Here is a 57,671-nt window from a genome sequence, read left to right as displayed (position 1 = left end):
CTCTCGACGATCGCCCCACGGAGCCTCTCGTTCGCCATGCGACTCTCCCGTCCGGGACGTCCTAGGACGACTTTGACTGTAGCGAGTCGGTAGCAAGTCGTGCACGCGCGGAGTCCAACGTCCGCCGTAGCGACGGCAAGCTGGTCATGTCGCTGATCGAGGGCGGCGGTTCCGAGTCCAAGCCTCCAGGGGTTGACGGCGCTGGAACGGCCTGCCACGGTGAGAGGCATGTAATACATGCATCGCTTCGGCGATGTGGCTCCGACTGCTTCTGTGCGCCCGGAGGGCTCCGTGAAACGGGTCCAAAGGCAGTGTCCGTTCCTTGAGAACTGAACAGTGTGTCGAGTCGACGGGGTGAGAGTCCCCGTTCCCGCAGCGGCCCGGGTGATGGCCGCCGGCAGCCACTTCGTGGCAGGTGAACCTGTCCTGCCCGCGTGTCAGCTCTGGGGAACAGCCCTGGGGATCATCCCTTCATTGCTGGAGGACAACCCCTTGGTTGCCACCTGATACGCGCTGCCCTGCTCGCGTCAGAGCAGTGACGATGACGCACCCGACGTTCCCGGGCTCGGGGCTGGCCAGCCGTGGCAACGGCCGACCGGAGAAGCCCGTGACCGCTCCCCGATCGGGAGGACAGAGTGTTCCGACGAAGATCTGAGACGCCTGCCGGGCTGGACCGGCCCGGCAGGACGTCCTTCGCGTCACCATCACCGGCCGCCCGAGCACGGGCCCGCCTGTGATGCCCAACGGGACCGCGGCACAGGGTGCTGCGGCCGGTTACCTCCTCCGCCCGTCCGGTGCTCGGCCCGTGGCCGTAGCGCTGTACGGGCGGGGTTGAGGGGAGCCGGAGGTTCCGACTTCAACGGCGCGGCCCCGGCGCTGACACACCGGGGCCGCTGGGCCGTTCCCGCCTGGATGAGAGGCGTACGACCGTGAAGCACATTGTGGCAGGGCAAGAGGCCGCTACGGCCGCTGAGTTCGTGGAACTGGCCCTCGGCACCCCGGTGGAGTTATGGCTGGGTGTGCCCGGGGAGAGCGAGGGGGAGCGGGCGGCCCGGCTGGATGCGGCCCGCGACATCATCGGCGAGGACCCGCACCTGTTCGACCGGGTGACGCGGATCGCCGCGACGCTGATCGAGACCCGCACCCCGCACCTGTTCGACCTGGCCACCAGCGGCCGCCGCGTGAAGGGCTGGGAGCCCGGGCCCGGGGCGGAGGCGGCGTGATGGACACCGTTCTCTCGCTGTCCGCGACGGCCGGCCCGCTGCTGGCCGGCTGGTCCCTCCACGCCTGTCTGCTGCGTCGCCGGGCCCGCCGGGCGCGGTTCGACCCGCTGACGGCGCTGCCGGGCCGCGACCTGTTCACCCACTGCGCGCGCCGTGACCTGCGGGCCCGGGGTGCGGTGGTGGTGATGGTGGACCTGGACGGGTTCAAGGACGTCAACGACACCCGCGGCCACGCCGCGGGGGACGCGGTCCTGGCCTCTACCGGCGCCCGCTTGCAGAAGTGGGCCGACCTGCACGGCGGCACCGCCGGCAGGCTGGGCGGAGATGAGTTCGCCGCCACCGCCCTGATCCCCGACCCCCGGAACCTCGCCCCCGAGCTGGCGGCACTGCATGCCGCATTGCGGCGGCCGGTGTCCTTCCGGGGCTACGAGCTCCTGGTCAGCGCGTCTATCGGCGCGTACGCCACCCCTTTCGGTCCCCCGGATCTGGGGGTGGCGCTGCGGCGGGCGGATGAGGCCATGTACGCGGCGAAGCGCTCCAGTGGCGGCTGGGAGGTCGCCTACGGCCCGGTACCGGAGATCACCACCACCAATGGCCGCCGCGCCGGCCGCCCCGGCACCGCACCCCGGACGGGAGGCCCGCGATGACCGCGCTCCGCCACCGCCTCTACCGCTGGCTCCACCCGCGCTCCTACCGGGCCGGGCAACTCGCCGAACAGCGCCACCAGCTCTACGACCCGCCGGTGCCCCCCGACTACCCTCGCGCCGTCGGCACGCCGTCCTCGGGGGTGCGGCGTGAGCGCCTCGACCCTGGCCGCGCTGGACGCCCCGTTGCTCGTGCTGCGGGTTTTCAGCGCGGAGTTCGCGCACCTCCCCGCCCCCACGCTGGGGATCTCCGCGATCGTCCCGGACCTGTTGGAGCTGTCCTTCCACGATGACCTGGCCGGGTTCGAAGCGTGGCGTGCTGCCCTCGGATTCGCGCCTGAGTCCGTGAGCTACCACGAGCAGAGCGGTGGCCGCACCCGCGTCCTGACGGCCCAGACCGGCTACGCCGGCGCCCAGGTGCGCCTGCTCGGGTACGCCGAGATCCCCGCCCGTGACGGGGGGCGTTCACGGCAGGGGGCCGGGCGGTGAACGCTGATCAGGTCCGTTCAGCGGAACGTGCTCTGTCGGTGGGCATGTGGCTGATCGTCTTCGGCGCCATGCTCTACTCGATCCTCACCGTCACCCCGCTCATGGCGTCCCACACCCCGGACGCCTGGGACTGGACGGCCCCGATCCTGCCACTCGTGGTGGATGCCGCCGTGGTGATCGTGGTCTGGCTCGACTCCGCCCTCGCCCGCCTGGGCGGGTCCGGCGGCCGGTGGCCGACCGCGCTGCGGTGGATGACCGGCACCATGACACTCGCCCTGAACATCGGGGACTCCGCGCTGCTCACGGACATGGTCGGCGTGGCCGTCCACGCGGTGGCACCCCTGCTCCTGATCGTCACCGCAGAGACCGGGCTGGCCTACCGGCGGGCCATCGCCGCCGCCGTGAACGCCCTGGAAGCCCGGCAGCGAGCCGAGCGCGAAGCAGTGCGGAAAGCCGCGGAGGACCGGGCTGAGGCGGCCGCTCGTCGGGATCGGGAGCAGCGCGAGCACGACGCGCGGCTTGCTCGTGAACAGCGTGAGCACGATGCCCAGGTCGACCGTGAACGCCGTGAACACCAGGCCCAGCTGGCCCGCGAACAGGGCGAGCGGGAGGAGCAGGCGCGGCGGGAGGCGCGGGAACTGGCGGAGGCCCGGGAGGCGCGCGAGCGGGCCGAGGCTGAACGCCGTGAACAGGAGCGTGCACAGCAGCAGCGCGAGCGTGAACACCGTGAACGCGAGAGCGCCGAGCGGCGGGCCCGCGAAGAGCGGGAGCGCACTGCGCGTGAACGCCGTGAACACCAGGAGCGGGCCCAGCGGGCCGAGCGTGAACGGGCCGCCCTGCTGGCCACCGGCCCGGCCACCGAGAAACTGTCGGAGGAGCGGGCCCGCGCGACCGTCCGGGCCGCCTTCGACGCCGGCCTGCCCGTGCGGACCGCGGCCGAGCTCACCGGCTGGTCCACCGGCTGGATCTCCACCCGCTACCAAGAACTCCGCGACCACCCCGCCACTGAGGCCCTCGTCTGATGGCCGTGCGCTTCTACGACCCCACCGGGGCCCGGCACGGCATCCCCACGTATCCGTGGAGTCTGGCGCCGGACGGCCTGGCCACCCGCCGCCAGCTCCGGGACCAGGGCTTACGGCCGGGCGGGCAGGAGATCGCCGCCCAGGTCATGTGGTTCAACCCCCGGCGGGGCGGGGCGGGGTGCGGGTCGCGTACCTCTACCCCGTCGCGTCGGCGGCGAGGGTCCGCCCGATGACCCCCGCGAAATGGGCCGCCCTCGCCAAGGCGATGCGTGCCCGCCGCACCTGCCCCCAGTGCCGCACCGACGCCGGTTACTGCATCCCGCCCTCGCTCGGGATGTGTGTGACCTGCGCCTACTCCGAGGAACAGCGCGCCGCCTGAACCATCCCCACTTGTGACCTGGAGGTTCGCGTTGAAGCTCCGCCATTTCCGTCTCATCAGCGCCGCCCTCGTCGGCACAGCCGTCGCCTGGACCGCCGCCTCACGCCTGCACTCCTACGACGTGCCCGCGGCCCTGACCACGGCGTGCACTCTGGCGCTCTTCGCCAACGTCATGGCGGCGATCAGCCACGTGTTCGAGGTCGTGTTCTCGACCACGCACCGGTGCCGCGTGCCCGGCTGCCGTTTCCGTGTCCGCCTCTCCGACGCGGATGCGGTGGAGAGCCGCCGGTAGCAGGAAGCTGCCGCCGCGCATCCCACCCACGATCCGGCCCGTCTGAGCTGACCATCCCCCTTTCTGCGGCGTGGGACCGCCTGTTGCGGGCCCGCGCCGCCTCCTGATGGAGGTGCACTGTGTCCAGCCGTACTCGCCCCCGCAACATGAAGTCCGCCGCGGGCGTCCACACTCTCCGCATCCCGCGGCAGCGTGGCCGTCGTGGGGTGCAGCCGTTCGTGGTCGTGGTGCCTGAGCGGCCGTCCCTGGCCCGTGAGGCGCTCGGCTTTCTGGGGCGTGCGCTGTGGAAGGGCCGTCGTGGTCTCGCCCCGACCGGTCTCGCCGTCCTGGCCCTGTTCGTCACCGGGTTACTGCATGTCCTGGTGTGGTGGTCCGCTCTGGTGCTCGGCCCGCTGGCCGCGGGCCCGGCGCTGTGGTTCTGGTCCCTCCAGCGCCGTCACCCTGCCCGCTCCACCGCGCTCGCGTGGCGGATCTTCGCGACCGTGCTCGCCACGGTGGCGTGCGGGTGGGTGGCGCTGGCCGCGGGGTTCGGTCCGCTGGCCGGCCCGCTGGGGCTGATGTGGGCGCTGACCTGGATCACCGCCCAGACCGCGTGGCTCGTCGTCCGCCGTACCCACTGATCTGAGGAGACACCCTCTGATGGCACCCTCCACACGACCTGGCGCCGGCCGCGCGTCGGACAAGCCGAACAAGTTCACCAACGCCGGCGCTGCTGCGGGCGGGTTCGTTGGTGGGCTGGGGAGTTCCTTCGCCCCGCCGATCAACATCAACGTCAACCGCACCACCCACCACCACCGCGGCAGCCAGGGTGGCGGCCGTGGGCGTACCGAATCGCTGCTGCCCGCGCCTGAGTTCAGTTCTCCGGCGGAGGTCAGGAACTACTGCAACACCGTGCGGGCGGCCGGTGTGACGTTGTCGATCGAGGTGGCCATGGCTGCCGAGATCCTCAAGAGCGTCTTGGCCGCGGTGCCGGACCCCGAGGGCCGTATCGGTGGCTCCCGGATGCGAGCGGCCAAGGTCGCGCGCAAGATGCGGAAGTCCGCGGACGCGCTGCGCGACGCGGCGAAGAACGCCGCGGCCTGCTACTCCGCCTTCCAGCAGGAGTACGAGGAGGAGATCAACCGGGTGCGTCACCGTGCCCGCAAGCCCAAGCAGCCGGTCATGAACTGGGCCCAGCAGTAAGAAAGGAGACCGGTACATGACCAGGAACAATCGCCGCCGCACCACCGTCGATCACGACCTCACCGCGACTACCTTCGCTCTTCCCGACCCCAGCGCGGATGGAGGGGGCGTGGGGGCGTACTTGCTGCACCGGGTCAAGCCGCACGTCCCTCCGTGGCTCACCTGGGGTGCCACCGGCCTGGCCGGGGCCGTCGGGCACTGGCGGTGGGGTGACAGCGCCCCGGCCGGTGTCGGGCTCACCCTCGCCTCCGTGGCCCTGACCGGGGCGACGTGGATGATGGGCAAGTCCACCAGCCATCAGCGCCGGCTGCATTCGGCTGTCACGGTGGCCGCCGGGTCGGCGTGGGTGACCGCCGCATGCCTGGCCGGGGCCACGGCCGGGCCCGTGGACGACCTGTTCCTGATGGGCGGTCCCGTCATAGCCCTGTCGTGGAACGTGCGGATGGTCCTGCGCCACAACCCCGAAGCACCCGGCGGCAGTACGGACGGGGGTCTGCTGGAGAAGGTCGGTCTGGCTCGTGCGCTGATCGGCGCGTCGAAGGTGGAGCCCAACCGGGTCACCGCGCCCGTCGCACTGGACCCGGGGGAGCAGACCAACGACGACGTCACCAAGGCCCTGGCGCGGATCGCGTCCGCCCTGGACCTGCCCACCTCCGCCATCCGCTACCACGCCGACCCCGCCTCCGCCCGCCGCGGCGACCTGGTCATCGTGCCGGACGACATGCTGGCCACGGTGATGGACTGGGAGGGCCCGTCGAACCTGGGCGGGTCGATCGCCGACCCGCTGCTCATCGGACGGTACGACGACGGGGCCCCGCTGGTCCTGTGGCTCCCCGGCGACCCGGAGATCGGGCGCAACAGCACGCACGTGCTCATCGCGGGTGGCACCGGCTCCGGCAAGGGCGATGCCGCCCTGAACCTGCTCTCGGAGATCCTCTCCCGCCGGGACGTGATCGTCTGGTTCTCCGACCCCAAGGCATTCCAGGACTTCGCCCCGCTCCGGCCCGGGCTGGACTGGGCAGTCGAGGGCGGCACCGGTACGGAGATCATGGTGGAGGCGGTCAAGGCCGCCATCCCCGCACGCACGCGGTGGCTCGGTGCCCACGGCTACCGCCAATGGGTTCCCGAAGCCGCCCAGCAGCAGAACGACCCCGCGCACTCCTGCCGCAGCGACGGCCGGGCGTGCGGCTGCGAGGGGATGCCGTTCCTGCTCTCCTGGTTCGAGGAAGCCGCCAACACCCTGCGTGACCTGGGTGATGACGCGTTCACCGGCATGTCCCAGGAGGCACGCTCAGCCGGTATCTCCGTGATCGTGTCGCTTCAGCGGCCTTCCTACGACCAGATGTCCACCTCCACCCGGGCCTCCCTCCCCTCGGTGATCGCGCTCGGCTGCGACCCCCGCGACGAAGGGTTCTCCCTCCCCGAGACGGTCATCGACGCCGGCGCCCACCCCGGCGCGTGGGGCAACCGCCGCCCCGGCTACTGCTACGTCGTCAGCCCCGGCATCCCCGAGGACCGCTACCCCGCCCCCGGCCGCACCCTGGCCTTCCCCACCCGCACGGTGAAGACCATGGAACGACTCGCCGCATGGGCACAGGCCAACGGCGCCCACGCCGACCCCATCACCTCCGGCGCAGCCTCCGGCGTCGCCGGCCGCGCCTACACCGGCCGCCCGACCACCGACGATCCCCAGCAACCGGCCGCGCTGCGGTCCGTCGACGAGGAAGAGGGCGACACGGTGTCCGGTGGGCTGCTGGTCGATCCCGAGGACACGGACATCGACCCCGAGAACGACCTTCCCGGCACGGAAGAGGGCGACGACGCCCCGATCTTCGGGCAAGGCACGGGCCGCAAGCCTTCGCCGGAGGAAGCACGCAGGCTGTTCGCCTCCGCGCTCGCGGAGTTCGAGACGGCCGGGCAGATGATCATCGGTCCGAAGGACTTCATGGACTGGTGCGACCGGCACCGCCTCTCCCGCCCGTGGGTCTCCGAGCGCCTCAAGGAAGCCGCACGGGACGGGCGACTGGAGGCGACGAACACCACCGGCCGGTGGCGGATCGTCCCCGCCCTGACGGCCGCCTGACACCTGACACCGTCACGGCCCCCTGACACCCAAACCCCTAGGCAAACCCGCTGTCAGAAACGCGTGACACCCCCACGTGACACCCCCTGACACCCCACGCCTGACACCCACCCGCACGGACCCGCCCGGCCACGCCTCACCCGCGCCCCCGGGGCGGTGATCGCACCTGCCCGGGTCCGCCTGCTCCAGGAATCGGAGACCCCGCCTTGACCTTCACCGTGTCCGCCGCCGTCCTCTTCGCCGTCGCCGCGTTCTTCGTCCTGCGCTCCGGCCACGTCGGCGCCGGCCCCGCCCTCGTGCTCTTCCTCGCCGGCTTCTTCATCGCAGGCACCGGCGCCGCCGGCCCCATCACCCGCGTCTGCACCGCCCTCATCCAGGCAATCCCCAACCTCACCTGACAGGAGAACCCGACGATGCGCCAACCACCCCCGCCCAACGTGACGTTAGGGCCCATGGCCCCGCACATCCCCGCCGACCTCTACCACCAGGCCGGCGACCGCCCGTTCGTCATCGTTCAGACCCCGCCCAACCCGGCCACCAGCCCCCGGTACGCCCGGCCGCTGTTCATCGGCCTGGCCGTGGCGTTCGGACTCATGGGCATGACCGCCGCCGCCCTGGCCCTCTTCCAACTCGCCGCCCACACCGCCGCCGTCATCGCCAGCACCGCCGGCCCCATCGGCTTGGGCGGTATCTCCCTCAAACTCGCCCGGTCCAAAGGCTGATCACAAAAGGAGCCCACGTGTTCGACGAAGAGATCTACTGCGACGAGTGCGCCACCTACGACTGCCGCGGTCACGAGCTCTGTGACTTCTGCGCCGCCGAGATCTGCAACAGGTGTGACGGCTGCGACTGCCCCGAGAGCACCTGCCCCGGCTACGCCGACCCCGAGCACTGACCCCCACCAGACCAGGAGAGTGCAGCATGTCCTTCGGAGAGACCCCGATCACCATCATCGGCAACCTGACCGCCGACCCGGAACTGAAGTTCACCGACACCGGATCAGCTCTCGCACGGTTCACTGTGGCGTCCACGCCGCGCACCTTCGACAAGGACTCCGGCCAGTGGCGCGACGGAACCTCCACCTTCTTCCGCTGCGCCGCCTGGCGCACCCTCGCCGAGCACATCGCGGAGTCCCTGGCCAAGGGATCCCGCGTGGTCCTCACCGGACGGATCCGCCAGCACGACTGGAAGACCCCGGAGGGCGAGAACCGCTCAATGCTCGCCGTCGAAATCGACGAGATCGGCGCCTCGCTCCGCTTCACCACCGTGACCATCGACGCCAAGCGGGCCAACGGCGCGGGCAAGCCGGATGCCTCCAGTGACCCGTGGGCCACAAACGGCGCCCCGGGTGCGGACGCCAAGCCGCCCTTCTAGATCCGCCCGGGGCGGGCCGCACCTCTCGCCAAAGACTCGCGGCCCGCTCCGGTCTCCCTGCCCTCATCTCAGAAGGAGGAGACCTCTAGCATGACTCATGATCTCGCCGCCGTGCTGCTGCACGCCGCGTTACGCGCGGCAGAGCGCCGCTGGCGTGTCCACCCGCTCCGCCCCGGGGCCAAGGGCTCTGCTCTGCACGGCGAACGCGCCTGCCCCCGCACTGGCGAGTGCGCCGACGGACACCGCAAGTGGGAGCAGCGCGCCACCACCGACCCCGACCGTATCCGCGCCGCCTGGACGACGGGCGCGTTCAACGTCGGTATCGCCCCCGGCCCCTCCGGCCTCGCCGTCATCGACCTGGACATCCCCAAGGAGAAGAACGGGGAGCTCGGTTCGGACGCGCCTGACGGCGCGACATCCTTTTCGGCGCTCTGCGAGCGCGCCGGCGTCCCGTGGCCCGTCACCTACACGGTGCGGACGCCCAGCGGCGGCATGCACCTGTACTTCCACACATCTCAGGGCGTCCACCTGCCCAGTACCACCAAGTCCGTGGCGCCGAACATCGACACCCGCGCGTGGGGCGGCAACATCGTGGCCGCCGGCAGCATCACCACAACAGGCGCGTACGAGGTAGCCGACGATGCCCCCGTGGCGGATCTGCCCGGATGGCTCCTGCGCCACCTTCAAGCCGCGCCGAAGTCCGCCCCGGTCACCGCCGCCCCGCTCCTCATCCCCGGCCGGACCACTCGCCGCGCCGCGGTAGCCCTGGAACGCGAGACCGCACGGGTCAAGGCGGCCCCGCAAGGGGAGCGGCATCACCTGCTCCTCACTCGCACGATCGCGATCGGGCGTTTCGTCGTCTGGGGCGAGGTCGCCCGAGACGTGGTCGAGACGGCATTTGGGGCAGCGGGGGAGGCGGCCGGACTGCCGGCGTCCGAGTGCCGCGCGACGATCCGCGACGCCCTGGACTACTCCGCCCGCACCTGCCGCACCCGGGAGACGACATGAACCACCCGTCGCCCCGCCCGCACCCCAAAAGCTGTCCCTCCACCACCGGCAACCCCAGCCCCGCCGAACCGGCCGCAGCCCCCACCAGCGGTGGCGCGCTGAAGGTCGTCGCCCGTCAGGGCGTCCTTTCAGCTCTTCGCTCTGACCCGCACCCGCACCCGCCCACCGTCACCGGCATCCGCCCCGGCCTCCGCATCCGCCGCATGCTGTCGCCTGTGCCCGTCGCGGACTGGCTCTGCTCCTGCGGACACCACGAACACGCCCGCGGCAAGGAAGCCGTGGCCGCGCTGGCCGCCCGTGCCCGGCCCGGCGCCTGCCCCGATCACTCCACGGCCTCCGCCGCGCCCGCCAGGAGGACCGCAGCGTGACCACACCCGACACCATCCCCGGCACTCCCACGATCGACGGCGCCGCCCTGCTCGACGAGGTCGAGAAGTTCCACCGGCGGTTCAACATCTTCCCAACCGAAGGCGCCTACGTGGCTGTGGCCCTGTGGGACGCCCACACCCACCTGCTCGACTCCTTCGACTCCACCCCGCGCATCGCCTTCCTGTCACCGGAGCCGGGGTCGGGCAAGTCCCGTGCCCTGGAAGTCGTGGAGACCCTCGTGCCGAACCCGATGGCGGCCGTGGACGCCTCGGTATCAGCGCTCTTCCGGTCCGTAGCCGGCACCGACGAGGAACGCCCCACGATCGTCTTCGACGAGATCGACACCATCTTCGGCCCCAAAGCCGGAGACAACGAACAACTCCGCGGCTTCCTCAACGCCGGCCACCGGCGCGGCAAACTCACCTACCGGTGCGTGGGCGACGGCTCCAACCAGACCGTGCAGGGCTTCCCCTCCTACTGCGCGGTCGCCATGGCCGGACTCGGATCCCTGCCGGACACGATCCTGACCCGCTCGGTCATCATCCGGATGCGCAAACGCGCCCCCAACGAGACGGTGGAGCCCTACCGCCAGCGCATCAACGAACAGCAGGGCCACGCCCTGCGCGACCGGCTCGCCGATTGGGCCGACACCGTTCGCGACCAGGTAACCGGTGCCTGGCCCGTCATGCCGGAGGGCGTGAGCGACCGGCCCGCCGACGTCTGGGAGCCCCTACTCGCCGTCGCCGAAGCAGCCGGCGGCCACTGGCCCGAGCGGGCCCGAGCCGCCTGCCTGGAACTGGTGCACGCCGCGCAGGACAACGACGAATCCTCACTCGGCGTCCGGCTGCTCACCGATCTCCGGGACGTGGTCTTCTGCGGCGCCGACCGCATGCCCACCGCTGTGATCCTCCAGTGCCTGCTGGCCATGGACGACGCGCCGTGGGGTGATCTCGACGACAAGCCCGTCAACTCCCGGGTGCTGGCGCGGCTGCTGGGGCAGTACGTGACGTCGGCGAACAAGCCGATCAAACCGCGAGGTGTCCGGGTCGGCTCCGGGACCCCGAAGGGCTACTACGCGGAGGATCTGGCCGACGCGTGGGAGCGGTACTGCCCCCCTCCCCCTGGAAAGTCCGCAACAGCCGCAACGTCCGCCACACCGCAGGTCAGTGGGGGTGAAAGTGTGGCGGAACCCCTCCCCGGCATCCGCCACAGCTCCCCGGAAGCCGACACGCGCTCGCTCAGGGTCGCTGGCTGACTACCGCCGGTGCATCGGCCCCGCTAAGCGCTCGCGTGGTGGCACCGATCCGCCACACAACCGCCATCCGCCACAAATCCAAGCCGCTGACCAGCAGTGTTGCGGCGTGGCGGACGTTGCGGACTCCAGGGAGAGGCGTCGATGCCTCTCGCCTCCGACGCGAAGGAGGGACACCGCCGCATGGCAACAGCGCCTGTCGTGAACACACTGCGCGGGGGACTACCGGACCGCTACCTCACGCCTGAGGACATCGCAGAGATCTTCGAGGTTTCGAGAGAGACCGTCTATCAGTGGCGCAGGAAGCGCACCGGCCCGCCCGGGTTCCGTGTCGGCAAGCACATCCGCTACGACCCCACCGATGTCCAGCGCTACATCGCCGAACGCAAGGCCGCCGACCGGGCCGCCTGAAAACACACCAGCAACAGCAGGGGCACGACCAACAGGTCGTGCCCCTGCCACGTTCCCGAAGGAGCACACCTTGCCCGGCCACATCCAAGATCGCTGGTACAAAAGCGAAACGACCCCCAGCGGTAAGACCGCACGCGTCAAGACCGACCGCCACGGCACCGGCATGCGCTACCGCGCCCGCTACGTCGCCCCGGACGGCAGCGAACGCAGCCGGTCCTTCCCTGATAAACAGAAGCGGCTCGCGGACTCGTGGCTGACCCAGATCGCGGCCGACCTGGCGCGTGGTCAGTACGTCGACCCCGCGGCCGGGAAGGTGTCCTTCAAGCAGTACGCGACGACCTGGCTGGCTTCCCAGACGACGGAGGAGTCGACGATCGACGCGATCGACCAGCGGTTACGGCTGCACATCTTCCCGCACATCGGCTCTCGCGCCATGAGTGCCTTTACCCCCGGGCACATCAGAGCATGGTGCCGCGCGCTTCAGGACGACGGCCTGGCCCCGTCGTACCAGCGCGTCATCTTCGCGAACGTCTCCGCTGTCTTCGGCGCTGCCCTTGACGACGGTGTGATCGCCAAGAACCCTTGCCGGGCGAGTTCTGTGCGCCCTCCCAAACGCGAGACCCGGAAGCTCAAGGTGTGGACGGAGGAGCGAGTCCACGCCGTCCGGGAAGCCTTGCCCGAGCCCTACCGGCATGTCGTCGACCTGGGGGCAGGGTGCGGTCTGCGGCAGGGCGAGATACTCGGACTGGCCGTCGACGAAGTCGACTTCCTCAGCGGGACGGTGCACGTCGTGCGGCAGGTGAAGATGGTCAAGGCGCGGTTGGTGTTCGCACCGCCGAAGGGTGGGAAGGTGCGGGACGTGCCGTTGCCCGATGCCGTGTCGTTCGCGTTGGCCGAGCACATCACGCAACGCCCGCCGCTTGAGGTCACCTTGCCGTGGCGAACTCCTGACGGGCCTCCGGTCACAGCCGCCCTGCTCTTCTACTCGCGGGAGAGGAAGGCCGTGAACCGGAACTACTTCAACATGCGGATCTGGAAGCCCGGTCTCGTCGCCGCCGGCGTCATCCCGCAGCGCGAGGCGGGCCAGCGCTTCCAGTCGTCGCGGGAACACGGGATGCACGCGCTGAGGCACTTCTACGCGTCCGTGCTCCTGGACGCGGGGGAGAACATCAAGGCGCTCGCCGAGTACCTCGGGCACAGCGACCCGGGCTTCACCTTGCGCACGTACACGCACCTGATGCCGAACAGCCAGGCGCGTGCGCGGAAAGCCGTCGACCGGGTGTTTCGCAAGGAAACCGACCCGGACGACGGCCCACAGACGGCCCACGGTGGTTCGTAGGCCGTCTGACCTGCGGTGGAATCAAATGTCGCGGAAGATCTCGATCTGCGCGCCGATCGAGTTGAGGCGCTCCGCCAGGTCCTCGTAACCCCGGTTGATCACATAGACGTTGCGCAGCACCGAGGTGCCCTCCGCCGCCATCATCGCCAGGAGGACGACCACGGCCGGCCGCAGGGCCGGGGGGCACATCATCTCGGCCGAGCGCCAGCGGGTCGGGCCCTCGACCAGCACCCGGTGGGGGTCGAGGAGCTTGACGTCGGCGCCGAGGCGGTTGAGGTCGGTGAGGTAGATGGCGCGGTTGTCGTAGACCCAGTCGTGGATGAGGGTCTGGCCCTGCGCGGAGGCGGCGATGGCCGCGAAGAACGGGACGTTGTCGATGTTGAGGCCGGGGAACGGCATCGGGTGGATCTTGTCGATCGGCGCGCGCAGCTTGGAGGGGCGGACGGTCAGGTCCAGCAGGCGGGTGCGGCCGTTGTCCGCCGGGTACTCGGGGCTGCGCTCGTGGTCGAGGCCCATCTCCTCCAGGACGGCGAGCTCGATCTCCATGAACTCGATCGGGACGCGGCGGATCGTCAGCTCGGACTCGGTGACCACGGCGGCGGCGAGCAGGCTCATGGCCTCCACCGGGTCCTCGGACGGCGCGTAGTCCACGTCGCGGTCGATGGTGGCGACGCCGTGCACGGTCAGCGTCGTGGTGCCGATGCCCTCGACCTTGACGCCCAGCTCCTCCAGGAAGAAGCAGAGGTCCTGGACCATGTAGTTGGAGCTGGCGTTGCGGATGACGGTGACGCCCTCGTGGCGGGCCGCCGCGAGGAGGGCGTTCTCGGTGACGGTGTCGCCGCGCTCGGTCAGCACGATCGCCCGCGTGGGTGCGACCGAACGGTCGACCTGCGCGTGGTACGTGCCGTCGGTGGCGGTGACCTCCAGGCCGAAGTGGCGCAGGGCCGTCATGTGCGGCTGCACGGTCCGGGTGCCGAGGTCGCAGCCGCCCGCGTACGGGATCTTGAAGTGGTCCATCCGGTGCAGCAGCGGACCCAGGAACATGATCACACTGCGGGTGCGGCGAGCGGCCTCGGTGTCCATCGCGGCGAGGTCCAGCTCGGCGGGCGGCACGATCTCGAGGTCGTTGCCGTCGTTGATCCAGCGGGCCTTGACGCCGATGCTGCCCAGGACCTCGAGGATGCGGTAGACCTCCTCGATCCGCGCGACCCGGCGCAGGGTCGTCCGGCCGGCGTTGAGGAGCGTCGCGCAGAGCAGCGCCACACAGGCGTTCTTGCTCGTCTTGACGTCGATGGAGCCGGAGAGCGGGCGGCCGCCGACCACACGCAGATGCATGGGCCCGGCGTAACCCAGGGAGACGATCTCGCTGTCCAGCGCCTCACCGATACGGGCGATCATATCAAGGCTGATGTTCTGATTTCCGCGCTCGATGCGATTGACGGCGCTCTGGCTGGTGCCGAGGGCGTCCGCCAGCTGCGACTGAGTCCAACCACGGTGCTGTCGCGCATCGCGGATGAGCTTGCCGATTCGGGCGAGGTAGGCGTCTGTCATGAGTCAGACGGTATCTCAGATATGAGATTCCTTCCCCATGGGGAGTTGTTCTATTACTATGCGAACAACTTGGAGGTCATGGTGAACGTGCCCGCACACCCCCCGCCCGTCCGGCGCCGCGTCGTCCTGGTTCCGGCGCCCTACCTGGTCTTTTCCGCGGCCTTCCTCGCCGTGTCCGGCTCCCTGCGCAGCGGGCTGCCGGACCCTGTGGCCACACACTTCGGCACCGCGGGGCGCGCCGACGGCTTCACAAGCCTGGCCGCGCTTCCGTACGTGGCGGTCGCGCTCCTGCTGATACCGGGCGCCGTGTTCGCCGTGTGCGTCGGCGCATTCGGTGCCGAGCGCGCCGGAGCGAAGTCGCTCACGATGCGCCCCCTGATCGCGTTCGCCTACGGGGTGGCCGGCTTCGTCGCCGTGCCCTTCCTCGCGTCGGCCGCCCGCGACCACGCCGCCGGCCGCGCGGACCACCGTGAGAACGACCCCACCGGCCAGGGAGGCTGACCCCGTGCTGCTCCGCCTCGACCCCGCCTCCCCGCTGCCGCTCGGCGACCAGATCGCCGCCGCCGTACGCGGCGCCATCGCCGACGGCTCCGTCAGTCCCGGCGAACGCCTGCCCGCCGCCCGCGCCCTCGCCGACTCCCTGGCCGTCAACGTCCACACGGTGCTCCGCGGCTACCAGCGCCTGCGCGAGGAAGGCCTCATCGAACTGCGCCGGGGCCGCGGCGCCGTGGTGACCGCGGGCGACACCGCCCCCGGCCGCGCCCGCCTCATGGACGGCGTCCGCCGCCTGGTCACCGACGCCCGCGCCCTCGGCCTCTCGGACGAAGAGGTCGTCGCCCTCGTGCGGACGGGGCTGGCGGACCGCTGACGTCCGGTTGGGCGAGCGGGGTCAGAACCCCGACGTGTCGAGGTCGAGGCCGAAGGGCTCGGGGAGGTGGATGGAGGTGCCGAACGGGTGCGGTCCGTCCGACTTCGTGTAGCCGAGCTCGCCCGGCTCGGCGAAAAGTGTGCAGGCCTTCTCCTGGCGGTCGACCAGAAGGTGAAGAGGTGCCCTGTACTCGGCATACCGGCGCCGTTTCACGACCCTGTCGGTGTCGCCGTGGGAATCCGAAGTGACTTCGACGATGAGAAGCGTCTGCTCGGGCAGCAGATGCTTGGCGTCCTTCGCCAGTTCCTTGGGCGCCACCGCCACATCGGGGATGTACCAGTTGCTGCTGCCAGGGAGGTCCAGATCGCTTGCCCCGGACACGCACCCGAGGTCCGCGACCTTGGCCGCGATCTGGTCGCGGATCTGGTCGGCCGCAGTCTCATGTCCCCGGCTCGGACGCATCATTTCGATGACCCCCTCCACGATCTGCGCCCGGTGCCCCTGGATGTGCTGGATCGCATACTTCAGTGCGGTTTCGGGGTCGTCGGCCGCGTACGTGTGAGGTTGCGCGCTCATTCGGTCCTCCTGAGGACATCGTGACAGCAGCATGACGACTGCCCTGTTTCTATGGCAGTCACTGCTTGCCAGGGACCTGTCCGCAGGCCGTTCACTCGAACAGGGGAACGGTCCTTGTGTGTTCCCCGTGCGCGCCGTCACGGAATCGCCCGACCCGCCCGCCGGAACCCTCCGGCGCCCTGGGAAGATCACCCCGAGCCGGCCGGGGGGCCGGCCGCGGGAGGGGTGTGTCCCATGGGAAGCGAGATCAGCACCTTCACCGGCGACGAGGCGCGCGAGCGCTTCCTCGCCGTGTACGACCACGCGATGGGATTCTGGCCCGGCCCGCGCGAGGAGCAGGACGTCGAGACCGGTTACGGCACGACCCGGGTCCACCGCTACGGCACCGGCGACGGCACTCCGGTCGTCCTGCTGAGCGGTGCCAACGCCACGCCCGCCGTCTGGGCGTCCTGCGTCGCCGCGTTCGCCGCCGACGGGCACCCGGTGCTGGCCGTGGAGCGCGTCGGTGAACCGGGGCGCAGCATCCAGACGGCCCCGATCCGTACGCCCGAGGCCATGGCGGCCTGGCTGGAGGAGGTCCTCGCCGGACTCGGCGCGGACCGGGTGCACCTCGTCGGGCACTCCTACGGCGCCTGGGTCGCCCTCAACCAGGCCGTGCGCGCTCCCGCCCGGATCGCCTCCCTCCTCCTGGTCGAGCCGGTCGCGGCGCTGTCCCCCGTGAAGCCCCGCTTCCTGCTCGGCGCCGTCGTCGCGACCGTCATGAAGTCCGACGACTTCCGGCGCCGCTGGTTCGGCCGCCTCATCGGCGACACCGGCGAGACCCCCGACGTGGCGGAGGCGCAGACCCGCGTCGCCCTCGAAGCCCTGGGCGGCGGCTTCCGGTGGCGCCTGATGCCGCCGAGGAAGATGACCGACGAGCAACTGCGCTCGGTCACCGCGCCCACCACGCTGGTGCTGGGCGAGCGCAGCCGCGCCATCGACTGTGCCCGCGCGGCGGCCAGGGCGCGCCGGTGCCTGCCGCACGCGCGAGGGGTGATCGTCCCCGGCGCCGGACACGGCCTTCCGGTGTCCGTGCTGAACAGCGAGGTGCCCGCGCTCGTCCGCAGGGCGGAAGCGGCTGAAGTGCGTGAAGCGGCGAAAGAGGCGTAGGCGGGGCAGGGGCGCCCCGGCCCGCGGCGGCACGCCGCTCCGAGCGGTGATCCCGCGGGCGCCCCGCCGCCCCCGGCACCAGGCATGCCGGGGGAACCGCACGGCCGCTCGGCCTATCCGGGCATGACCGTTCCACGTCGATGTACTAGAGTTATCTCGACATCGAGATATCTGACGAGAGGCGTACCGCTGTCGCGCCAGTAAGGCATGCCTAACTAAGGCACACCTTAGCGGATGGACGCGATCACGTGACGGCAGGATTGCCGTAGTACGCGAATTCATGCATGAAGGAGACTGTCGTGTCGGCGAACAGCTTCGACGCCCGTAGCACGCTGCAGGTGGGCGACGAGTCGTACGAGATCTTCCGGCTGGACAAGGTCGAGGGCGCCGCGCGCCTTCCCTACAGCCTGAAGGTGCTGCTGGAGAACCTGCTCCGCACGGAGGACGGCGCGAACATCACCGCCGACCACATCCGCGCGATCGGCGGCTGGGACTCGCAGGCCCAGCCCAGCCAGGAGATCCAGTTCACGCCGGCCCGCGTGATCATGCAGGACTTCACCGGCGTTCCCTGCGTCGTCGACCTCGCCACCATGCGTGAGGCCGTCAAGGAGCTCGGCGGCGACCCGGCGAAGATCAACCCGCTGGCCCCGGCCGAGCTGGTCATCGACCACTCCGTCATCGCCGACAAGTTCGGCACCAAGGACGCCTTCGGCCAGAACGTCGAGCTGGAGTACGGCCGCAACAAGGAGCGCTACCAGTTCCTGCGCTGGGGCCAGACCGCCTTCGACGAGTTCAAGGTCGTCCCCCCGGGCACCGGCATCGTCCACCAGGTGAACATCGAGCACCTGGCCCGCACGATCATGGTCCGCAACGGCCAGGCCTACCCCGACACCCTCGTCGGCACCGACTCGCACACCACCATGGTCAACGGCCTCGGCGTGCTGGGCTGGGGCGTCGGCGGCATCGAGGCCGAGGCCGCGATGCTGGGCCAGCCGGTCTCCATGCTCATCCCGCGCGTCGTCGGCTTCAAGCTGACCGGTGAGCTCCCGGCCGGCACCACCGCCACCGACCTCGTCCTCACGATCACCGAGATGCTGCGCAAGCACGGTGTCGTCGGCAAGTTCGTCGAGTTCTACGGTGAGGGCGTCGCCGCCACCTCGCTGGCCAACCGCGCCACCATCGGCAACATGTCGCCGGAGTTCGGCTCCACCGCCGCGATCTTCCCGATCGACGGCGAGACCCTGAAGTACCTGAAGCTCACCGGCCGCTCCGAGCAGCAGGTCGCGCTCGTCGAGGCGTACGCCAAGGAGCAGGGCCTCTGGCTGGACCCGGCCGCCGAGCCGGACTTCTCCGAGAAGCTCGAGCTGGACCTCTCGACGGTCGTCCCGTCGATCGCCGGCCCGAAGCGCCCGCAGGACCGCATCATCCTGGCGAACGCCGCCCAGCAGTTCGCGCTGGACGTCCGCAACTACGTCGAGGACGACGACGAGGCGGGCAAGGAGTCCTTCCCGGCCTCCGACTCCCCGGCCGCCACCAACGGTGTCCCGTCCCGCCCGACCACGGTCACGGCCCCCGACGGCACCACCTACGAGATCGACCACGGCGCCGTCACCGTCGCCGCGATCACCTCCTGCACCAACACCTCGAACCCCTACGTCATGGTCGCCGCGGCGCTCGTGGCCAAGAAGGCGGTCGAGAAGGGCCTGACCCGCAAGCCGTGGGTCAAGACCACGCTCGCCCCGGGTTCCAAGGTCGTCACCGACTACTTCGACAAGGCGGGCCTGACCCCCTACCTCGACAAGGTCGGCTTCAACCTCGTCGGCTACGGCTGCACCACCTGCATCGGCAACTCCGGCCCGCTGCCGGAGGAGGTCTCCAAGGCGGTCAACGAGCACGACCTCGCGGTCACGTCCGTCCTCTCGGGCAACCGCAACTTCGAGGGTCGCATCAACCCCGACGTCAAGATGAACTACCTGGCCTCCCCGCCGCTGGTCGTCGCGTACGCCCTCGCGGGCTCCATGAAGGTGGACATCACCAAGGACGCCCTGGGCACCGACACCGAGGGCAACCCGGTCTTCCTCAAGGACATCTGGCCCTCCGAGGCCGAGGTCAACGACGTCGTGGCCAACGCCATCGGCGAGGACATGTTCAACAAGTCCTACCAGGACGTCTTCGCGGGCGACGCCCAGTGGCAGGCGCTCTCGATCCCGACCGGCAACACCTTCGAGTGGGACACCGAGTCCACCTACGTCCGGAAGCCCCCGTACTTCGAGGGCATGACGATGGAGACCACCCCGGTCTCCGACATCGCCGGCGCCCGCGTCCTGGCCAAGCTGGGCGACTCGGTCACCACCGACCACATCTCCCCGGCCGGTGCCATCAAGGCCGACACCCCGGCCGGCAAGTACCTCACCGAGCACGGTGTGGAGCGTCGTGACTTCAACAGCTACGGCTCCCGCCGCGGCAACCACGAGGTCATGATCCGCGGTACGTTCGCCAACATCCGCCTGCGCAACCAGATCGCGCCGGGCACCGAGGGCGGCTTCACCCGCGACTTCACCAAGGCCGACGCGCCGGTGTCGTTCATCTACGACGCCTCGCGCAACTACATCGAGCAGGGCATCCCGCTGGTCGTCCTGGCCGGCAAGGAGTACGGCTCCGGCTCGTCCCGTGACTGGGCCGCCAAGGGCACCGCGCTGCTCGGCGTCAAGGCCGTCATCGCCGAGTCCTACGAGCGCATCCACCGCTCCAACCTCATCGGCATGGGCGTCCTGCCGCTCCAGTTCCCCGAGGGCGCCTCGGCGGAGTCCCTGGGCCTGACCGGCGAGGAGACCTTCACCTTCACCGGTGTGACCGAGCTCAACGAGGGCCGCACGCCCCGCACGGTCAAGGTCACCACGGACACCGGCGTCGAGTTCGACGCGGTCGTCCGCATCGACACCCCCGGCGAGGCGGACTACTACCGCAACGGCGGCATCATGCAGTACGTGCTGCGTTCGCTGATCCGCAAGTAAGCGAGATCCGCGAGCAAGCGAGCCGCCCGCGAGCGAGCGGGATCCGCGAACGGGCGGATCCACGAGCGAGCGGGCACCGCACGGGCCGACGGGCCGCACCCCTCACCGGGGTGCGGCCCGTCGGGCTTTTCCGGCCACGGACCACTGCCCCCGGAACGCGGCAGGGGCCGCACCCGGAAGCGGGTGCGGCCCCTGCGCGAGGACGACGCGGGATCAGAACAGCAGGCGGAACTGGTTCCAGCCGGAGTTGCCGATCTTGACCTTGTAGTCGTAGGGCTGCGAGGCGTTGCCCGTGCCCCGGTAGAGCCACAGGGCGCCGTCGTTGTCGCGGGCGATCAGGTCGGCCTTGCCGTCCAGGTCGACGTCACCGGTGGCCGCCAGCTTGTTGAACTGGTTCCAGCCGCCGCCGATGCGCTGCTTGGCCTCGAACGGCTTGGTGTAGTCGCCGGTGCCCTTGTAGAGCCACAGCACGCCGTCCTTGTCGCGGGCGACGATGTCGGTCTTGCCGTCACCCGTCAGGTCACCGCGGCCGGCGATCTCGGTGAACTGGCCCCAGCCCGGACCGACCTTCTTGCGGCCCGTCAGGGTGCCGTCGGGGTAGGCGAGGTACAGCCACAGGACACCCTCGCGGTCCCGGACCAGGATGTCGGACTCCTTGCCGCCGCCCAGGTTGCCCGGGGACATGAACTGGTCGTACTGACCCCAGTCGTCCGCGACGACGGACGCGCCCTTGTCGGCGGTGGCGAAGATGATGTTCTGGTCGAGGTCCCGGACGTAGAGGGCCTCGGAGACACCGTCGCGGTCGTGGTCGACCCGCGCCGCGGCGTTGATCTTGTCCCAGCCGTCGGTGACGTACTCCTTGGGCGTGATGCCGCCCTTGCCGTCGGGCCAGTAGAAGAAGAGCTCGTTCGAGTTGACGGCGCTGAGCGGGAAGAACGGGGCCTCGGCGGACGGACCGTCGGCCTTGACCGAGCGGGGAGCCGCGAGACGCGGGGCCTTGGGAGCGGTGGCGCCGGACTTGGGGTAGTCGCCGGACTTCGCCTCGCCGCGCAGGGCCTCGGAACGGTGCTTTCCGGAGGTGTCGCCGGACAGCTTCGCCGCCCGCTCGGCCGCGGATTTCACGGGCGCGGGGCCGTCGGCGAGAGCCTGTCCGGCGGTGGTGCCGACCAGGGCGGCGGCTATCGCCGCGGTCGCGAGACGGCGCAGGGCGACGCCGCGCGTGCGGTCGGAGGAGTGAGCCACGTAGGTCTCCAGTGCGTCAGGAGTGAAGAGTGGCGCGCCCGTTCGGGACGCGCCACTGGATCACATTGATCGTTTCACAATTTCTTTACCTGTCAATCATGTTTATGGAGAAGATGTCCCCAATAGTTCGATCTCGGCCAGGGTGCTCTCCCCGCCCCCGCCGGCCGCCGCCGTCAGCCGGTAGTGCCGGTACGCGCCCGGGTGCCGCACCCCGAAGACCCGGGTCTGCCGGTCCCAGGAGAAGGACTCGCCCACCCGCCGGTCGACCTCCGTCCAGGTGGTGCCGTCCCCGGATCCCTCCAGCACCCAGCCGTCCGGCGCCTTCGCCCGCTCCGCCGAGGTGAGGGTGTACGAGCCGACCCGCGCGGCCGACGGCACCTCCAGGGCGGCGGTGGTGAAGGACGCCTGCGTGGCCGAGGTGTCGTCCGTCAGCGGCGAGCCGCCCTGCGCGGTCACGTCGGCCCGGGGCGCGGGCACCTTGTCGTCGTGCGTGACGGACGAGGGCCCGGCGTCGCGGCCGCCGCCCCAGTCCGAGGGCCGGGGGCCCATGGCGAACTCCAGCGTCCCGCCGTCGGCCACCGCGGAGTGCGGGAGGGCCGTCGAGTTCCATTGCCGGCCGTTGACCCGCAGCCCCTGGACGTAGACGTTCCGGGCGCTGTTGCGGGGGGCCTTCACCACGATGTCGCGGCCGTTGTCCAGGTGGACGGTGGCCTTGGTGAACAGCGGCGACCCGATCGCGTACTCGCCGCCGCCCATCACCAGCGGGTAGAAGCCGAGGGCGCTGAAGAGGTACCAGGCCGACATCTCGCCGTTGTCCTCGTCGCCCGGGTACCCCTGGCCGATCTCGCTGCCGAGGTAGAGCCGGGACAGCACCTCACGGACCTTCGCCTGCGTCTTCCAGGGCTGCCCGGCCGCGTCGTACAGATAGGCGATGTGGTGCGAGACCTGGTTGCTGTGGCCGTACATGCCCATCCGGACGTCCCGCGCCTCCGTCATCTCGTGGATGACGCCGCCGTACGAGCCGGCGAACTCCGGCGTGCCCGTCTCGGGGGTGGCGAAGAAGGTGTCGAGCTTCTTGGCCAGGCCGGCCCGGCCGCCGTAGAGGTTCGCCAGGCCCCGGGTGTCCTGCGGCGCGTGGAAGGCGAAGTTCCAGCCGTTGGTCTCGGTGTAGTCGTGCCCCCAGACGCGGGGGTCGTACCGCTCGGGCGTGAGCCGCCAGCCGCCGGAGGCGTCCTTGCCCTGGAAGAAGCCGACGCGGGGGTCGAAGAGCTTCACGTAGTTCCGCGCGCGGTTCAGGAAGTAGGCGGACTCCTCCTTGTAGCGGGCCTTGTGGGTCTTCTCGTACAGCGCCTCGCCCATCCGGGCGAGCCCGAAGTCGTTGAGGTAGCCCTCCAGCGCCCAGGACATGCCCTCGCGGGTGGCGGTGCTGGTGTAGCCGAGGAAGACGGAGGTCTCCATTCCCTTGCGGCCGACGCCCGGGTCCGTGGGCGCGACCGTGGCGTTCTTGAGCGCGGCCTCGTAGGCGGCCTCCGCGTCGAAGTCGACGCCCTTGGCATAGGCGTCCGCGAAGGCGACGTCCGAGCTGGTGCCGGTCATCAGATCGGCGTAGCCGGGGGAGGACCAGCGGGAGATCCAGCCGCCGTCCTTGTACTGCTGGACGAAGCCGTCGACGAGCTTGCCCGCGCCCTTGGGGGACAGGAGGGAGTAGGCGGGCCATGTGGTGCGGTAGGTGTCCCAGAAGCCGTTGTTGACGTAGACCTCACCGTCGACGATCTTCGCGCCGGTACGGGTCGGGGTGGTCTCGCCGACGGGCGCGGAGAAGGGGCTGGCGTAGCGGTGCTGCGGGCGGCCGCGGGTGCCCGTGTTCTCGAAGCCCGAGTTGGGATACAGGTAGAGGCGGTAGAGGCTGGAGTAGAGGGTGGTGAGCTGGTCCCGGCTCGCGCCCTCGACCTCGACGCGCCCGAGGACGTCGTCCCACGCGCTACGGGCCCGGTCGTGGACGCGCTTGAAGGAGGTGCCCTCCGGGATCTCCTGGTCGAGGTTGGCCTTCGCCTGGTCGACGCCCATGAGGGAGGTCGCGAGGCGCAGCGTGACCGTACGGTCCCGGCCGGGCCGGAAGCGCAGATAGCCGGTGACGTCCTGGCCGCCGTGGTCGCCCTTGAGCTTGCCGCTCGCGGTGACCGGAGCGTCGAAGACGCCGTAGACGTAGAGCCGGCCGGCGCCGACGGACAGGCCGCTCTTCACGTCGGACCAGCCGGTGATCACGCCGTGCTCGGGGTCGAGGGTCAGGCCGCCCTGGTTCCTGACGTTGTCGAGGACGACGCCCGCGTCGTCGCCCGGATAGGTGAAGCGCATCATCGCGGCGTGGTCGGCGGGCGCGATCTCGGCCTTGAGGCCGTTGGTGAAGGTGACGCCGTAGTAGTGCGGCCGCGCGGTCTCGTCGGCGTGGCGGAAGGGCAGGGCGCGGGCCGCGCGCCCCGCGGGCGGGGTGCCGGCGGCGGCCGTCGGCATGATCTGGAACGTCTGCCGGTCGCCCATCCAGGGGCTCGGCTCATGGCTCGCGGCGAGGGCCTGGAGGGTGGGGAGGTTGTCGGCGTTGTTGCCGGCCGCGTACTGGTAGAGCCAGTCGGTCGAGCCGGCGTTGGTGACCGGGGTCCAGAAGTTGAAGCCGTGCGGGACGGCGGTGGCGGGGAAGGTGTTGCCCCGGGAGAAGCCGGAGCTGGAGTGGGTGCCGCGGGTGGTGAGCGCGTGGTCCGCCGGATGGGCTGGCGGGCGCTCGGCGGGCGCGGGGGCGAGTGAGATGTCGTCGACCCAGCCGCGGAACCTCGCCGGGCCGGCGGGCGCGTCGTAGGCGATGAGCACGCGGTCGACGGTCTTTCCCGCGGCGACGGCGCCGACGGACGACTCCCGGTTGTTCCACTGGTTGGCGTAGAGCGTCTTCGCCTCGGCCTGGCCCCGCGGGGTGAGGGGCGCGCCGTACTGGTCGACGGCGTCGAGGTCGCTCAGATAGGTGCCGTCGGTGAAGGCGAGGTCCACCGCGACATGGGTGGCGGGGTAGCGCGCGTCGGGCTCCGGCATCGAGGGGAAGACCTTGTACGCCAGCCGGGTCCGGTCGGTGACGCGGACGTTCACGTCGAAGACCTTGTTGTACGAGTAGCCCCGGCCGGCCGCCCGGTGGGTGCCTCCGTAGCGCAGGGAGCGGGTGCCGGTGAAGCCGACGCGGGCCTTGGCGGTGGGGGAGCCGGTGGGGCCGCGATCGACCCGGCTGCGCATGTCGGAGGGCGGCGGGGTGCCGGTGTCCTCGGTCGCGAGCTGGAGCTCGGCCAGCTGGGTGAGGTCGGCGCCGCCGTTGCGGGCTATGTCGAGCCGGTAGTGGCGGTAGGGGGTGGTGTTGGTGAAGGAGAACTCCCGCGTCTGGAGGCGCTTTTCGAAGCTCTCGTCCTTACGGGTGTCCAGGGCGGTCCAGGTGCGGCCGTCCTGGGAGCCCTGGAGCGTCCAGTCCCGGGGGTCGCGGGCGGGGGCGTCGTTGGCGGAGGTGAGCGCGTACCGCACGGTCCGTACGGGTTCGGAGAGGTCGAGTTCCAGCCAAGGCGTCCGCTCGAAGGAGAGCCACTTCGTGGTGGGCTCGCCGTCGACCAGATTCTCCTTGGTCTCACCGCCCCCCGTGTTCTCGCCGCTCGCCCGGACGGCGCCGACGCGGTCCATGACGCCGCCGGGGATGCCGCTCGTGTCCTGGCCGTCGACCCCGGCGGACCGCTTGCGCCCGGCGGCGTCGGTCTCGACCGTGTCGGTCCAGTCGGGCCGGGGCTCGTCCGCCTCGAAGGAGGAGGAGAACCGCTCGGCGGGGGCGTTGGCCCGAACGGCCGAAGCCGTCACCGCCGGGGCCCCGTGAGTGCTCTGAGTGACCGTCACCACCAGGGTGGCCGCGAGGAGCGCCAGGGAGCGCGTGAGGTTACGCCGGCGGTGGTGCCCGGACCGGCCGGGGGGCCCGTATCGCTGTCCGTGCCGCATGCCATGCCTCCCGAGGAAACTGACAACGATGTCACCTGCGTCGCGCAAAGATAAGTAGTCCGTGAGACACCAGTGGTGTCAAGGGTTCCGATGTTGGTGTCGCGTCGCGGGAGCCCTTGCGATCCCCTGTGAGGATCGGCGGAATCGGTGGGATCGGGGGACGGCTCGACGGCACCGCCGGGCGGGATCGCTCACGGGGTCCGTGTACGGGTGCCGCTCGCGGGATCGCGTGTGGGATCGCTCGCGGAGACCGCTTGTGGGAGGTCTCAACTAGGGAAAGACTGAGGGGTAAAGACGCTCCCGATCTTGCCCAGTTGATGGAGAGTGGACTATACCTGTCGCACGTCCGGGGCGGCCGCGAGCCGTCGTGAAGGATCCGGGGCCGGCAGCGGACGGACACACCGCGCGCGAACGTCACCGATCCCGGCGCACACCCAGCACACCCAGCACACCAAGCTTCAACTGACCCGCGGTGTCGGGCCCTTCGTAACTCTTGTGAACAAGGGGAGTACCGGTGCACCGCCTGAGTCCTGGAGAAGGCGAGGACTTGAGCATGGGATCCACAGGGGAATTCGGCCGGCGCGACCTGATCAAGAGAGCTTCCGCACTCGGTCTGATCGCGGTGCCGTCGATGAGCGTGCTGAGCGCCTGCGCTTCGGGTGGCGACAGTGATGACAACAAGGTCGACAAGGGGACGAAGAGCGAGAAGAACCCGCTCGCGGTCAATGATTCGGCGCAACTCGACGTCGTCATCTTCGACGGCGGCTTCGGCCAGCAGTACGCGAAGGACGCCGAGGCCGAGTACAAGGCGGCGTACCCCAAGGCCACCGTCAAGCACGCGGCGACGCAGGAGATCCAGACCCAGCTCCAGCCCCGCTTCAACGGCGGCACCCCGCCCGATCTGATCGACAACTCGGGTGCCAAGCAGATGGACTTGGGCACCCTCGTCGGCAAGAAGCAGCTGACGGACCTCAACGCCCTGCTGGACGCGCCGTCCGTCGACGACCCGTCGAAGAAGGTCCGGGACACGCTGCGGCCGGGCGTCGTCGAGATGGGGCAGTTCGAGGGCCAGGAGACCTGGGTCCTCTACTACGCGTACACCGTGTACGGCGTGTGGTATTCGAAGACCAACCTGGAGAAGCTGGACGCGCAATACCCCGAGACCTGGGACGACATGCTCGCCCTGTGCGAGAAGGCGAAGAAGAAGGGCGTCGCGGGCTGGACGTACCCGGGAAAGTACCCGTACTACCTGCCGTTCAGCCTCTATCCCTTCATCGCCAAGATCGGCGGTCGCGAGGTCCTCGACCGGATCGACAACCTGGAGCCGAACGCCTGGAAGGACCCGGCCGTCAAGGCCGCCTTCGAGGCCTACTACGAGCTCTTCAAGAAGGGCTACATCCTCAGGGGAACCCCGGGTCTCACCCATATCGAATCCCAGACCGCCTGGAACCAGGGGAAGGTGCTTTTCATCCCCAACGGCTCATGGGTGGAGAACGAATCGAAGCAGACCACCCCGGCCGACTTCAAAATGGCCGTCGGGGCGCCCTCCAGCCTGGACGCCAAGCGCGACAAGATGCCCTTCGGCACCCTCTGGGCCGCGGGCGGCGAGCCGTTCATCGTGCCCAAGAACGCCAAGAACCCGCAGGGCGGCATGGAACTGCTGCGCATCATGCTGGGCAAGAAGTCCTCGCAGAACTTCATCAAGCAGGTCTCCTCGCTGACTTCTCTCAACGGCGGCACCGACGGGCTCACGCTGCCCCCGGGTCTCAGCGCCTCCCAGGAGGCCCTCGCCAAGGCGGGGCAGAACGTGGTCAACCCGCGTATCGGGGACTGGTACACGGCCTTGCAGAAGGAGAAGATCGGCGTGGCCGCGCTCGGCGAGATGATGGCCGGGCGTATGACACCCGACGAGACGATCAACAAGATCCAGAAGTTCGCGGACGACACGCGCAAGGACGACTCCGTCAAGAAGTACAAGCACAAGTGATCCGACGGCACCAGGGGCACCCGGGGCGTCAGCGGGTGCGGGGCCAGGGGCGGCAGATCGGGGTCGGTGAGAATGCAGCACGGTAAGTACCGTTTCATCGTGGGGTTCCTGGCCGTACCCCTGGCGATCTACGCAGTGTTCGTGATCTCGCCTTTCGTCCAGGCCATCTACTACTCGTTCACGGACTGGACCGGGCTGAGTTCCGACTTCAAGGTCGTGGGCTTCGACAACTACCGGAAGATGTTCGAGGACGACATCTTCTGGAAGTCCGTGGGCCACAACGTGCTGCTCCTGCTGGTGCTGCCGCTGGTGACCCTGGGGCTCGGTCTGTTCTTCGCCTTCATGCTCAACGTCGGCGGCCGCCGGAGGAAGAACGCCGCGGTCGCCGGGGTGCGCGGCTCCGGTCTCTACAAGGTGGTCTACTTCTTCCCGCAGGTCCTCTCCATCGCCATCGTCGCGCTGCTCTTCCAGTTCGCCTACAACCCCAACAGCGGGGCCCTGAACTCCTTTCTCAAGGCGATCGGCCTGGACTCCGTGCAGCCGGACTGGCTGGGCGACCCGCAGCTCGCGCTGTGGTGCGTGATGGCGGTGATGGTGTGGAGCAACGTCGGCTTCTACGTGGTGCTCTTCTCCGCCGGAATGAGCTCGATTCCCCGGGACTTCTACGAGGCGGCGCTGCTCGACGGCGCCAATCGCGTCCAGACCTTCTTCCGGATCACGCTGCCGCTGCTGTGGGACACGGTCCAGACCGGCTGGGTCTACATGGGGATCATGGCGCTCGATGGATTCGCCGTGGTCCAGATCATGACCGTGGGACCTGGTGGGCCGGACTACTCCACCGAAGTGCTCGCCTATTTCCTCTACACGAAGGCGTTCCGGGACGGTCAGGCCGGTTACGCGACCACGCTCGGGGTGGCGCTGCTGATCGTCACCATGATCTTCGCGGGTGTGGTGATGAAGCTGGGCCGGCGCGAACGGCTGGAGTTCTGATGGCGGGGCGTGGCGGGGCTCGTATCGCGGCCCGTGACCCGGCCCGTACTGCGCCGCGTACTTCGTCCGGGTCGGCCACCGAGACCCACCTGATCACTCCGTACCCGACCGACCCGGGGGTAGCACAGTGACCGCGCAGCAAGGGCCCCGGGAACTGCCGGGCGTCGACTCGCCCAAGGGGCGGCAGGGCAGCGAGGGCGGCGTTCTCAACGTCTTCTCGCACGGAGTGCTGATCCTGTGGGGCCTGATGGTCACGCTGCCGCTGCTGTGGGCGGTGATGAGCTCGTTCAAGGACGACAAGTCCATCTTCACCTCGCCCTGGGCGCTGCCCTCCAGCCTGCACCTGGACAACTGGTCGCGCGCCTGGTCCCAGGCGCACATGAGTGAGTACTTCCTCAACTCGGTGATCGTGGTGGCGGGTTCGCTCTTCGGCACGATGCTGCTGGGATCGATGGCGGCCTATGTGCTCGCCCGGTTCGAATTCCCCGGCAACCGCTTCATCTATTACCTCTTCGTGGGCGGGATGAGTTTCCCGGTCATCCTGGCGCTGGTGCCGCTCTTCTTCGTCATGAAGAACATGCAGCTGCTGGACACCTACCACGGCCTGATCCTGGTCTACATCGCCTATTCGCTGCCGTTCACTATCTTCTTCCTGAGCGGCTTCTTCCGTACGCTGCCCAGCTCGGTCGCCGAGGCCGCGGTCATCGACGGCGCCTCGCACACCCGGACCTTCTTCCAGGTGATGCTGCCGATGGCGAAGCCGGGCCTGATCAGCGTGGGCATCTTCAACTTCCTGGGACAGTGGAACCAGTACCTGCTGCCCGCCGTGCTGAACGTCGGTGACGAGGACAAGAAGCTGCTGCCGCAGGGGCTGGTGGCCCTCGCCGTCAGCCAGGGGTACAAGGGCGACTGGTCCGGCCTCTTCGCCGGGCTCGTCATCGCCATGCTGCCGGTGCTCGCGGCGTACATCGTCTTCCAGCGGCAGGTGCAGGCGGGTCTGACGGCGGGGGCCCTGAAATAGGAAGGCGCCCTGGAGCGAATCGATCGTAAGTGCATAAATTCCAGGGGCTTTCGCCCCTGTGAGTGACTGTGCTCGTCGACTGGGTGCAGGCAGACTCTCCTCCCGAAGGAAGGGAGGATTGTCATGCCGCAGAAGCCCCCCACCATCCGCCAGAAGCGCCTCGGCGCGGAGCTGCGGAAGCTCAGAGAAGCCGCGGGCATGTCGGGCGAGGACGCCGCGGAAGCGCTGGAGTGCGGGCAGGCCAAGATCAGCCGGATCGAGACGGGGACCAACGGGATCCGCCCGTTCGAACTCCGCGGGCTGCTGAGCGCTTATGGGGTGACGGATCCGAAGCTGGTCGATTCCCTGGTGGACATGGCCAAGGAAGGCCGCCGGCAGGGCTGGTGGAACCATTACGGCAGTACCCTCCCTGGCATCGCCGACCTCGCGCACCTGGAGGCGAAGGCCGTCACGGTCCAGGTGTGGCAGACGGTCCTCGTCCCCGGTCTCCTCCAGACGGCCGACTACATGCGCGCGCTGTTCCGCGGCGGCCGGCACGACTACGACGAGGCCGACGCCGAGCGCTGCGTCGAGGCCCGCACCACCCGGCAGGCCGTCCTCGGGAAGCCGGACGCTCCCGAGCTCACGGCCCTGGTCTACGAGGCGGTGCTGCGCGCCGAGGTCGGCGGCCGCGAGGTCATGCGGGACCAGCTGCGGCACCTCGCCGACCTGGTGGAGGGCGGCCGGGCCCGGATCCAGGTGATGCCGTTCAGCGCCGGGGTGCACGGCGGGCTGGACGGGCCGTTCGTCCTCTACGGGCTGCTCCCGACAGGGATGGACGTCGTCATAATGGACAGCCTGGCCGGTGCGGCGTACCTGGAGAAGGACGAGGACGTCCGGCGGTACCGGGTGCTCTTCGACACCTTGCGGAAGGCGGCCCTGGCCCCCGACCCGTCACTGGAACTGATCAAAAAACTGGCGGTCGGGCCATGAACGGCGCCGGGTGGCACGGGCCCTCTGCCGCCCCCGGTCCCGCCTCGCCCCCGGATCCCGCCCCTGATGACCCTCCCGACGGCGCGCTCATTTGGCAGCGCTCGTCGTTCTCGGGCAGCGGGGGCGGGTCGGAATGCCTGGAGGCGGCCGCCGCTCGGGACGGCCACCTCCACTTACGTGAAAGCGATCGGCCGACGACGGTACTGACGCCGTCGCCGGGGGCTTGGTCGGCCTTCCTCCGGGTCGTACGCACTCGTGCACGAGCACCGCGCCGACGATATCGTCGCTAGATCCGGACCTTGTAGCCTGCACCGGCTCCTGTGGCGATGCGGCCTGAATCGGTCCAGCCGCCGTGGCCGTCACCGCCGTTGTTGATCCGGGCGTTCACGGCGCCGTTGTCGTCGACGGTGAGGTAGTCGGCTTTGCCGTCGCCATTGATGTCGGCGAAGCGGACGCTGGTGCCTGCGTTTGCACCTCCGGCGGCGATTTGGCCGTGGTCGGTCCAGCCGCCGTGGTTGTCGCCGCCGTTGTTGAGCCATGCGTGGGTGGAGCCGTTGTTGTCGACGGTGAGGTAGTCGGCCTTTCCGTCGCCGTTGATGTCGGCGAAGCGGACGTTGTTGCCGGGGGTGCCGTTGCCGGTGGCGATGCGGCCAGAGTCGGTCCAGCCGCCGTGGCCGTCGCCGCCGTTGTTGAGAAAGGCGCGGACGGCGCCGTTGTCGTCGACGACGAGATAGTCGGCTTTGTCGTCGCCGTTGATGTCGGCAAAGCGTACGTGGGTACCGGGGGCGCCGGCTCCGGTGGCTATCTGGCCGTGGTCGGTCCAGCCGCCGTGGTTGTCGCCGCCGTTGTTGAGCCATGCGTGGGTGGAGCCGTTGTCGTCGACGGTGAGGTAGTCGGCCTTTCCGTCGCCGTTGATATCGGCGAAACGCACCCTGCTGCCCGGCGCGCCGACCCCCGTGGTGACTGCCACAAACCCTGTCAGCGGCGAGACGGGGCAGCGCAAGGTAACTGACCTGATCGCCACTGAGCACGACAAGCTCTTCAACGAATTGAGCATAGCGACTCCTCAAGGTGTCGAGCACCTCACTGCAACCTACGAGCACCCTTTCTGGTCGCCCTCGGAGAAGGACTGGATCGAGGCTGCTCAGCTCCGCCCCGGTATGACCCTCAGGGCCGTCGACGGCAGCGCTGTTACGGTTAAGGGCAATCGGCCTTTTGAGGAAACCGCCAAGACCTACAATCTGACTGTTGATGGCCTGCACACATACTATGTGCTTGCAGGTGACACGCCGGTGCTGGTGCATAACTCCAGCCCCTGTGGCCCGGACCTGGGTGCATCCTGGAAACCGAAGCCCGCATCGCAGGTCTGTGGCACGGGTGGGTGTGAAAAGGTTGCTGACCATATCCAGTCGATCATCGGCGGCGATATCATGCGAATAACTGATAAATATGGTGCGCCGCAGCTTGGTAAGTATCGCGGGATCGACAGTGGGTGGAAATACCACGATGTCGTTGTCAAGGACGGCCGAGTGTTCGACGCGGTGACTGGAAGGCGAGGTGAATCGATTGAGCAGTATCGGGCCAACTTCGAATACGGTGACTACCTAATCTTCAGTCCGGCTCCCAGATAGCAGGTGTCAATATGGACCTTCGCGACAGGCTTTTTGACCTGCGCAGGCGCCCCAATTTGTACGGCTTGACTACATTCGGTGAGGTGGCTGCATTTGTGAACGGCATGGATGCTGCGACCGAGTGGAGTTTCCTCGAAGGGTTTCGTGATTGGCTAGCTGTCAGATCCAATCTTGGAGCTAACCTGGCGTGGCAGGTGCTGGTAATCAGAATGGCTTACCCAGACGCAGTCGGTGACTTCTGGGTTACAGCCGCGCATAGTGAAAGTAGCGAAGCGGTTACCCTCCTCTTCGATGAACTTCATTCCTTTCTGACGGATCGGGAAGCATGTAGCCCGGAATAGTCTCAGTTCGGAATGAAGTCAAAGAAGCCTCACCCGGGGGATAACGCTGGGTGGGGCTTCTGGGGTGTCGGAGCCGCCGTCCTCGACTCCGAGTGCAGGGCCGAGGGTGTTGGTGCCGAGCCCTAGTCGTACGTGGGTATGAACCGTGGGGCTGATGCCGATGTGGGCTGCCTGAGTCGCCTCTTGATTGCATCGATCGGTGCACGCTACGGCGGACCGCGTGGGCGGAGCCAAGGGCCCCGCCTCGGTGGGGCAGGGGCATCCGGTTATCTTCCCTATGCTGCCCCCGATGTGCTTCAAGCCCTTGACGTCGGCTCCCCCCGACGGCTCAGCTTAGAGTTCATATGTTGTACGGATGGCCGGGCCCCAGAGCCGTGGTCCGGTTGCGGGGACGGTCGGCGTGCCGTGTCCGGCTAGGTGGGAGTGGATGGGCGTGGAGACTCCGGGGTCGCAGTCGTCGCTGCACCGGGCCAACCTGGAGCGGGTCGTGCGCGCGGTGCGCATGGCGGGGTCGCTGACCCAGGCGGAGATCGCCCGGACCACGGGGCTGTCGGCCGCCACGGTCTCCAACATCGTGCGGGAGCTGAAGGACGGCGGGACCGTCGAGGTCACGCCCACGTCCTCCGGGGGGCGGCGGGCGCGGAGTGTCTCGTTGTCCGGGGACGCCGGGATCGTCGTCGGTGTCGACTTCGGGCATACACACCTTCGGGTGGCCATCGGGAACCTCGCCCACCGGGTGCTGGCCGAGGACGCCGAGCCGCTGGACGTGGACGCCTCCGCCGCGCAGGGGCTGGATCGGGCGGAGCGGCTGGTCAGGCGGCTGATCTCGGAGGCCGGGATCGATTCGGCGAAGATCGTCGGGGTGGGGCTCGGGGTGCCCGGGCCCATCGACGTGGAGACCGGCACGCTGGGCTCCACGTCGATTCTCCCGGGCTGGGCCGGCACCAACCCCCGCGACGACCTCGCCGCCCGGCTCAGCGTGCCCGTCCACGTCGACAACGACGCCAACCTCGGGGCCCTCGGCGAGCTGGTCTGGGGTGCCGGGCGGGGTGCCGCCGACCTCGCCTACATCAAGGTCGCGAGTGGCGTCGGTGCGGGGCTCGTCATCAACGGGCAGATCTATCGCGGTCCCGGCGGCACCGCCGGGGAGATCGGGCACATCACCCTCGACGAGTCCGGGCCCGTCTGCCGCTGCGGCAACCGCGGCTGCCTGGAGACCTTCACCGCCGCCCGGTACGTGCTGCCCCTGCTCCATTCGGCCCACGGCACGGATCTGACCGTGGCGCGCATGGTGCAGCTCGCGCAGGACGGCGACCCGGGCTGCCGGCGCGTGATCGGCGACGTCGGCCGGCACATCGGCAGCGGTGTCGCCAACCTCTGCAACCTCCTCAACCCCCGCCGGATCGTCCTCGGCGGCGATCTCGCGGAGTCCGGCGAGCTCGTCCTCGCGCCCATCCGCGAATCCGTCTCGCGCTACGCGATCCCCAGCGCCGCCCGGCAGTTGGAGGTCGTGCCCGGCGCGCTCGGCGGCCGCGCGGAGGTGCTGGGCGCCCTCGCGCTCGTCCTCAGCGAGATGGGCGATTCCAGTCTTCTGGACCAGCTGCCCCCGGCCGTCGCGCCCGTTCCCGCCTGAGTCCCGGCCGCCCCTTTCCGCCTTTCCAGGGGCCCTCGCGGCGCGGCGCGGCCGCATCTTGAGTTCACGCAGATAACGAATGGCATCGTTGCCATCTCGTTAAGGATTTACTTCTTGACGCTCCTCTGGCGGCCGAGTTGACTTCCAGCCACCTCGGCCGCAACGACGCGGCCTCGTCAGGGAGGTATCTGCAAGTGAACACGCATCTGCGTCGTGCCGCCGTGGCCGTGGCGGCCGTTTCCATGGCCGCCGGTCTCGCCGCCTGCGGGAAAGCCAAGGAAGCCGGCAACGGCGGCGGTGGCAAGAAGGAAGGAAAGGCCGCGCTGACCATCGGCCTCCTTCTGCCGGAGAACCAGACCGCGCGTTATGAGCGCTTCGACAAGCCGCTGATCGAAAAGAAGATCAAGGAATTGGCGGGCTCGGACACCACGGTCCTCTACGAGAACGCCAAGCAGGACGCCTCCGTCCAGCAGCAGCAGGTCGACACGATGATCACCAAGAAGGTCGACGCGCTGATCGTCGACGCGGTGGACGCCAAGTCGATAGCGAGCTCGGTGAAGAAGGCGAACGACAAGGGCATCCCCGTCGTCGCGTACGACCGGCTGGCCGAGGGCCCGATCAAGGCGTACACCTCCGTCGACAACGAGCGCGTCGGCAAGATCCAGGGTGAGTCGCTGCTCAAGGAGCTGGGCGACGACGCCGCCAAGGGCGAGATCGTCATGATGAACGGCTCCGTCACCGACCCCAACGCCAAGATGTACAAGGACGGCGCCCACTCCGTCCTCGACGGCAAGGTGAAGATCGGCAAGGAGTACGACACCAAGGAGTGGAAGCCGGAGAACGCCAACGAGAACATGAAGGGCGCCCTCTCCTCGCTGGGCAAGGACAAGATCGTCGGCGTGTACTCCGCCAACGACGGCATGGCCGGCGGCATCATCACCGCCCTCAAGAGCGCCGGCTTCGACAAGCTCCCGCCGGTCACCGGCCAGGACGCCGAGCTCTCGGCCGTCCAGCGGATCCTCTCCGACGAGCAGTTCATGAGCGTCTACAAGCCCTACAAGCCCGAGGCGGACGCCGCGGCCGAGATGGCCGTCGCCCTCGCCCGGGGCAAGACCCTCGACGGCGTCGCCAAGTCCACCGTCGACAGCGGCACCGCCAAGAAGGTCCCCGCCATCATCGTCACCCCCTTCGCCCTCACCAAGGCCGACATCGGCCAGTACGTCGGCAAGGAGGGCTTCTTCAACCTGGACGAGATCTGCACCGCGAAGTACAAGGCGCAGTGCGACAAGGCCGGACTGAAGTAAGCCCCCACAGCTGCCGCCCCCTCCGGGCGGCGAAGGAGATGATGAACGTGTCCGCTACGCCCGTGCTGGCGCTGCGCGGGATCTCCAAGCGCTTCGGTGCCGTCCAGGCGCTCACCGACGTGGAACTGGAGATCCACCCCGGCGAGGTGGTCGCCCTGGTCGGCGACAACGGCGCCGGGAAGTCCACCCTGGTCAAGACCATCGCCGGGGTCGGCCCCGCCGACGACGGGGTGATCGAGTGGGAGGGCCGGCCGGTCACCGTCGACCGGCCGCACGCCGCCCAGGAGCTCGGCATCGCGACCGTCTACCAGGACCTCGCGCTCTGCGACAACCTCGACGTCGTCGGCAACCTCTTCCTCGGCCGGGAGATCGTCCGGGCCGGGGTGCTGGACGAGGTCGAGATGGAGCGCCGCGCCCGCGAGCTGCTCGCCACCCTGTCCATCCGGATCCCCAGCGTCCGGATCCCCGTCGCCGCGCTCTCCGGCGGGCAGCGGCAGACCGTCGCGATCGCCCGCTCGCTGCTCGGCGAACCCAAGGTCGTCATCCTCGACGAGCCCACCGCGGCGCTCGGCGTGGAACAGACGGCCCAGGTCCTCGACCTGGTCGAACGTCTCCGTGAGCGCGGCCTCGGGGTCATCCTGATCAGCCACAACATGGCCGACGTGAAGGCCGTCGCCGACCGGGTCGCGGTGCTCCGCCTCGGCCGCAACAACGGCGTCTTCGAGGTGGCCCACACCTCCCAGGAAGAGATCATTTCCGCCATCACCGGTGCGACCGACAACGCTGTCACCCGCCGCCAGTCCCGCGCGGAGGGAAAGAAATGACCACTGAGAACACCGGTACGACCAGTAACGGCCAGGCGCCCGCCGAGGGCGCCGTCACCCCCGTGGACCCCCGCCTGCTGGTCCGCCAGGAGGGCTTCACCGGCTACCTGAGCGAATTCGGCCGGAAGCTGCGCAGCGGCGAGCTGGGCTCGCTGCCCGTGGTCGTCGGGCTGATCATCATCGGCATCGTCTTCCAGCTGCGCGACGCGGCCTTCCTCGGCGCGGAGAACCTCTCCAACCTCTTCGTCACCGCCGCCGGCACCGGCCTGATCGCCGTCGGCATCGTCTTCGTCCTGATCCTCGGCGAGATCGACCTCTCCGTGGGCTCGGTCAGCGGACTGGCGGCGGCCGTCTTCGCGGTCCTCAACGTCAACCAGGGCATGCCGGAGTGGCTGGCCCTCGTCCTGGCGATCCTCTCCGGCGCGGTGATCGGGGCCCTCCACGGCTTCTTCTTCGCCCGGATCGGCGTGCCCGCCTTCGTGGTGACCCTGGCCGGCCTGCTGGGCTGGAACGGCCTGATGCTCCAGGTGCTCGGCTCCAACGGCACCATCAACCTCGACGACTCCGGCCTGGTCGCCGCCCTCACCAACCACTACTTCACCGACATCTCGGCCGCCTACGGGCTCGCGACGGTCGCCGTGGCCGTCTTCTTCGTGGTGTCCTTCCGCGACAGCAGGCGCCGCGAGGCCGCCGGCGTCCCCAGCAGGCCGCTCAGCGAGATCGTGCTGCGCACGGCGGTGCTGGCGGTGCCCGCCTACGTCGTGGCCTGGCTCTTCAACCAGTACAAGGGCCTGCCGCTGGCCGTGGTGATCTTCCTGGGCGTCGTGGTGGCCCTGGACCTCGTGCTCCGGCGCACCGCGTACGGGCGCAAGGTCTTCGCCCTCGGCGGCAGCGTCGAGGCGGCCCGCCGCGCCGGCATCAACGTCTCCGCGATCCGGATCTCCGTCTTCGCGCTCTCCGGGACGATGGCCGCCCTCGGCGGGATGTTCCTGGCCTCGCAGATCAACGCCGCGAACCAGTCCTCCGGCGCGGGCAGCCTGCTGATGAACGCCATCGCGGCGGCCGTCATCGGCGGCACCAGCCTCTTCGGCGGCCGCGGCAAGACGTGGTCCGCGCTGCTGGGCGTGCTGGTGATCCAGTCGATCGCCTCCGGGATGGCGCTGCTGGGCATCGCGTCGGCCGTCCAGTACATGATCACCGGCGCGGTGCTGCTCGCGGCGGTGGTGATCGACTCGGTGTCCCGCCGTACACAGAAGACGGCGGGGCGGGCCTGAGCCCGGACCGTGCGCGGAAGGGGCGGGACCGGGGTTTCCCCCCCGGCCCCGCCCCTTCCGGTTCCCGGGGCCCCGCCCCGGCCCGCTGCCGCCTCCGCCCCGGCCCCCGGCCCTCCAGGGCCGGAATCCAGCCCCTCCGGTTGCGGCGGAACGCCCCGTGGGGAAAGATCCACCGGTCTACGCCGATCGCGTGACATACCTCGCAGCACCCGTTCACCCGCATCGCGGGCGGAACATTAGACTCGACAGACCGGCAAGGCTCGACAGCTCGAACGCTTAAGGAGGCACGGGTGGCGCTGCTATCCCGCATCAGGGGACCGCGCGATCTGGACCGGCTGAGCCCGGAGCAGCTCGATCAGCTCGCCGCGGAGATCCGGACCTTCCTCGTCGACGCCGTGTCCAAGACCGGTGGACACCTCGGGCCCAACCTCGGGGTGGTCGAGCTCACCATCGCCATGCACCGGGTCTTCGAGTCGCCGAAGGACAAGGTCCTCTTCGACACCGGCCACCAGGCGTACGTCCACAAGCTGCTCACCGGCCGCCAGGACTTCGCACGGCTGCGGACCAAGGGCGGGCTGTCCGGCTACCCCTCGCGCGAGGAGTCCGAGCACGACGTCATCGAGAACAGCCACGCCTCCACGGTCCTGGGCTGGGCCGACGGCCTCGCCAAGGCCAACCAGGTGCTGGGCCGCAAGGACCACGTCGTCGCCGTGATCGGTGACGGCGCGCTCACCGGCGGTATGGCCTGGGAGGCGCTGAACAACATCGCCGTGGCCAAGGACCGCCCGCTCGTCATCGTCGTCAACGACAACGAGCGCTCGTACGAGCCCACCATCGGCGGCCTCGCCAACCACCTGGCCACCCTGCGCACCACGGACGGCTACGAGCGCTTCCTGGCCCGCGGCAAGGACCTGCTGGAGCGCACGCCGGTGCTCGGCAAGCCGCTCTACGAGACGCTGCACGGCGCCAAGAAGGGCCTCAAGGACTTCATCGCCCCGCAGGGCATGTTCGAGGACCTCGGCCTGAAGTACGTCGGCCCCATCGACGGCCACGACATCGAGGCCCTGGAGTCCGCGCTCCAGCGTGCCAAGCGCTTCGGCGGCCCCGTCCTCGTGCACTGCCTCACCCAGAAGGGCCGCGGCTACAAGCACGCCGAGCAGAACGAGGCGGACCGCTTCCACGGCATCGGCGCCATCCACCCCGACACCGGTCTGCCCCTCGCCTCCTCCGGCGCTAGCTGGACCTCCGTCTTCGCCGACGAGATGGTCGAGCTCGGCAAGGAGCGCGAGGACATCGTCGCCATCACGGCCGCGATGATGCAGCCGGTCGGCCTCGGCAAGTTCGCCAAGGCCTTCCCCGAGCGCGTCTACGACGTCGGCATCGCCGAGCAGCATGCCGCCACCTCGGCGGCCGGCCTCGCGACGGGCGGTCTGCACCCGGTCTTCGCGGTGTACGCCACGTTCCTCAACCGCGCCTTCGACCAGGTCCTGATGGACGTCGCCCTGCACAAGTGCGGCGTGACCTTCGTCCTGGACCGGGCCGGCGTCACCGGTGACGACGGCGCCTCGCACAACGGCATGTGGGACATGTCGATCCTCCAGGTCGTGCCCGGCCTGCGGATCGCCGCCCCGCGCGACGCCGACCAGGTGCGCGCCCAGCTCCGCGAGGCCGTCGAGGTCAAGGACGCCCCCACCGTCGTGCGCTACTCCAAGGGCACGGTCGGCCCCGCCGTCGAGGCCGTCGGCCGCGTCGGCGGCATGGACGTGCTGCGGAAGCCCGCCGAGGGCGTCGAGCGCCCCGACGTCCTCATCGTCTCCGTCGGCGCCCTCGCCCCGATGTGCCTGGAGATCGCCGACCTGCTCGACAAGCAGGGCATCTCCGCGACCGTCGTCGACCCGCGCTGGGTCAAGCCCGTCGACGAGGCCCTGCCCGGCCTCGCCGCCGAGCACCGCGTCGTCGTCACCGTCGAGGACAACGGCCGCACGGGCGGCGTCGGCGCGGCGGTCTCGCAGGCGCTGCGCGACGCCGACGTCGACCTCCCGCTGCGCGACTTCGGCATCCCGCAGCGCTTCCTCGACCACGCCTCCCGCAAGGAGGTCATGGCCGAGATCGGGCTGACCGCCCCGGACATCGCCCGCCAGGTCACCGGCCTGGTCGCCAAGCTGGACGGGCGCTACGAGGAGGTCTCCGGGACGGACGAGGTCGTGGCCGAGGCCGCCCGCGACTGACCCGCCCGCCCCACCGCCGGCTGGACCCACGGGCCGGCCGGACCACCTATCCGGGTGGTCCGGCCGGCCCGTACGCATACCCCCGCCCGCGTCCCATCGGGTGAATCCTGGCCCCCCTGGTCGGGCCCACCCCGGTACGGACCGGATCATCGCGGACACTCGCTCAGTTCACGGATGAACGGATGAGCGACGGCCGAGAGAGATCCGAGTCAGGTGGAGGTGGGCCGATGAGCACGGAACAACCCCTCCGGAACAGCCGCGGCGGGCGCGGCGTCTTCCGGACCAAGACGGTGGAGCAGTCCATCCGGGACACCGAGGAGCCGGAGCACGCGCTCAAGAAGTCCCTCACCGCCCTCGACCTCACCGTCTTCGGCGTCGGCGTCGTCATCGGCACCGGCATCTTCGTCCTCACGGGCAAGGTCGCCAAGGAGAACGCCGGCCCCTCGGTGGCGCTCGCCTTCGTCCTCGCCGGCGTCGTGTGCGGGCTCGCGGCGCTCTGCTACGCCGAATTCGCCTCCACCGTGCCGGTGGCCGGCTCCGCGTACACCTTCTCCTACGCCTCCCTCGGCGAGCTGCCCGCGTGGATCATCGGCTGGGACCTGATCCTGGAGCTGGCGCTGGGCTGCGCCGTCGTCGCCGTCGGCTGGTCCGGCTACATCCGCTCGCTGATGGACAACGCGGGCTGGCACCTGCCCGTGGGCCTGGAAGGCACCCACGAGGGCCGCTTCGGCTTCGACATCCTGGCGTGCGCCCTCGTGCTCGTCCTCACCGCGATCCTCGTCCTCGGCATGAAGCTGTCCTCGCGGGTGACGGCCGTCGTGGTCGCCATCAAGGTCACCGTCGTCCTGATCGTGATCATCGTGGGGGCCTTCTTCATCACCGGGTCCAACTACGAGCCCTTCATCCCCGACTCCCAGAGCACCACGGCCGGCAGCGACATCAAGGCACCGCTCATCCAGCTGATCTTCGGCTTCTCGCCGTCGAACTTCGGCGTCATGGGCATCTTCTCCGCGGCCGCCGTCGTCTTCTTCGCCTTCATCGGCTTCGACATCGTGGCCACCGCCGCCGAGGAGACCCGCAACCCCCAGCGCGACGTCCCGCGCGGCATCCTCGGCTCGCTCGCCATCTGCACGATCCTCTACGTGGCCGTGTCCATCGTCGTCACCGGCATGCAGAAGTACAGCGACCTCTCCACCGACGCCCCGCTCGCCGACGCCTTCAAGGCCACCGGCCACCCCTTCTGGGCGGGACTGATCAGCTTCGGCGCGGCCGTCGGCCTCACCACCGTCTGCATGATCCTGCTGCTCGGCCAGAGCCGGGTGTTCTTCGCCATGAGCCGCGACGGGCTGCTGCCCAGGATCTTCTCCCGGGTCCACCCGAAGTACGGCACGCCCTACCGCTCCACGATCCTGCTCGGCGTCGTCGTCGCCGTGCTCGCCGGCTTCACCTCGATCGACGTCCTCGCCGAGCTGGTCAACATCGGCACGCTCTTCGCCTTCGTCGTCGTGGCCCTCGGCGTCGTCCTCCTGCGCCGCTCCCGCCCCGACCTGCCCCGGGCCTTCCGCACCCCGCTCGTCCCCGCCGTGCCCGTCCTGTCCGTCCTCGCCTCCCTGTGGCTGATGCTCAACCTCACCGCCGAGACCTGGCTGCGGTTCGCCGCCTGGATGGTCCTCGGCGTCGTCGTCTACTTCGTCTACGGGCGCTCCCACAGCCGCGTCCCCTGACGGCCCCACCGCCGGGCGGGCCCCGAAGCGGGGCCCGCCCGGCGGCACCTCCCGGCTGGGCCCCGGCCCCGGGGGAGATCGCGGACCGCCGCCCGAGGACGCACCCTAGGTTGACCTGCATGCCCGTCGCACAGCGCGCAGCCGTACCGGCCGGCACCCCCGTCCCGCACGCGCGGCCCCCCTTCGCGCACGAGCCCGCCGCGCCCCCGCGCAACGGCCCCTTCTGGCGCCGTCTGCTGCCCGCGCTGGCCCTCCTCGCCCTCGTCACCCGGCTGCCGTCCTTCGCCCGCCCCCTGTGGAACCCCGACGAGGGCTTCCTCGCCACCGAGGCCCGGATGCTCGGCCAGGGTGCCGTCCTCTACCGCACCGTCGTCGACCGCAAGCCGCCCGTGCTGCCCTGGCTGTACGAGCTGTGCTTCGCGCTCTTCGGCGACGGCTCGCTGCTGCCGGTCAAGGCCCTCGCGGTCCTCGCCCAGCTGCTCACCGCCGTGCTGCTGGCCTCCCTGGCCCGGCGCCGCTGGGGCGAGCGGGCCGGCCGCACCGCCGGGTCGCTCTATCTGCTGGCCTCCGTCTGCCTCGCCCCCGAGGACGCCCAGGCCGCCTGCTTCGAGGTCTTCATGCTGCCGTGGACGGCGGCCGCCATGTGGTGCGCGGACCGGGCCCGCTGGGGCGCCGCCGGGCTGGCGGTCGCGGGCGCGATGCTCACCAAGCAGACCGGGGGAGCGGTCCTCGCGCCCGTACTCCTGATGCTCTGGACCGGCCGCCGGCGCGGGGCGGGCGCCGTCGCCCTGGCGCTCGGCGCCGTCCTGCCGGTGGCCGCCGTCGCCTGGCTGACCGGACCCGCCCGGCTGCTGTTCTGGTCGGTGACCGGCTCGGGGACGTACGCGTCGGTGGCCGGTTCCGTGCCGCTCGCCGTCGACCGGGCTGCGGCGGGCGCGGCCGTCGCCGCGGCGGGCTGCGCGGGGCTGCTCGTCCCGGTCGGCGCCCTGGTCCTCGCCCGCCGCCGCGCCGCGCCGCCCGAGCTGTGGGTCTGGCTCGCCGCCTCCGGCGTCGCCGTCACCACCGGCTTCCACTTCTTCGGGCACTACTACCTCCAGCTCGTTCCGCCGCTCGCCCTGCTCGCCACGTCCGCGCTGTGCGCGTTGCCCCGGCGGGTGCTGCGGGCCGCCGTGGGCCTGTCCGTGGTCTCCTGCGGCTACTTCCTGGGCTGGGGTTTCGCCGACGAACCGCCGGACCTGCCGCACTCCCTGAAGGTCGCCCGGGCCGTCCGCGAGCGCACCCGGCCGACCGCCCGCGTGCTGTTCTGGGGCATGCACCCCGAGCAGTACTGGCTGGCCGACCGCCGCCCCGCGGGGCGCTTCCTGACGGCCGGTCTGCTCACCAACTACAGCGGCGGGCGCGGGCCTTCCCGGGTGGGCGAGGCGTACGGCGTGCCGGGCTCCTGGCCGGTCTTCCGCCGCGAGCTGGCCCGCCGGCCGCCGGAGCTGGTCGTCGACGACTCGCGCGGCAAGCCGTACGCGCCGGGGCGGCTGCCGTCGCTACGGGCCGCGCTGGCACGGTCGTACGAGCGGGTGGGGGCCGTGGACGGTGCGGTGCTGTACGTGTGGAAGGGGCGGGGGACGGGGTGAGGGGGCGGTGGGGCGCGGGTGACGAGGCGGAGCGACGTTCCTCCGCCGTGCCCCGGGCCCTACGGCGCCTGCTCGGGCCCGGGCTCTTCCCGCTCCCGCCGGTGCACCGACCTCGGCCCCAGGACCTCCGCGCCCAGGGCGCGGACGCGCTCGCGCAGCTCCCGGTCCGCGGTGACCACCACGCAGCGCCGCCCCGGGGCCCGCCCGGCCACCAGCTCGACGATCCGGTCGTCGCCGCTGCCCCCGGCGGACTCGACCCGCACGCCCGGCACCGACTCCACGCCGCGCGCGGCGCCCTCCACCACCAGGACGACCTCCGCCGGGTCCACCGGCAGCGCCGGGCCGCCCGCGGCCAGCCGGTCCCGCAGCCGGACGGCGGCGCCCCGGCGGTCGCGCCACCACCCGTCGGGCACCGAACCGACGACATTCGCGGCATCCACGACAAGAAGTGCGGTCATTCCCACAGCCTCGCACGCCCGGTCCGCACGGAAGTTCCCGGGTAGGCACGATGTTATTGTCGAGGGTCGACAAACGGGCGTCGCGCGGAGCGCGCGGGGGGCCCGCGTGCGAGAAAGGCTGGCAGCGAGTCATGGCAGTGCGTACGGCCACCCCGGTCACCGGCTGGCTACTGCGGGGCGGTGACGGCCGGCTGACGGCCTACGCGCCGACCGAGGGCGGTGTCGTGCGCTGGACCGAGACCCGGCCGGGCGGCCCGGAGTGGACCGGCCCGGAGCTGCTGCCCGTGCCCGGCCTGGAGCCCTACCTGTCCATAGCGCAGAGCGCCGAGGGCTACGTCTCCCTGGTCGGCGTGCGCAGGCGGACCGTCACCGGCGACGAGGGCGAGCGGACCGAGACCGAGGTGGTCTACGCGACGCAGTTCCAGCCCGGCCGGCAGCCCACGAACTGGCGGTCGCTGGGCACCCCCCACGGCCAGGACCGGCAGCGCGCCGAGCAGATCGGCGTGCCCGCCGCCGCCGTGGACCGCCACGGCCTGAACGTCTTCGTGCGCAACTCCGGCGGCGGAGTGTGCGGCCGGCGCCAGGACGCGCGCGGGATCTGGGGCCCCTGGCTGGACATGAAGGGCAGTCATGTCCTGGACAGCCTCTCGGCCGGCGCGACGGCGGAGGGCCGCGTGGAACTCGTGGCCCCGGCGGCCGAGTTCGTGCTGCGCTGGCGGCAGGAGCAGCCGGGCGGCCCGTTCCGCCGGATCCGCAACGTCCCGGCCAAGCCGGCCGCGGCCTCCTCGACGTCCGCCCCGACCGGCGACGACCGCATCACCCACTTCTGGCGCGAGGACGGCGACTCCTCGCTCCGCGTGATGCCGCCCGAGGCGGCGGAGACCGAGGAGGGCGCCGAGCCCGAGAGCGTCTCCCTGGGCACGACCGGCGGCGGGCCCGTCGCCGTGCTCCGTACGGTCCTCGACGGCCATGACTGCACGGTCCTCGCCCAGCGCGCCCCTTCCGGGCTGCCCGCGGTCGCCGCGTTCCCCAGCGGGGACGAGACCGTGGAGCCGGTCTGGTCGGAGACCGGCGAGGAGTTCGCCGGCGCGCCCGCGCTGGCGCGCGACGCCCTCGGGCGGGTCGTGGTGGCGGTCCTGGGCATGGACGGCCACCTTCGGGTGGCGCGCCAGCGGACGTCGGAACCGGGGCTGGCGATGGGCGCGTGGGAGCGGGTCTGAGGCCCGACGGCCGCTGACCCCGGGGGCGTGAGCCCCCACCGCGCGGCCGAACCTCACATCGGCGCGACGGCGGGGAAACGTCCCGCTGTCGTCGGGCGGTAGCGGGCGGGGAAACCCCCGCCCGCCGTCAGAGCCGCTTCGCGCTGCGCAGCCCCGTCGCGTAGAAGCCGTTGCCGTCCAGGCGGGCCGTGCCGCCCTTGTCGCCGAACGTCGGGCCGTTGGCCTCCTCGCGGCTGGAGATGAAGCGGGGCTTGCCGTCCGTGTCCAGGCCCAGGTAGATGCCCACGTGGTCCAGACGGTCGCCGGTGCGGCGGTCGATGTCGAAGAAGACGAGGTCGCCCGGCTGGAGCCGGTCGGTGGCCTCGGGGCGCTTGCCGTTCAGCTCCAGGACGGGGACGCCGGGGGAGAGGCGCGCCATGCCGTTGGCCGTGCGGGGCAGGCCGTCGCCCTTCACGTCCTTGCCCATCAGCGGGTAGCGGGCGCGGTAGCCGAAGACGGTGCGCACGAAGCCCGAGCAGTCCATGGCCCGCAGCCGCTGCGGCTCGGGGCGCTCCACGGTGCCGTCCCGGAAGGTGTACGGGATGCCCAGGTAGTCGTAGAAGTCCGACTGCTCCAGGCGCATGTCGCCCGCCTCCGAACCGCCCGGGTTGAGCGGGCCGAACTGGGCGTCGCCCGCGTAGACGAGCCCCTGCGCGTCCTTCTTCTGCGGTGCGCCCTCCAGGTACTCCATGGAGAAGGCGAAGATGTCGGGGTCCTTGCTGCCCAGGGACTTCCCGAACCACTCGGTGAACCAGGCGGCCTTCTCCGAGCCCTCCTTCCACTGCTGCGGCAGCAGCCGCACCCAGCTGTCCGTGGTCACCTTCGCCGAGGTGTACTTCGGTTCGGTGAAGGTACGGCTGGGGCCGGTGAGCACCGCGGTGCGGGCGCCGTCGGTGAAGGTGGCCAGCACCGCGCCGTCCCCGGCGCGGACGACCGTACGGGCCGGGTTGGCGAGCCGCTCGAAGCGCCGCTCGCCGGGCGCCGCCTTGGCGCCCGCGGTGGGCCCGGAGCCGCCCACGGACCGTACCGGCGGCGCGGCCTCCGGCTGCTTGTCGCGCAGCTCCACGGTGAGGTACGCGCTGGCGCCGAGCAGACCGGTCACGACCAGCGCGTGCACCGCGCGGCGGCCGGTCAGGCTCTGCTTCTTGCGGTCCTTGGTCTTCGGGGTCATCAGGCTGCGCTCCGTGAGGGTAAGGAGGGTCAGGCGGGTCAGGCGGTGGGCATGAAGCCGAGCAGGATGCCGGCGGTGAGGACGACGTAGTTGGCCAGCGAGACCGTGCCCGTGGCCAGCAGCGTCGCGCCCTTCGGCTGGCGGACCAGCTGATAGGCGATCAGGCCCGGGACGATGAAGCCGAGCGTCTGGTTGGCGTACATCAGCGGGAACTGCTGCTGGAGGATGATGTGCAGGGTCGCCTGGAGCACCACGCCGGTGAGCACGACCGCGGCGAACAGCCGCTTGCCGTAGAGGATCACGTACCGCTGGAGCAGCAGCGTGGACAGGTACGTCAGCACGGTGATGCCGACCACCATGGCCGCGCGCTGGAGGTCCTCGACCAGGGTGAGGGCCAGCCAGCCGGGGGTGATCATGCCACCGGGGGAGAGGTTGGTCGTCAGATAGCAGACCAGCGAGAACAGCAGGCCCAGGGCGATCCCGATGGCGGCGATCTCCGGGGTGAGGACGGCGGGGATCAACGGAAGTCTCCTGTGGGCTCTATATACGTCGGGACATACACGGGGGGCTCCTCCGGCTCCGCCGGCCGCTCGGCCTGCGCCGCCTCGTCCGCCGGCAGCTCGGCCAGCCGCTCCAGCAGCAGCTCGCCCTGGCCGTGGATGTTGCCGATGGCCACCAGCGAGGCGCCCGGGCCGAGCCGGCCCAGGATCTCGCGCTCCAGTTCGGCCGGGTCGCGGCGGTCACCGCCCAGGTCGACGACACGGTCGCGCCACTCGGCGGGGATCGCGTCGGCGGCGCTCTTGGTGGGATGGCCGATGAGGAAGACCGAGTCGGGGGCCAGCCGGGGGATGATCTCGCCCATCTGCCCGTTGCGCTCGACACGGTCGGGGCGGCAGTTGATCAGCACGTGCAGCGGCCGCTCGATGGCGCCGAGGCCGAGCAGCTGCTCGACGTTCATCAGCGTCGACTCGGGGTCGTTGGCCGCGAAGACGTTGGCGAAGCGGAACGGCACGCCCTCGGGGGTGCGGTAGCGCTCCACGGACAGCACACCGGGGTCCGGCGGCGCGTCGTACATCCCCTGGAGGGCCGTGGCGCGCTCGACGCCCAGCAGCTCGGCGACGGCCAGCGCGATGGCGACGTTCTCCTTGAACGTGAACCAGCTGAAGCCGCGCAGCTCCGCGTCGGTGACCGTCTCCGGGTCCACCGCGATCAGCCGGCAGTCGCGCTTGTCTGCCTCCTCCTGGAGGATGTGCAGCCGGTCGACCTCGGCCGTCACACAGATCCCGCCGTGCGGCATGGACCGGCTCAGCGACCGGGCGACGTCGTCCAGGGTCGGGCCCATCTCGGCCAGGTGGTCCTCACGGACGTTGCACAGCACACCGATCGTGGAGCGGATCAGCTTGGTCTGGTTGACCTCCTGGAGCGCCGGCATCACCGCCATGCACTCGATCACCAGGGCGTGCGGGCGGTACGCGGCGGCGCGCCGCACGATGCCGATCTGCTCGACGACGTTGGCGATGCCGAACTTGCGGTAGACCGGCTCCTCGGTGGCGTCCGGGTGGATGAAGCGGGCCGCGGTGCCGGTGGTCTTGGCGACCGTGACCAGCCCGCCGCCGCGCAGCGCCCCCGCGCACAGCCGGGTGATGGAGCTCTTGCCCCGGATGCCGTTGATCAGCACCCGGGTGGGGATGAGGTCGAGGTTGGTGAAGTGCCGGCGCTGCTCGATCACCCCGGCGACCAGCACGATCGCACAGCAGATCACCAGGACCGTGTAGAGGAAGAGCACGGGGTCAGTTCCTTCCGGAGGGTCGCGCCAGCCGCTGCCGGATCAGCTCCAGGTTGCGGACGACGGCGCCGACCTCGTCGTGGTGCTGCGGGAACAGCACGGTCTTCCGGTCGCCCGCCGCCAGCGCCTCCGCCTTGTCGGCGAGCGAGCGCAGCGGCCGGACGACGATGATGTGCAGCCAGCCCAGGCAGGCGACGGCCGCGGTCACGCCCAGCAGGCCGGCGAGCATGGTGTGCCGCTCGGCGGTGTACTCGGGCAGCTTCAGCCAGGACGTCGGCTGCTCGCTGACGACCTGCCACTCCAGGCCCTTGACCGCGCCGCCGCCGGTGAAGGGCGCGGCCGCCGCGAGGGACGCCGAGCGGGCCGAGCGGTGCAGGACCGCCTTGCCGTCGCTGTCCTTGCGGGCCTTGGCGGCCAGGGAGTCGAGGTGGCCGCCGGGCAGCTTGCTGAACGCGCGGAAGCCGTGCTGGCGGTCGGCGGCGATGACGCGGTGCTTCTTGTCGACCAGCCAGACCTGGCCGAGGCCGGGCCGGGTGACCATCGAGATGAGGAACTGCGGGTCGTACTCGCCGACGAGGGTGCGGCCGTTGCCGTCCGGCACGGCGGCGTACGCGGCGACGGCCGGCTCCTTGCCGGAGGTGTTGAGCTGGGCGACGGAGTCCGGGTACGGCTTGCGCCCGGCCGGGTGGCGGGGCGAGGCACCGGCCCGGGCGACGACCTTGCCGTCGCCGTCCAGGACGTAGACGGCGCGGTAGCGGGGGTGCTCGCGCAGGGTCGTCTCCAGGACGCTCTTGTCGGCGGCGGTGTCCTTGGCCGCCTTCTTGTCGTCCTTCTCGTCCTTGCCGTCCTTGGCCGGGTCCTTCGTGCCCGCGCCGACGATCTGGGCGACCGAGGCGACGTCCGCCCAGCCCTCGTTGAGCGCCTTGCGGACCCGGTCGGCGGCGGTGTCGGTGCGCCGCCGCTGGTCCTCGACGAGCTGCTTGGGCACCGTCACGGAACCGCCCGCGCGGTTGAGCAGCAGCAGGAGCGGCGCGGCCCAGGCGAGCAGCAGCACCCCGCAGACCACGACGGTGCCGCGGGTGCCGAAGCCGCCGCGGGCCCGGCCGGTGCGCGTGGGGCGCTCGCCGAGGCTCTGGCGGCGCAGGCTCTCCAGTGCGGCGCCGATCCGGGCCGGCTCACGGCCCCGGAAGCGCCGGACCGGCCGGTCGAGTTCACCGCGGCCGAGCCTGCGGCTCTCCAGGTACAGCTGGAGCAGCGGCCGCTGGACCGTACGCATCAGCACCCAGGTCACGACCAGTGCCAGGACCAGCAGCACGCCCGCCGCCACCAGGCCGAACGCCTGGGTGCGGACGGCCGCCGGGTCGCCGGTGACCTTGACCGAGGTGATCACCGAGAGACCGAGGCCGCCGGCGGGGCTGTCCTCACCGGGCGCGCGGCCGGCCGCCGCGTAGCCCACGGCCGTGCGGCGGTCGCTGTCGCCGCCGCCCGTACGGGCCATCAGGTGGCCGCTGGCGCCGGGGTGGCCGCCGGGCTCGGGGGTCCTGGTGAAGTTCGAGGCCGCGGTGCGGGCGGCCTGCTTGGCCCAGGACGTACGGGCCACGGGCGGGCCGTCGCTGGCGAGCACTGTGCCGGCCGAGTCGACGACCAGCAGGGAGCGGTTCTCGCCGGTGGAGATGCCGGGGACGTTGAGGGTGCCGGAGGCGACGAGCAGCCGGGGCCGGTCGCCGCCCCGCAGCGGGGCCGTGACCAGCATCCGGGTCTCGCCCGAGCGCAGCCGCACCAGCTGCGGGGCGGGGGCGGTCAGCTCGCCGGTCCCGGGCGACTTGCCGTCCTTGCCCTTGTCGCCCTTGTCGCCCTTGTCGCCCTTGTCGCCCTGGGCGGTTCCGGCGGTCCCGCCCTCCGTCGTGCCCTTGGCGTCCTTGAGGAGGGAGGCGAGCGGGATGTTCTCGCCGCGCGCGGCGAGCAGGGTACCGTCGGCCGGGTCGATGACGGCGGTGCCGCGCCACTTGTTGTAGACCTTGCCGAGCTTGTCCAGGGCCGTGTCGGCCGCCACGGGCTCGGGGCCCGCGAAGAGGGTCGCGGCGCGCTGGAGGTCGGTGACGCTCTCGTCGAGGGAGGCGCGCAGCGACAGGGCGCCGTCCTCGGCCACCCGCTGCTGCGAGCCGAGTATCGCCGTGTCGGTGCCCGCCCGGTCGCGGTCGCCCAGGACGAGCGCCGTCGCGCCGGCCACGGCCAGCAGCAGTGCCAGCAGCGCGGCTATCGGCGGCCGGGCGCCACCCAGCAGGGGCATGTCGGCGCGGCGGCGTATCTTGCGCCGGCGCGTGCCGCGCGAAGCGGACAACATGGTTCCTTTCGACCGCGGCACGGCGTTGCCGGGACGACGGGAGGGGTGGAGTTGTCTGCGGCGCGTGCGGGTGAGGGCTGGGGAGAGCCGGGGGCCGTTGAATCCTAAGCAATAATTAAAGCGTTTCCAAAATGTCTGTGGCGACACGCCCCATGTACGTGCGTCTGTCGGGAACTTGGCGTATAGGGCGGTGGGTGTGCTTTGCCAAGTCGAATGTCCGGAAGGGGTAATTTTACCGACATGAGACTCAAGTCGGGCGGCGCCCGCGCCCTCGCGCTGCTCGCGGTCCTCACGCTCGTGGGGCTCACGGGATGTTCGTCCCCGGCCGGCTCCGGCCCGCCCGCCACCGCCCCGGCCCGGGTCGGCACGCCCGGTTCCGTCGACCTCCGGCAGCGGATCACGGACTTCACCGACCGCATCACCGCGGGCGGGCGCTACCAGGTGCCCGGCGAGCGTGACCGCCGAGCCGTCGCCGACGGCGTACGCGCGCTGCTCGACGGCCACCGCGCCGGCGCCGAACGGGCCCTGGCCAAGGTCGGCTACACCGTACGGGCCCTCGTGGACCGGGACGGCGGGCAGCAGGTCGCCGAGATCGCCGACGCCACGGCGGACGGGGAGGCGCGGCGCGGCTGGGGCCGGGTCTACGTGGATCTGCGCGGCCCGGCCCGCTGGCAGGTGCAGGTCCCGCACCCCACGGCCGACCTGCGCACCGAACAGCTCGGCATCGGGCTGCTGCGGGGGACGCCCGGCGGCGTCCTGGTCCTGGCCGGCGCGCACCGGGCGGCGGGCGGCTCCTCGACGGAGGGTGCGGCGGACGCGCCGGACGTGGCCGACGTGGCTCATCGCCGGGACTCCGTCTTCGCGGCCGTCTCCGACGCGCTCGCCGACCGCGAGCTTCCGGCCGTCCAGGTGCACGGCTTCGCCGACAGCAGCCTGCCCGACCAGGACGTCGTCGTCTCGACGGGCAAGGGCGACGCCGGGCTCCGGTGGGCCCGCCGCCTGGCCGGGGAACTGCGCGCGCGGGACCTGCGCGTGTGCGAGGTGTGGGAGCGCTACTGCGGCCGCCTGGAGGGCCGCACGAACGTCGAGGGCGACCACGCGGCGGCGGTGGGGGTGCCGTTCCTGCACGTGGAGCACAACCGCCGGGTGCGGATGGACGACGGGCTCGTGGCGGAGGCGGTGGCGGCGCTGAGGGAGGTGACGCGGCGCTGGGGCGGGTAGAGCGTGCGGGCGGCGGCCAGGGGGGCACGGAGCTCGGCCGGCTCCGCGCGTCCCCGGACCGGGAAACGCCGGAGCGCCGAGCGGGTTCCGACCAACCCGCCCGGCGCTCCGGGCCATTCCGGTGTCACGCCCGGTGTTACGCCGGCACGCTCGCCACGCCCGGCGCCAGGAAGCGCCGGCCCGTGGCCCGCTCGGAGACGCCCTCGCGGTCCAGGTACGGCGTGATGCCGCCCAGGTGGAAGGGCCAGCCCGCGCCCGTGATCAGGCACAGGTCGATGTCCTGGGCCTCGGCGACGACGCCCTCGTCCAGCATCAGGCCGATCTCCTGCGCGACGGCGTCCAGGACCCGGTCGCGCACCTGCTCCTCGGTCAGGACGACGTCGCCCTGCTTCAGGAGCGCCGCGACCTCGGGGTCCAGCTCCGGCTTGCCGGAGTCGTAGACGTAGAAGCCGCGCTTGCCGGCCTTGACCACGGCGGCCAGGTTCGGCGAGACGGTGAAGCGGTCCGGGAAGGCGCGGTTGAGCGTCTCGGAGACGTGCAGACCGATCGCCGGGCCGACCAGCTCCAGCAGCACCAGCGGCGACATCGGCAGACCGAGCGGCTCGACGGCCTTCTCGGCCACCGCGACCGGCGTGCCCTCGTCGATGACGTTCTGGATCTCGCCCATGAAGCGGGTCAGGATGCGGTTGACGACGAACGCCGGGGCGTCCTTCACCAGCACCGCGGTCTTCTTCAGCTTCTTGGCGACGCCGAAGGCGGTGGCCAGCGACGCGTCGTCGGTCCGCTCGCCGCGGACGATCTCCAGGAGCGGGAGGATCGCGACCGGGTTGAAGAAGTGGAAGCCCACGACCCGCTCGGGGTGCTTGAGCTTTGACGCCATCTCGGTGACGGACAGCGAGGAGGTGTTGGTGGCGAGGATGGTGTGCGCGGGCACCACCGCCTCGACCTCGGCGAACACCTGCTGCTTGACGCCCATCTCCTCGAAGACGGCCTCGATGACGAAGTCCGCGTCGCCGAAGGCGGCGGCCTTGTCGAGGGAGCCCGTCACGGAGGCCTTGAGGCGGTTGGCCTTGTCCTGGCCGATGCGGCCCTTGGCGAGCAGCTTGTCGATCTCGCCGTGGACGTAGCCGACGCCCTTGTCGATCCGCTCCTGGTCGATGTCGGTCAGCACGACCGGCACCTCCAGGCGGCGCAGGAACAGCAGCGCGAGCTGAGAGGCCATCAGGCCGGCGCCGACGACGCCCACCTTGGTGACCGGGCGGGCCAGCGAGCGGTCCGGGGCACCGGCCGGGCGCTTGGCGCGCTTCTGCACCAGGTTGAAGGCGTAGATGCCGCTGCGCAGCTCGCCGCCCATGATCAGGTCCGCGAGGGCCTTGTCCTCGGCGTCGAAGCCGGCGGCCAGGTCGCCGTTCTTCGCCGCGGAGATGATCTCCAGCGCGCGGTAGGCGGCCGGGGCCGCGCCGTGCACCTTGGAGTCCGCGATGAACCGGCCGCGCTCGACGGCCTGGTCCCAGGCCTCGCCGCGGTCGACCTCGGGGCGGGAGACCTCGGTCTCGCCGTTCAGCACGGAGGCGGTCCAGAGCAGCGACTGCTCCAGGAAGTCCGCGCCCTCGAAGAGCGCGTCGGCGATGCCCAGCTCGAAGACCTGCTTGCCGCGCAGCTGCTTGTTCTGGCTGAGCGAGTTCTCGATGATCACCGAGACCGCGCGGTCCGCGCCGATGAGGTTCGGCAGCAGCGTGCAGCCGCCCCAGCCCGGGACGAGACCGAGGAAGACCTCGGGCAGCGAGAAGGCGGGGATCGCCTTCGACACCGTGCGGTACGAGCAGTGCAGACCGACCTCGACGCCGCCGCCCATGGCCGCGCCGTTGTAGTACGCGAAGGTCGGCACCGCCAGCGACGACAGCCGCTTGAAGACGTCGTGGCCGCCCTTGCCGATGGCCAGCGCGTCCTCGTGGCGGGCGAGCAGCTCGACGCCCTTGAGGTCGGCGCCGACCGCGAAGATGAACGGCTTGCCGGTGACGCCGACGCCGGTGATCTTCCCGTCCCGGGCCTCCGCCTCGACCTGGTCGATCGCGGCGCTGAGGTTCGCCAGCGACCGGGGGCCGAACGTGGTCGGCTTGGTGTGGTCCAGGCCGTTGTCCAGCGTGATGAGCGCGAAGGTGCCCGCGCCCTTGGGGAGGTCGAAGTGGCGCACGTGCGCCTGGGTCACGACCTCGCCCGGGAACAGCTCCGCCGCGCCCTTGAGAAGTTCAGCGGTGGTGCTCACTTGTTGCCTCCGTCGAAGTGCGGGTTCTCCCAGATGACCGTTCCGCCCATGCCGAGGCCGACACACATCGAGGTGAGGCCGTAGCGGACGTGCGGCTGCTCCTCGAACTGGCGGGCCAGCTGCGTCATCAGACGCACGCCCGACGAGGCCAGCGGGTGGCCGAACGCGATCGCGCCGCCGTACTGGTTGACGCGCGGGTCGTCGTCCGCGATGCCGTAGTGGTCCAGGAGCGCGAGCACCTGCACCGCGTAGGCCTCGTTCAGCTCGAACAGACCGATGTCGTCGATGGTCAGGCCCGCCTTGGCGAGGGCCTTCTCCGTCGCCGGGATCGGGCCGTAGCCCATCACCTCGGGCTCGACGCCCACGTAGGCGTAGGAGACCAGGCGCATCCGGACCGGCAGGCCCAGCTCGCGCGCCGCGTCCTCGGAGGCGATCAGCGAGGCGGTGGCGCCGTCGTTGAGGCCGGAGGCGTTGCCCGGGGTGACCCGGCCGTGCGGGCGGAACGGGGTCTTGAGGCCCGCGAGACCCTCCATGGTGGTGCCCGGGCGCATCGGCTCGTCGGCCGTGACCAGGCCCCAGCCCAGCTCCCCGCCCTCGGGCGTGGTGCGGCGCACGGAGATCGGCACCAGGTCGGCCTGGATCTTGCCGTCGGCGTACGCCTTGGCGGCCTTCTCCTGGCTGCGGACCGCGTACGCGTCCGCGCGCTCCTTGGTGAGGTGCGGGAAGCGGTCGTGCAGGTTCTCCGCCGTCATACCCATGACGAGGGCGGAGTCGTCGACCAGCTTCTCCGACACGAAGCGCGGGTTGGGGTCGACGCCCTCGCCCATCGGGTGCCGGCCCATGTGCTCGACACCGCCCGCGAGGGCGACGTCGTAGGCACCGAAGGCGACGCCACCGGCGACGGTCGTCACGGCGGTCATCGCGCCGGCGCACATCCGGTCGATGGACATGCCGGGCACGGTCTGCGGCAGGCCCGCCAGCATGCCGGCCGTGCGGCCCAGGGTCAGGCCCTGGTCGCCGATCTGCGTGGTCGCGGCGATGGCGACCTCGTCGATCTTGGCGGGGTCCAGGTCCGGGTTGCGGCGCAGCAGCTCACGGATGCACTTGATGACCAGGTCGTCGGCGCGGGTCTCGTGGTAGATGCCCTTCGGGCCCGCCTTGCCGAACGGGGTGCGGACGCCGTCGACGAAGACGACGTCCCTAGCGGTACGAGGCACGTTGGCTCTCCTCCATGTGCGGGATCGCTGCGCGCGGGCATGCCGGTACGGCTCCGCCGCGGTGCGGGCTGACACCGTCATGCTACTTGCGGGTAACCACGCTGCACAGACCCCTCGGCGGGAGCGGCGAAGGTCACATTCCGTGTGCGGTGGCGGTGCGGCGGCGGCTGTGGGCGCGGCGGGTCCGGCACCGCCGGGCACCGCTCGGTGGGCCGAGCGCCGTCGCGGCGGAAAAAAGGGCCCCTGCCCCGCCCCTTCCCGTTTCCCGGGGGCAGGCCCCCGGACCCCCGACGGGGCCGGGGCGCGGCCCGGGAAACGGTGACAGGGCGGGGCAGGGGCCCCGGCTCCGCCGCGACGGAGCTCGGCTCGGTACGAGGGTGCCCGGCGGCGCCGGACCACCTCAGCCGTGGAATCCGTTCAGGCCGCGGCCTCCGTCAGGGCCTTCACCAGGGGTGGGGTCACCTGTTCGATCTGCCACGCGCGGGCGCCGTGCGCGGCGAGGACCTCCGCCACCGCCTCCGGCGTCGCCGTCTTCGGGGGCTCCCAGCACAGGCGGCGCACGGTGTCCGGGGCGATCAGGTTCTCCTGCGGCATGGTGAGCCGCTCGGCCAGCGCGGACACCGCCGTGCGGGCCGCGGACAGCCGGGCCGCCGCGGCCGGGTCCTTGTCCGCCCAGGCGCGGGGCGGCGGCGGGCCGGTCAGCGGCTGGCCGGGCTGCGGGAGCTCGTGGTCCGGGATCGCGCGGGCGCGGTCGACCGCCGCCTGCCACTGCTCCAGCTGCTTGCGGCTCATCCGGTGGCCGAAGCCGGGCAGCGCGGCCAGCGCCTGCGCGTTCGGCGGCATGTTCAGCGCGGCCTCGACGATCGCGGCGTCGCCGAGCACCTTGCCCGGCGAGACGTCGCGCCGCTGGGCGATGAGGTCGCGCGCGGTCCACAGCTCGCGGACCACGGCCATCTGCCGCCGCCGCCGGACCTTGTGCATCCCGGACGTACGGCGCCAGGGGTCCTTGCGCGGCGGGGCGGGCGGGGCGGCGGCGATCGCCGCGAACTCCTGGCGGGCCCACTCCAGCTTCCCCTGCCGGTCCAGCTCCTCCTCCAGCGCGTCGCGCAGGTCGACGAGGAGCTCCACGTCGAGCGCGGCGTAGCGCAGCCAGGGGTCGGGCAGTGGGCGGGTGGACCAGTCGACGGCGGAGTGGCCCTTCTCCAGGGCGTACCCCAGGACGTTCTCGACCATGGCGCCGAGTCCCACCCGGGCGAATCCGGCGAGCCGTCCCGCCAGCTCCGTGTCGAAGAGCCGCGACGGCGTCATCCCTATCTCCCGCAGGCACGGCAGGTCCTGCGTGGCCGCGTGCAGCACCCATTCGGCGTCGCCGACGGCCTCGCCGAGCGAGGACAGGTCGGGGCAGCCGACGGGGTCGATCAGGGTCGAGCCGGCGCCCTCGCGGCGCAGCTGCACGAGATAGGCGCGCTGGCCGTAGCGGTAGCCGGAGGCGCGCTCCGCGTCCACCGCGACGGGGCCCGTGCCGGCCGCGAACGCCGCGACGATCCGGGCCAGGGCATCGTTGTCAGCGACGACGGGCGGGATGCCCTCGCGTGGCTCCAACAGGGGAATCGGCGCCGAATCGACGTCGGCCGGGGGGTCGCCCCCGGGGGTTCGCAGTGTCGTGTCTGCTGCGGTCTCTTGGGCGTCGGTCACCGGTCAAGGGTATCTGTGTATGGCAAGCGCCCGTCGACGGAACGTCCCCGTCGACGGGCGTGGTGTCGTGCGGCGGGCGTTTCGGGACCCGATCGGCCCCGCCGCGCGCCGGGTGCGGTCAGTGGATGATGCCGGTGCGCAGCGCCACGGCGACCATGCCGGCGCGGTCGCCGGTGCCGAGCTTGCGCGCGATCCGGGCGAGGTGACTCTTGACGGTGAGCGCGGACAGGCCCATCGAGACGCCGATGGCCTTGTTGGACTGGCCCTCCGCCACCAGCCGCAGCACCTCGACCTCACGGCCGGACAGCTCGCGGTAGCCCCCCGGGTGGCCGGGGGCGCCGGGCGGGCGGCGGTGCATCCGGGCCGCGGCGGCCGACCCGATGGGCGCGGAGCCCGGCCGGCCGGGCAGGCCGAGGTTGGTCCGGGTGCCGGTGACGACATAGCCTTTGACGCCGCCCGCGAGGGCGTTGCGCACCGCGCCGATGTCGTCGGCGGCGGACAGGGCGAGGCCGTTCGGCCAGCCCGCGGCGCGGGTCTCGGAGAGCAGGGTGAGTCCGGACCCGTCGGGAAGGTGGACGTCGGCCACGCAGATGTCGCGCGGGTTGCCGACGCGGGGGCGGGCCTCCGCGATGGACGACGCCTCGATCACATCTCGCACGCCGAGCGCCCACAGGTGGCGGGTGACGGTGGAGCGGACCCGGGGGTCGGCGACGACGACCATGGCCGTCGGTTTGTTCGGGCGGTAGGCGAGGCTCGCAGGTTGCTCGAGGAGAACGGACACCAAGCCTCCATGGGGGAGTGGCGGGGGACGGTGCCGACTTTGGGGGTAAGCCGGGGCGATCCGTATGGGAAGGGTCACAAGCCTCTTCGGCAGCGAAGCGTCCCGGCTTTAGGGGAAGATCACGAATTGATGAGTAACAATTCGGGCAATTCGGACGGTTGATCGATCAACGACTCTGCGGATCGCGCCGCTGAGGGAGCGTCACCACGCCCGCCTCCGGCGCCCCGCCCGGCGGCAGCCCCGCGATCTGGCAGAGCAGGTCGCACCAGGCCGCGAGGTGTGCCGCCGTGTCGGGAACGCCCGGCCCGCCGGCCGTCGCGTCGCCCGCCCCGGCCCCGCCCGGGCCCTGCTTCCCGTGCTTCCCGGCGGCGGCCAGGCCGACCGGGCCCACGGCGCCCACCGGGCCGCCGGGGCCGCCCGGACCGGAGACGCCGGTGC

At 70.9% G+C, this 57,671-nt stretch carries 52 protein-coding genes and 2 pseudogenes (2 of these 54 cut by a window edge); 38 read left to right on the top strand and 16 right to left on the bottom strand.

The window, feature by feature from the left end:
* Positions 1-38, bottom strand: partial view of a helix-turn-helix domain-containing protein gene (locus SMD11_RS07710; protein ID WP_087925729.1) — the 5' portion only. The gene continues 733 nt to the left of window position 1, outside the view; the window shows 38 of its 771 coding nt (coding positions 1-38); it begins with the start codon at positions 36-38; the stop codon falls past the left edge of the window.
* A 903-nt stretch (positions 39-941) separates the two neighbouring features.
* On the opposite strand from SMD11_RS07710, the gene SMD11_RS07705 reads away from it, so the two are divergent.
* The 18 genes and pseudogenes from SMD11_RS07705 (at position 942) to SMD11_RS07625 (ending at position 13,067) form a co-directional block, all read left to right on the top strand.
* On the top strand, positions 942-1,223 hold the full coding sequence (locus SMD11_RS07705) for a hypothetical protein (RefSeq protein WP_418952419.1): 282 nt from the start codon (positions 942-944) through the stop codon (positions 1,221-1,223).
* Positions 1,223-1,870, top strand: a complete 648-nt coding sequence (locus tag SMD11_RS07700) for a GGDEF domain-containing protein (protein ID WP_087925727.1) — start codon at positions 1,223-1,225, stop codon at positions 1,868-1,870. Before SMD11_RS07705 ends, SMD11_RS07700 begins: the two co-directional genes overlap by 1 nt.
* Positions 1,871-2,017: 147 nt before the next feature.
* Complete coding sequence (locus SMD11_RS07695; protein WP_087925726.1) at positions 2,018-2,356, top strand: hypothetical protein; 339 nt, start codon at positions 2,018-2,020, stop codon at positions 2,354-2,356.
* Complete coding sequence (locus SMD11_RS07690) at positions 2,353-3,378, top strand: DUF2637 domain-containing protein (RefSeq protein WP_087925725.1); 1,026 nt, start codon at positions 2,353-2,355, stop codon at positions 3,376-3,378. Before SMD11_RS07695 ends, SMD11_RS07690 begins: the two co-directional genes overlap by 4 nt.
* Positions 3,378-3,757: pseudogene (locus SMD11_RS07685) on the top strand (RRQRL motif-containing zinc-binding protein). The gene SMD11_RS07690 and the pseudogene SMD11_RS07685 overlap by 1 nt, the downstream one beginning before the upstream one ends.
* A 31-nt stretch (positions 3,758-3,788) precedes the next feature.
* A complete protein-coding gene (locus SMD11_RS07680; RefSeq protein WP_087925724.1) occupies positions 3,789-4,049 on the top strand; it encodes a hypothetical protein in 261 nt (86 codons plus the stop codon).
* A 119-nt stretch (positions 4,050-4,168) separates the two neighbouring features.
* Positions 4,169-4,669, top strand: a complete 501-nt coding sequence (locus SMD11_RS07675; protein ID WP_087925723.1) for a hypothetical protein — start codon at positions 4,169-4,171, stop codon at positions 4,667-4,669.
* 19 nt (positions 4,670-4,688) lie between these two features.
* Positions 4,689-5,231: a plasmid transfer protein TraA gene (traA, locus tag SMD11_RS07670; protein WP_087925722.1), complete on the top strand. Its 543-nt coding sequence runs from the start codon at positions 4,689-4,691 to the stop codon at positions 5,229-5,231.
* A gap of 16 nt (positions 5,232-5,247) precedes the next feature.
* Positions 5,248-7,314: a plasmid transfer protein TraB gene (traB, locus tag SMD11_RS07665; protein WP_087925721.1), complete on the top strand. Its 2,067-nt coding sequence runs from the start codon at positions 5,248-5,250 to the stop codon at positions 7,312-7,314.
* A gap of 206 nt (positions 7,315-7,520) precedes the next feature.
* A complete protein-coding gene (locus SMD11_RS07660) occupies positions 7,521-7,712 on the top strand; it encodes a hypothetical protein (RefSeq protein WP_087925720.1) in 192 nt (63 codons plus the stop codon).
* A 54-nt stretch (positions 7,713-7,766) separates the two neighbouring features.
* Complete coding sequence (locus tag SMD11_RS07655; RefSeq protein ID WP_234365954.1) at positions 7,767-8,036, top strand: hypothetical protein; 270 nt, start codon at positions 7,767-7,769, stop codon at positions 8,034-8,036.
* Between the two features lie 17 nt (positions 8,037-8,053).
* The gene (locus tag SMD11_RS35805) at positions 8,054-8,209 is read left to right on the top strand and encodes a hypothetical protein (protein ID WP_199843820.1); all 156 of its coding nucleotides are present in this window, start codon (positions 8,054-8,056) and stop codon (positions 8,207-8,209) included.
* Positions 8,210-8,235: 26 nt separating this feature from the next.
* On the top strand, positions 8,236-8,688 hold the full coding sequence (ssb, locus tag SMD11_RS07650; protein ID WP_087925718.1) for a single-stranded DNA-binding protein: 453 nt from the start codon (positions 8,236-8,238) through the stop codon (positions 8,686-8,688).
* A gap of 90 nt (positions 8,689-8,778) precedes the next feature.
* Complete coding sequence (locus SMD11_RS07645) at positions 8,779-9,696, top strand: bifunctional DNA primase/polymerase (protein ID WP_087925717.1); 918 nt, start codon at positions 8,779-8,781, stop codon at positions 9,694-9,696.
* Positions 9,693-10,064: a hypothetical protein gene (locus tag SMD11_RS07640; protein WP_234365953.1), complete on the top strand. Its 372-nt coding sequence runs from the start codon at positions 9,693-9,695 to the stop codon at positions 10,062-10,064. Before SMD11_RS07645 ends, SMD11_RS07640 begins: the two co-directional genes overlap by 4 nt.
* Positions 10,061-11,320: a DUF3631 domain-containing protein gene (locus SMD11_RS07635; RefSeq protein ID WP_087925716.1), complete on the top strand. Its 1,260-nt coding sequence runs from the start codon at positions 10,061-10,063 to the stop codon at positions 11,318-11,320. The genes SMD11_RS07640 and SMD11_RS07635 overlap by 4 nt, the downstream gene beginning before the upstream one ends.
* A gap of 180 nt (positions 11,321-11,500) precedes the next feature.
* Positions 11,501-11,728 carry a helix-turn-helix transcriptional regulator gene (locus SMD11_RS07630; RefSeq protein WP_087930348.1) on the top strand — a complete coding sequence of 76 codons (228 nt, stop codon included), beginning with the start codon at positions 11,501-11,503 and terminating at the stop codon, positions 11,726-11,728.
* A gap of 70 nt (positions 11,729-11,798) precedes the next feature.
* Positions 11,799-13,067, top strand: coding sequence for a tyrosine-type recombinase/integrase (locus tag SMD11_RS07625; protein WP_087925715.1), 1,269 nt, complete (start codon positions 11,799-11,801; stop codon positions 13,065-13,067).
* A gap of 21 nt (positions 13,068-13,088) precedes the next feature.
* Here the strand turns inward: SMD11_RS07625 and SMD11_RS07620 are convergent, their stop codons facing one another.
* On the bottom strand, positions 13,089-14,618 hold the full coding sequence (locus SMD11_RS07620) for a helix-turn-helix domain-containing protein (RefSeq protein ID WP_087925714.1): 1,530 nt from the start codon (positions 14,616-14,618) through the stop codon (positions 13,089-13,091).
* An 87-nt stretch (positions 14,619-14,705) separates the two neighbouring features.
* On the opposite strand from SMD11_RS07620, the gene SMD11_RS07615 reads away from it, so the two are divergent.
* Both SMD11_RS07615 and SMD11_RS07610 read left to right on the top strand, forming a co-directional pair.
* Positions 14,706-15,119, top strand: coding sequence for a DUF1648 domain-containing protein (locus SMD11_RS07615; RefSeq protein ID WP_159395257.1), 414 nt, complete (start codon positions 14,706-14,708; stop codon positions 15,117-15,119).
* Between the two features lie 4 nt (positions 15,120-15,123).
* A complete protein-coding gene (locus tag SMD11_RS07610) occupies positions 15,124-15,486 on the top strand; it encodes a GntR family transcriptional regulator (RefSeq protein WP_087925712.1) in 363 nt (120 codons plus the stop codon).
* A 21-nt stretch (positions 15,487-15,507) separates the two neighbouring features.
* On the opposite strand, the gene SMD11_RS07605 is transcribed toward SMD11_RS07610, so the two are convergent.
* On the bottom strand, positions 15,508-16,062 hold the full coding sequence (locus tag SMD11_RS07605; protein ID WP_087925711.1) for a Uma2 family endonuclease: 555 nt from the start codon (positions 16,060-16,062) through the stop codon (positions 15,508-15,510).
* A 234-nt stretch (positions 16,063-16,296) separates the two neighbouring features.
* Here SMD11_RS07605 and SMD11_RS07600 point away from each other — a divergent pair, with 234 nt between their 5' ends.
* Both SMD11_RS07600 and acnA read left to right on the top strand, forming a co-directional pair.
* A complete protein-coding gene (locus tag SMD11_RS07600) occupies positions 16,297-17,211 on the top strand; it encodes an alpha/beta fold hydrolase (protein WP_159395256.1) in 915 nt (304 codons plus the stop codon).
* Positions 17,212-17,510: 299 nt separating this feature from the next.
* Entirely contained in the window at positions 17,511-20,225 is a 2,715-nt protein-coding gene (acnA, locus tag SMD11_RS07595; protein ID WP_087925709.1) for an aconitate hydratase AcnA, read from the top strand.
* 213 nt (positions 20,226-20,438) lie between these two features.
* On the opposite strand, the gene SMD11_RS07590 is transcribed toward acnA, so the two are convergent.
* Together SMD11_RS07590 and SMD11_RS07585 are read right to left on the bottom strand one after the other, a co-directional pair.
* Positions 20,439-21,467 carry an FG-GAP-like repeat-containing protein gene (locus SMD11_RS07590; protein ID WP_087925708.1) on the bottom strand — a complete coding sequence of 343 codons (1,029 nt, stop codon included), beginning with the start codon at positions 21,465-21,467 and terminating at the stop codon, positions 20,439-20,441.
* A 102-nt stretch (positions 21,468-21,569) separates the two neighbouring features.
* Positions 21,570-25,478, bottom strand: coding sequence for a GH92 family glycosyl hydrolase (locus SMD11_RS07585; RefSeq protein WP_087925707.1), 3,909 nt, complete (start codon positions 25,476-25,478; stop codon positions 21,570-21,572).
* Positions 25,479-26,031: 553 nt separating this feature from the next.
* Between SMD11_RS07585 and ngcE the strand changes: the two genes are divergently transcribed.
* From ngcE to SMD11_RS07560, 5 genes are all read left to right on the top strand, one after another.
* The gene (gene ngcE, locus SMD11_RS07580; RefSeq protein ID WP_199843818.1) at positions 26,032-27,465 is read left to right on the top strand and encodes an N-acetylglucosamine/diacetylchitobiose ABC transporter substrate-binding protein; all 1,434 of its coding nucleotides are present in this window, start codon (positions 26,032-26,034) and stop codon (positions 27,463-27,465) included.
* A gap of 72 nt (positions 27,466-27,537) precedes the next feature.
* The gene (locus SMD11_RS07575) at positions 27,538-28,455 is read left to right on the top strand and encodes a carbohydrate ABC transporter permease (RefSeq protein ID WP_087925706.1); all 918 of its coding nucleotides are present in this window, start codon (positions 27,538-27,540) and stop codon (positions 28,453-28,455) included.
* Between the two features lie 127 nt (positions 28,456-28,582).
* Entirely contained in the window at positions 28,583-29,476 is an 894-nt protein-coding gene (locus SMD11_RS07570) for a carbohydrate ABC transporter permease (RefSeq protein ID WP_418952418.1), read from the top strand.
* Between the two features lie 123 nt (positions 29,477-29,599).
* Entirely contained in the window at positions 29,600-30,448 is an 849-nt protein-coding gene (locus SMD11_RS07565) for a helix-turn-helix domain-containing protein (RefSeq protein ID WP_087925705.1), read from the top strand.
* A complete protein-coding gene (locus tag SMD11_RS07560) occupies positions 30,445-30,738 on the top strand; it encodes a DUF397 domain-containing protein (RefSeq protein ID WP_087925704.1) in 294 nt (97 codons plus the stop codon). Before SMD11_RS07565 ends, SMD11_RS07560 begins: the two co-directional genes overlap by 4 nt.
* On the opposite strand, the gene SMD11_RS07555 is transcribed toward SMD11_RS07560, so the two are convergent.
* Entirely contained in the window at positions 30,735-31,505 is a 771-nt protein-coding gene (locus tag SMD11_RS07555) for an FG-GAP repeat domain-containing protein (protein WP_234365952.1), read from the bottom strand. The two genes, SMD11_RS07560 and SMD11_RS07555, sit on opposite strands and share 4 nt — an antisense overlap.
* Here SMD11_RS07555 and SMD11_RS07550 point away from each other — a divergent pair.
* From SMD11_RS07550 to SMD11_RS07515, 9 genes and pseudogenes are all read left to right on the top strand, one after another.
* A pseudogene (locus SMD11_RS07550) lies at positions 31,408-31,791 on the top strand (polymorphic toxin-type HINT domain-containing protein); the annotation flags it as partial. The gene SMD11_RS07555 and the pseudogene SMD11_RS07550 sit on opposite strands and share 98 nt — an antisense overlap.
* 299 nt (positions 31,792-32,090) lie before the next feature.
* The gene (locus tag SMD11_RS35370; protein ID WP_159395255.1) at positions 32,091-32,420 is read left to right on the top strand and encodes a hypothetical protein; all 330 of its coding nucleotides are present in this window, start codon (positions 32,091-32,093) and stop codon (positions 32,418-32,420) included.
* 433 nt (positions 32,421-32,853) lie between these two features.
* A complete protein-coding gene (locus tag SMD11_RS07545; RefSeq protein WP_324614800.1) occupies positions 32,854-34,053 on the top strand; it encodes an ROK family transcriptional regulator in 1,200 nt (399 codons plus the stop codon).
* Between the two features lie 194 nt (positions 34,054-34,247).
* Complete coding sequence (locus SMD11_RS07540; protein ID WP_199843817.1) at positions 34,248-35,357, top strand: substrate-binding domain-containing protein; 1,110 nt, start codon at positions 34,248-34,250, stop codon at positions 35,355-35,357.
* Positions 35,358-35,395: 38 nt separating this feature from the next.
* Positions 35,396-36,181, top strand: a complete 786-nt coding sequence (locus SMD11_RS07535; RefSeq protein WP_087925701.1) for an ATP-binding cassette domain-containing protein — start codon at positions 35,396-35,398, stop codon at positions 36,179-36,181.
* Entirely contained in the window at positions 36,178-37,455 is a 1,278-nt protein-coding gene (locus SMD11_RS07530; protein ID WP_087925700.1) for a sugar ABC transporter permease, read from the top strand. Before SMD11_RS07535 ends, SMD11_RS07530 begins: the two co-directional genes overlap by 4 nt.
* 290 nt (positions 37,456-37,745) lie before the next feature.
* On the top strand, positions 37,746-39,683 hold the full coding sequence (dxs, locus tag SMD11_RS07525) for a 1-deoxy-D-xylulose-5-phosphate synthase (RefSeq protein ID WP_087925699.1): 1,938 nt from the start codon (positions 37,746-37,748) through the stop codon (positions 39,681-39,683).
* A 227-nt stretch (positions 39,684-39,910) separates the two neighbouring features.
* Positions 39,911-41,407, top strand: a complete 1,497-nt coding sequence (locus tag SMD11_RS07520; RefSeq protein ID WP_087925698.1) for an amino acid permease — start codon at positions 39,911-39,913, stop codon at positions 41,405-41,407.
* 119 nt (positions 41,408-41,526) lie between these two features.
* Positions 41,527-43,035: an ArnT family glycosyltransferase gene (locus SMD11_RS07515; protein WP_087925697.1), complete on the top strand. Its 1,509-nt coding sequence runs from the start codon at positions 41,527-41,529 to the stop codon at positions 43,033-43,035.
* A 59-nt stretch (positions 43,036-43,094) separates the two neighbouring features.
* On the opposite strand, the gene SMD11_RS07510 is transcribed toward SMD11_RS07515, so the two are convergent.
* Positions 43,095-43,493 (bottom strand): NTP pyrophosphohydrolase, encoded by a 399-nt coding sequence (locus SMD11_RS07510; RefSeq protein WP_087925696.1) that lies wholly within the window; start codon positions 43,491-43,493, stop codon positions 43,095-43,097.
* 131 nt (positions 43,494-43,624) lie between these two features.
* On the opposite strand from SMD11_RS07510, the gene SMD11_RS07505 reads away from it, so the two are divergent.
* Positions 43,625-44,713, top strand: coding sequence for a hypothetical protein (locus tag SMD11_RS07505; protein WP_087925695.1), 1,089 nt, complete (start codon positions 43,625-43,627; stop codon positions 44,711-44,713).
* A 127-nt stretch (positions 44,714-44,840) separates the two neighbouring features.
* On the opposite strand, the gene SMD11_RS07500 is transcribed toward SMD11_RS07505, so the two are convergent.
* From SMD11_RS07500 to SMD11_RS07485, 4 genes are read right to left on the bottom strand one after another with little or no spacing between them, the layout of a single operon-like run.
* Positions 44,841-45,923: a C40 family peptidase gene (locus SMD11_RS07500; protein WP_087925694.1), complete on the bottom strand. Its 1,083-nt coding sequence runs from the start codon at positions 45,921-45,923 to the stop codon at positions 44,841-44,843.
* Between the two features lie 38 nt (positions 45,924-45,961).
* Complete coding sequence (locus SMD11_RS07495) at positions 45,962-46,444, bottom strand: poly-gamma-glutamate biosynthesis protein PgsC/CapC (protein ID WP_087925693.1); 483 nt, start codon at positions 46,442-46,444, stop codon at positions 45,962-45,964.
* Positions 46,441-47,709 (bottom strand): poly-gamma-glutamate synthase PgsB, encoded by a 1,269-nt coding sequence (pgsB, locus tag SMD11_RS07490; RefSeq protein WP_087925692.1) that lies wholly within the window; start codon positions 47,707-47,709, stop codon positions 46,441-46,443. The genes SMD11_RS07495 and pgsB overlap by 4 nt, the downstream gene beginning before the upstream one ends.
* Before the next feature lie 4 nt (positions 47,710-47,713).
* Positions 47,714-50,053: a HAMP domain-containing protein gene (locus SMD11_RS07485; RefSeq protein ID WP_234365951.1), complete on the bottom strand. Its 2,340-nt coding sequence runs from the start codon at positions 50,051-50,053 to the stop codon at positions 47,714-47,716.
* A 240-nt stretch (positions 50,054-50,293) separates the two neighbouring features.
* Here SMD11_RS07485 and SMD11_RS07480 point away from each other — a divergent pair, with 240 nt between their 5' ends.
* The gene (locus SMD11_RS07480) at positions 50,294-51,274 is read left to right on the top strand and encodes a hypothetical protein (protein ID WP_087925691.1); all 981 of its coding nucleotides are present in this window, start codon (positions 50,294-50,296) and stop codon (positions 51,272-51,274) included.
* A 136-nt stretch (positions 51,275-51,410) separates the two neighbouring features.
* Here the strand turns inward: SMD11_RS07480 and SMD11_RS07475 are convergent, their stop codons facing one another.
* From SMD11_RS07475 to SMD11_RS07455, 5 genes are all read right to left on the bottom strand, one after another.
* Entirely contained in the window at positions 51,411-53,540 is a 2,130-nt protein-coding gene (locus SMD11_RS07475) for a 3-hydroxyacyl-CoA dehydrogenase NAD-binding domain-containing protein (protein WP_087925690.1), read from the bottom strand.
* Positions 53,537-54,757 (bottom strand): thiolase family protein, encoded by a 1,221-nt coding sequence (locus SMD11_RS07470; protein WP_087925689.1) that lies wholly within the window; start codon positions 54,755-54,757, stop codon positions 53,537-53,539. Before SMD11_RS07470 ends, SMD11_RS07475 begins: the two co-directional genes overlap by 4 nt.
* Before the next feature lie 417 nt (positions 54,758-55,174).
* On the bottom strand, positions 55,175-56,452 hold the full coding sequence (locus tag SMD11_RS07465) for a ribonuclease D (RefSeq protein ID WP_087925688.1): 1,278 nt from the start codon (positions 56,450-56,452) through the stop codon (positions 55,175-55,177).
* 118 nt (positions 56,453-56,570) lie between these two features.
* Complete coding sequence (locus SMD11_RS07460; protein WP_087925687.1) at positions 56,571-57,233, bottom strand: response regulator transcription factor; 663 nt, start codon at positions 57,231-57,233, stop codon at positions 56,571-56,573.
* Between the two features lie 166 nt (positions 57,234-57,399).
* Positions 57,400-57,671 carry the 3' end of a DUF3000 domain-containing protein gene (locus SMD11_RS07455; protein ID WP_087925686.1) on the bottom strand. Its footprint extends 529 nt past the window's final position, so only the last 272 of its 801 coding nucleotides appear in the window; the start codon falls outside the window, past its right edge; it ends in the stop codon at positions 57,400-57,402.

Origin of the sequence: Streptomyces albireticuli, from assembly GCF_002192455.1 — a bacterium.
Taxonomy (GTDB): domain Bacteria; phylum Actinomycetota; class Actinomycetes; order Streptomycetales; family Streptomycetaceae; genus Streptomyces; species Streptomyces albireticuli_B.
The sequence above is the reverse complement of the archived record's forward strand: the minus strand, read 5'-3'. Positions and strand labels throughout refer to the sequence as shown.

Excerpts from the sequence above, each read along its gene's own strand:
- SMD11_RS07700 (WP_087925727.1), top strand. The coding sequence starts at position 1,223 with ATGGACACCGTTCTCTCGCTGTCCGCGACGGCCGGCCCGCTGCTGGCC.
- traA (WP_087925722.1), top strand. The coding sequence starts at position 4,689 with ATGGCACCCTCCACACGACCTGGCGCCGGCCGCGCGTCGGACAAGCCG.
- traB (WP_087925721.1), top strand. The coding sequence starts at position 5,248 with ATGACCAGGAACAATCGCCGCCGCACCACCGTCGATCACGACCTCACC.
- SMD11_RS07655 (WP_234365954.1), top strand. The coding sequence starts at position 7,767 with ATGGCCCCGCACATCCCCGCCGACCTCTACCACCAGGCCGGCGACCGC.
- ssb (WP_087925718.1), top strand. The coding sequence starts at position 8,236 with ATGTCCTTCGGAGAGACCCCGATCACCATCATCGGCAACCTGACCGCC.
- SMD11_RS07645 (WP_087925717.1), top strand. The coding sequence starts at position 8,779 with ATGACTCATGATCTCGCCGCCGTGCTGCTGCACGCCGCGTTACGCGCG.
- SMD11_RS07640 (WP_234365953.1), top strand. The coding sequence starts at position 9,693 with ATGAACCACCCGTCGCCCCGCCCGCACCCCAAAAGCTGTCCCTCCACC.
- SMD11_RS07630 (WP_087930348.1), top strand. The coding sequence starts at position 11,501 with ATGGCAACAGCGCCTGTCGTGAACACACTGCGCGGGGGACTACCGGAC.
- SMD11_RS07620 (WP_087925714.1), bottom strand. The coding sequence starts at position 14,618 with ATGACAGACGCCTACCTCGCCCGAATCGGCAAGCTCATCCGCGATGCG.
- SMD11_RS07605 (WP_087925711.1), bottom strand. The coding sequence starts at position 16,062 with ATGAGCGCGCAACCTCACACGTACGCGGCCGACGACCCCGAAACCGCA.
- SMD11_RS07600 (WP_159395256.1), top strand. The coding sequence starts at position 16,297 with ATGGGAAGCGAGATCAGCACCTTCACCGGCGACGAGGCGCGCGAGCGC.
- SMD11_RS07585 (WP_087925707.1), bottom strand. The coding sequence starts at position 25,478 with ATGCGGCACGGACAGCGATACGGGCCCCCCGGCCGGTCCGGGCACCAC.
- ngcE (WP_199843818.1), top strand. The coding sequence starts at position 26,032 with ATGGGATCCACAGGGGAATTCGGCCGGCGCGACCTGATCAAGAGAGCT.
- SMD11_RS07575 (WP_087925706.1), top strand. The coding sequence starts at position 27,538 with ATGCAGCACGGTAAGTACCGTTTCATCGTGGGGTTCCTGGCCGTACCC.
- SMD11_RS07565 (WP_087925705.1), top strand. The coding sequence starts at position 29,600 with ATGCCGCAGAAGCCCCCCACCATCCGCCAGAAGCGCCTCGGCGCGGAG.
- SMD11_RS07560 (WP_087925704.1), top strand. The coding sequence starts at position 30,445 with ATGAACGGCGCCGGGTGGCACGGGCCCTCTGCCGCCCCCGGTCCCGCC.
- SMD11_RS07555 (WP_234365952.1), bottom strand. The coding sequence starts at position 31,505 with ATGCTCAATTCGTTGAAGAGCTTGTCGTGCTCAGTGGCGATCAGGTCA.
- SMD11_RS35370 (WP_159395255.1), top strand. The coding sequence starts at position 32,091 with ATGGACCTTCGCGACAGGCTTTTTGACCTGCGCAGGCGCCCCAATTTG.
- SMD11_RS07535 (WP_087925701.1), top strand. The coding sequence starts at position 35,396 with ATGATGAACGTGTCCGCTACGCCCGTGCTGGCGCTGCGCGGGATCTCC.
- SMD11_RS07530 (WP_087925700.1), top strand. The coding sequence starts at position 36,178 with ATGACCACTGAGAACACCGGTACGACCAGTAACGGCCAGGCGCCCGCC.
- SMD11_RS07520 (WP_087925698.1), top strand. The coding sequence starts at position 39,911 with ATGAGCACGGAACAACCCCTCCGGAACAGCCGCGGCGGGCGCGGCGTC.
- SMD11_RS07515 (WP_087925697.1), top strand. The coding sequence starts at position 41,527 with ATGCCCGTCGCACAGCGCGCAGCCGTACCGGCCGGCACCCCCGTCCCG.
- SMD11_RS07510 (WP_087925696.1), bottom strand. The coding sequence starts at position 43,493 with ATGACCGCACTTCTTGTCGTGGATGCCGCGAATGTCGTCGGTTCGGTG.
- SMD11_RS07505 (WP_087925695.1), top strand. The coding sequence starts at position 43,625 with ATGGCAGTGCGTACGGCCACCCCGGTCACCGGCTGGCTACTGCGGGGC.
- SMD11_RS07500 (WP_087925694.1), bottom strand. The coding sequence starts at position 45,923 with ATGACCCCGAAGACCAAGGACCGCAAGAAGCAGAGCCTGACCGGCCGC.
- SMD11_RS07485 (WP_234365951.1), bottom strand. The coding sequence starts at position 50,053 with ATGTTGTCCGCTTCGCGCGGCACGCGCCGGCGCAAGATACGCCGCCGC.
- SMD11_RS07480 (WP_087925691.1), top strand. The coding sequence starts at position 50,294 with ATGAGACTCAAGTCGGGCGGCGCCCGCGCCCTCGCGCTGCTCGCGGTC.